A 57,671-nucleotide genomic window follows, 5' to 3' on the forward strand; every position below is an offset into this window, starting at 1 on the left:
CGATCCAACCGAACACCTCACCGAACACGACGTTGATCCAGGAGTAGGCGGAGCCGGCAAACGGCATGGCCGCCGCCATTTCCGCGTAGGCAAAGGCGACCAGGCCGGCCACGATCGCCGCCAGCAAACACGACAGTGCCACCGCCGGGCCGGCGTGGTTGGCTGCCACCACCCCCGGAAGGGTGAAGATGGTCGTGGACACGATCGTGCCGACGCCGAGCGCCAGGAAATCCTTGACGGTCAGCACTCGCGGCAGGTGGGCATCCTTGTCCTCATAGACGCTGGGGCTCTCTTTTAGGGTCATGCGTTGGAATAGCTGTCGCAACAAAACGGGGTCCTCCAGAAGTTAAAATTAGGATTCATTAGGAAACGTTGTGAAAAATCACACTCATAACAGTTTTCCATTAAGCCGGCCACTTGTCAACCTCATTGTTCAGCGCACGCAAACGGCCGTCCCCACCTGGCGTGACCCCAGGCGAACACGACCGTTTCGCATGCTTATTCAGCTGGCTCTAAGGCGGCCTTGGCAGGCGCCACCTTGTCCTTGCCGTTGGCGCGTGCCACCGCCGCCTTAATGTCGACCGGTTGACCCTTCTTCATGGCGTCGTGATACTCCGCCGTGGCGGTGAACAGCAGGTCTGACGCAGAGTTCACGGCGGTTTCAACAGAGTCCTGAATGACCCCGATGATGAAGCCGATGCCGACCACCTGCATCGCGATGTCGTTCGAGATCCCAAACAGGCTGGCCGCCATCGGGATGATCAAAAGCGACCCCCCGGCGATTCCCGAGGCACCGGTGGCCGCCAAGGCGGTCAACACGCAGAGGATCAGCGCCAGGGGAAACGAGACCTGAATGCCCAGCGTGGCACACGCGGCCAGGGTCATGACGGACACCGTGATCGCCGCGCCGCCTGAGTTGGCCGAGCCCCCCAGCGGGATCGACACGGAATAGGACTCCTCATTCAGGCCCAAGTCGGCGCTGGCCTTGAGGTTGATCGGGATGTTGACGGCTGAGCTGCGGGTGAAGAAGGCGGGAATGCCCGACACCTTCAGCGTCCAAAACGTCAGCGGGTACGGGTTTTGGCGCGTCATGGCCCACACCATTGCCGGGTACACGACCAGGTAGACGAACGCCATCGTGCCCACCAGCACCAACACCAGCTGGCCGTACTTCGCCACGCCCGCAAACCCGGTTTCGCTGATGGTGGTATAGATCAACCCAGTGATCCCGAACGGGGCGAACTCGATAATGAGCTGCGCCACACTGGTCACCGCGTGGGAAACTTCATTCACCACCTGCCGTGTTTGGGCGGAGGCGAGCCGCAGGGCAAAGCCGATCATCAGCGCCCAGAACAGAATGGACAGGTAATTGGCGTCCACGATCGCGGCCAGCGGGTTGCCCACCGCGTTGGTCAGCAGATCCGAGATCACTTTGGCTAAGCTCTGTGGGGCGCCACCGGCCACCTTCGCGGCCTGTGGCAGCACCAGGTGCACCGGAAACAGCCAAGACGCCCCGACCGCGGCAAAGGCGGACAGCAACGTGGCCGCCAGGTACATCACGACCACCGAGCCGAAGTGGTTCTGGCTCCCCGATTTGTACGCGGACACCGCCGCCATGATCAGGAAGAACACCATCACTGGTGCGATCCCCTTCAGCGCCCCCACGAACAGCTGGCCGAGCAAGCCGATTCCCGTCCAGGTGGGCACGAGGACCCCCAACAGTGACCCGATGACTAAACCGATCAGAATTCGCACGATCAATGACACACGCCGATACTTCGCAAACATTGCGCCGCCTCCTCCAGATAAGATGATGGGACTTATCGTACACGAATCGGAGACACTTGTCTACCGTTTAGCGTCAAAAATTTTTTCTTTTGGCGACAGCTGTTTCTCAATAGCAAACAAAAAACGAGCCGGTTCGCTCGTTTTAGCGGTCTGTTAGTTGGTTTTGGCGGCGCGCACCGCGGCTTTAATGGCAACCGGGTGCCCCACGCGGCGCAAGTCATGATACTCTGCGGCGGCCGTAAACAGCAGGTCCGAGGCCGAGTTGACCGCGGTTTCGACGGAGTCCTGCACCACCCCGATGATGAAGCCGATGCCGACCACCTGCATCGCGATATCGTTGGAAATACCGAACAGGCTGGCCGCCATCGGAATGATCAACAGCGCCCCCCCGGCGATCCCCGAGACACCGGTCGAGGCCAGCGCGCTCAGGAAGCAGAGCAACAGCGCCAGCAGGAAGGAGACGTGAATGCCCAGCGTGTTGCAGGCGGCCAGCGTCATGATCGAAATCGTGATGGCCGCGCCCCCTGAGTTGGCCGAACCGCCTAAGGGGATCGACACCGCGTAGGATTTTTCGTTCAGCCCCAGTGCTTCACACGCGGCCAGGTTGATCGGAATGTTCACGGCGCCGCTGCGGGTGAAAAAGGCTGGAATGCCGGACACCTTCAGCGTCCACAGCGTCAGTGGGAACGGATTCTGATGCGTCATCGCCCAGACCATCGCCGGGTACACCACGAGGTAGACGAACACCATCGTGCCCACCAGCAAGCCGACCAGCTGACCGTAGCGCGCAATGCCGCCGAAGCCGGTTTCGCTGACGGTGGTGAACAACAAGCCAACGATTCCCAGTGGCGCGAACTCAATAATCAGCTGCGCCACGCCTTGAATCGCATCGGTGATATCGCTCAGCGTCTGCCGGGTGGCCGGTTGGGCGGCGCGCAACCCCAGCCCGATCAACAGCGCCCAGAACAGGATGGCGAGGTAGTTGCCGTCGATCACCGCTTGGACCGGATTGGCCACCGCGTTGATCAGTAAGTCGTGCACCACGGTCCCGAGGTCCTTGGGCGCGCTGGCCGCGGTTTGAACGGTTTTAGGGAACACGAGGCGCACCCGCATCAGGAAGCTGGCCACCACTGCGGTCACCGCCGACAGCAGTGTCGCGCCGAGGTACAGCACGATCACGGCGCCAAAGTGCGTCTCCGCGACGGCCTCGTACTTGGAGATGGCGGTCATGATCAAAAAGAAGACCAACAGCGGCGCAATACCCTTCAGTGCGCCGATGAAAAGGTCCCCGAACAACCCGAGCCAACTCCACCCTGGCACCAGGACGCCCAGCAGGGTGCCAATCAGTAATCCGACGATAATGCGCGCGATCAAGCTGGTGTTTCGGTAACGTGCAAACATGGTCAACGCCTCCTCATTTTCTGAAACCATTTCGCTATTGGCTTATCGTAGCGAAAAACCCCGGGCTTGGCTACCTTTTTTCACGCTTTCTCAGATTATTATTCGGCTTATCCCGTCGAAAGCCATCCAAGGCTAGTAAATCTTCGAAATTCAAACCCTTTCTCGCCGAAGCTTAATCTGATCGTCCGTCATCTCACCCAAACCAAAAAAGGCCGCGGCAGGTGTCGCGGCCTCTGAGGCGATCCGGTGTCAGTCAAACACCATCTGATTATGGTACAGTTCCGCATAAAAACCATCCGCGGCCAACAGCGCCGCGTGCGTGCCCTGCTCGATGATCTGTCCATCCTTGAGCACGACGATCTTGTCGGCGTTCAGGATAGTTTTGAGCCGGTGGGCAATGACGAAGCTGGTGCGGCCCATGATGACGTTGTCCATCGCGGCCTGGATCTTGGCCTCGGTGACGGTGTCCACGTTGCTGGTCGCCTCATCGAGGATCAGCAGCCGCGGGTCGGTCAGGATCGTGCGGGCGATCGACATCAGCTGCTTTTGCCCCGCAGAAAAAACGCTTTGCTCATCGGTCACGCGCGTGTCGTAGCCCGCCGGCAGGGCCTGGATAAAGTCGTGGATGTTCGCCTGCTTGGCGGCCGCCACCACGCGGGTCATGTCCGCGTCAGGCGCACCGAAGCGAATGTTGTCGGCGATGGTGCCGGAGAACAGTTGCGGCTCCTGCAGCACGATCCCCACCGTTTCGCGGAGGCTGGTCAGCGTGAACTGGCGAATGTCGGTGCCATCGAAGGTGATGGCACCGGAGTCGACGTCATAGAAGCGGTTGAGCAGGTTCATCACCGTGGTTTTGCCGCTTCCGGTCGGGCCGACCAGCGCGACCATCTCGCCCTTGGCCACCTCGATCGTGACGCCGTGTAGAATTTCCTTGCCCGGTAGGTACGAGAAGCGCACGTTATCGATCTTCACATCGCGGTCGATGCCCGTCAGCACCTGACCGTCCGGCACGGCCACCTCGTCGGGTTGGTTACGCACTTCATCCACGCGCCGCGCACCGGTGATGGCCAGCTGGATCATCCCGTAAAGGCTGGTCAGCGTGGTCAGCGGCTGGTAGTACTGGCCGGCGTAGTTGACGAACACCACCACCAGCGCCAGCGCCGCGCCAACTTTCATCTGGCCGTTGAGCGCGAGCCATGAGCCAAAGAAGATGACGATGGCAGTATTCAACAGCGACATCCCCGCCATCAGCGGCATCAACACCCCGGACCAGATCTGGCCGGTCATTGCGGAGTGGCGCACCTTGTCGTTGTAAGGCCGAAAACCGGCGCGCGAGTCCGCCTGCAGGCCGTTGGTGATGATCACCTTCTGGCCGGTCACCTGCTCGTTGATGTAGCCGTTCAGGGCCCCGATGTCGGTTTGCTGCTGGTTGACGGCCTTGCCCGCCTTGCGCATGACGAATGCGGCCACGCCCAGAGCCAGCGGGGTCGTTGCGATCGTGACCCAGGCCATCTGCGCGTTTTGGTTGAACATCATCAACAGGATCCCGACCAGCTGGGCGATCGCCAAAAAGATGTCGATCAGTGCTTGATTGAGCGCGTTGAAGATGTTGTCGAGGTCGCTGGTGTAGCGCGCCAACACATCGCCATCGGTGTGTTGGTCAAAGTACTGCACCTTCATCCGCTGCATCTTGCGAAACAGGCCGATGCGCATCGTGCCGGTCGAGTACGCGGTGATGCGCGCCAGGATCCAGCTGGCGACGAACAGCGTGCTGGCGTCCCCGCAGTACAGCAGAATGTAGGTGATCAGCGTCTGGTGAAAGGCCGTCAGGCTCGCCTGCGCGCGGGTGGCAGGGTTGCCCCACACCTGCAGGTAGTCGGTCAGCTCAGTGATGGCGCGGCCCAGGTAGGTCGGCGCGACCACGATGCACCAGGTGCTGATGCCGATCAGGATCGCGGTGGCCAAAAAGCCTTTCCAGTAGCGGTGCAGGTAGTGGTAGTAGTACTTGCCGGCATTTTTCAGATCCGTCATCGGGCCTGCCCCCCTTCCTTGGCTTTCTGCGTGGCGTAAATTTCCTGGTACACCTGATTCGTTGCGGCCAGCTCGCGGTGGGTGCCGTGGCCGACCACGCGGCCGCCGTCCAGCACCAGGATCTGGTCGGCGCGAATGATCGAGGCGATCTTCTCGGCGATCACCACCGTGGTGGTTTGCGTCAGCTCACGGTCCAGCGCCTCCTGCACCAGCTTTTCCGAGCGCGCGTCCAAGGCGCTGGTCGCATCATCCAGGATCAGGATCTCCGGGTTGGCGATGACGCCGCGCGTGATGGCGAGGCGCTGCTTTTGACCGCCGGAAAAGTTGGCCGAGCGCTCCTCCACCGGGGCATCGTAGGCCTCGGGCAGGCGGTCGATAAACTCGGCGGCCTGCGCGATTTCCGCGGCCCGGGCCATCACGGCTGGGGTGGCGCCGGGCTGCACCTGCTGCAGGTTGCTGGCGATGGTGCCAGAGAACAACGTGGCGCGTTGCAGCACGTAGGCCACCGCGTTGCGCAGCGTCGCCTCTGGCAGGTCGCGCACATCCACGCCGCCGACCAAAACGCGGCCGGCATCGGGGTCATACAGCCGCGCGATCAGCTGGGCCAGGGTCGTTTTGCCACTGCCGGTCGCCCCGACGATCCCGATCATCTGACCGGCCTTGGCGGTGAAGGACACATCGTGCAGCGTCTCGGTCGCATCACCGGGGTAAGTGAAGGACACATGGTCGAAGGTGATGTCCCCCGCCACGTGCGTCGGTCCCGCGGCTGCGAAGGTCATGCTCGGCTGGTGGTCCAGCACCTGGTGCAGCCGGCCCATCGAGATGAAGGCGCGCGAAGCGAAGGTCATCATGAAGGCCCCGTTGATGACCGCAAATAGGATCTGGGTCAAGTAGCTGGTGAAGCTGGAGATGGCCGCCAAGTAAGTCGGATGCACCGTCACGTTTTGGCCGACCAAGTAGACGCTCGCGGCCACGGCGATGTTGGCCGACAGGAAGAAGATCGGCATCAACACCGCGAACAGCTCGCCGATCTTGGTCGTCACATCACGCAGGCGGTCGGAGGTCTTGGCAAACGTGGCGATCTGGCTTTGTTCCTGCACGAAGGACTTGACCACGCGAATTCCCATCAGGTTCTCGCGGGCCAGTGTGTTGACGTCCTCAATGTCCTGTTGCGTCTGGGCAAAGTACTTGCTCATCAGCTTGAACGTGACCACCGCGGTGCCGACGATGACGATCATCATCAAAGCGATCACCCACCACTGCATCGGCATCGTGACCAGCGCCAGGGCCAGCGCCCCGGCAAACACCAGCGGAATGCGCGTCACCTGCTGGAACGTCGCCATCACCACCTGCTGGATCTGGTTGACGTCGTTGGTCATCCGCACCACCAAGTTAGACGCCGAGAATTCCTCGACGTCCGCATACGCAAAGCGCTGCACATGGTCGTACAGATCGGCGCGCAGGTCCGTTGCCACATTCAGCGCAAGCCGCGCTGAAAACACCGTGTTCACGATCCCCGCAGCGATGCCCAAAAAGGCCAGCCCGATCAGGCCCACCCCGTAGTGGAACACGATCTGCTTATCCTGTGTCATGATGGCTTCCATGATGGTCTGCAGCATCCGCGGCTGCCACAGGGTCGCAAAGACCTGCAGCACCACGGCGAGCGTCGCGAAAATGGCATCCAGCTTATAGCGGCGAATGTATGGAATCAGTACCCTCATCGTTTCCTCCCTAAAATCTTGTCGTTCTTCCAGATTACGCGAATTGCTTATATTTCGCAAGGGGCCGCCGTCTGAACCGTGACGGCTTACTTCTATAAATAGCCCCGGCACTTGACGAAAAGTGGCCACTTCCCGTACGCTAATCAGGACACCCTCGGTTTAATTCAGAAAGAAGGCTATTATGGAATATCTCAAACTGATCGGGATCCTCATCATCGTGATCGGCTTTGCCCTGAAGTGGGACACCACCGCCGTCGTGGTGATCGCCGCGGTGGCGACTGCGCTGTGTTCCGGCATGAGCATCCCCGAGCTTCTGACTACGCTTGGTCAGAGCTTCGTCACCAACCGCCCGGTTTCGCTGTTTTTCCTGACGTTACCGATGATCGGGCTGGTGGAAAGCCACGGGCTCAAGGAGGTCGCCGTCAACGCGATCCAAAAGCTCAAGAAGCTGACCCCCAGTCGCATCCTCAACTTGTACCTCGGGATTCGCGAACTCGGCGGGATCTTTGGTATCTCACTGTCCGGTCAGGTGCAGTTCGTGCGCCCGCTGATCACCCCGATGGTGACCGCCGCCGCCGAAGCCAAGCGCGCGCTGAGCCCCAAGGACATTGACCTGATCAAGGGGCGGGCCGCTGCCGTGGACAACTTCGGGAACTTTTTCGCCCAAAACCTGTTCGTGGCCTCCGGTGGCGTCCTGCTGATCGCGCAGACCATGGACCAGCTCAAACACCCGGTCACCCCCACTGAAGTCGTCCTGAACTCGATCCCCGTCGCCGTTGTGACGCTGGTGATCGTGGTCGTCTACAACAGCTGGTTTGACCGCCGCTTCAACGCCAAGGAGGACCGCGCATGATCGACACCTTACTGCTCGCGCTGTACGCGCTGATCGGCGCTGTCATGGCGATCGCCGGGATCGAATCCCTGCGCGACCGCACCAACCCTGCCCGCTTCGGCACCGGCCTGTTCTGGCTATTTTTGGCCGTCATCTTCGCCTTTGGCACCCTGATCCCTTACGCTGTCGTCGGGGGCATGATCGTCTTGATCGGTGTGCTGGCCCTGTTCAAACAGATCCGCCTCGGCACCCTGCCACTGGTGGACCCGAAGCGCGCCCTGGCCGGCGCCCAGCGTCTCGGCGGCTGGGTCTTCGCGCCCAGCGTGGTGCTGGCCGCCGTTTCCATCGCGATCGCACAGTTCACCAGCCTCGGCGGCCAGGTCGGCATCGGCATCGGTGCCCTTGTGTCGCTTTTGATGGCCATCGCGCTGACGAAGGCACCGGTGAAGCTCGTTTACACCGACACCCAGCGCATGGTCCGCTCGGTTGGCGCGGCAGGGATCCTGCCACAGTTGCTCGCCACGCTTGGCGCCGTCTTCACCGCGGCTGGTGTGGGTGAGCTGACCGCCAAGGTGATCGCCGGCGTCTTCCCGGCCGGGAGCCACCTCGGCGGCGTCATCCTCTACTGCGTGGCGATGGCCCTGTTCACCGCCATTATGGGGAATGCCTTTGCCGCGTTCGCCGTTATCACCGCCGCGGTCGGCATCCCGTTCGTCGTCGCGCAAGGCGGCAACCCCGCCATCGTCGCCGCGATCGGCATGACCGCCGGTTACTGCGGCACGCTGTTGACCCCGATGGCCGCGAACTTCAATACTCTGCCAGTCGCTTTGCTGGAAATGGATGACCCGATGGGCGTCATCAAGCAGCAGGCCCCGATCGCCGGGCTGATGCTTTTGGTGCAGATCGCGCTGATGTACTTCCTCGCATTTTAGTCAAAAAAGGAGCGTTCTAAATATGAAAATTCTCGTCACCGGGTTCGATCCCTTCGGCTCAGACAAGATCAACCCCGCCATCGAATCCGTCCGGCGCCTGCCGGACACCATCGCTGGTGCCACCATCATCAAGTTAGAGATCCCGACCAAGTTCGATGTCTCCGCCGCGGTAGTCAAGGAAGCCATCACCAACGAACAGCCGGATTACGTGCTAAACGTCGGCCAGGCGGGCGGCCGCTTCGGCCTGACCCCGGAGCGTGTCGCCATCAATTTTGACGACGGGCGCATCCCGGACAACGCCGGCTTCCAGCCGCTGAACCGCACCATTCACGAAGACGGCGAAACGGCCTATTTCACTCAGCTGCCGGTCAAGGCCATGACCCGTGCCATTCGTGCCATCGGCCTGCCCGCGGCCGTGTCCACCACGGCCGGCACCTATGTCTGCAACCACATCATGTACCAGGTCCAGTACCTGCGCGACAAGCAGTTCCCCGGCATCAAGGCCGGCTTCATTCACATTCCGTTCCTGCCGGAGCAAGTGACCGAACGGCCAAACACGCCGGCCTTGTCCCTCGATGACGCGGTGCGCGGCCTGACTGCCGCCATTGAAGCCATCGTGGCACAGGACGGCAAAGGCGACATTGAAACCATCGAAGGCACCATCGCCTAACGGTCCACCCAAAAGGCGGCCGCTCACGCGCATCGAATTGCGATGCGTGTGAGCGGCCGCCTTTGTTTGGGCCAAGGGTTAACCTAAGTTCGTCTTACCGCCGCGTCCAGTGCGCGATCGTGCCATTCGCCTGCGCGATCAGCACCTCATCGGTCATGCCGAGGAACAACCCGTGCTCCACGACGCCGACCGTGCTGTCCAGGTAGCTGGCCAGCCCCTGCGGGATCGGTAGCGGGGACACGGCCAGATCGATGATCAGGTTGCCGTAATGCGTCACGTAGCGCGTGCCGTCTTCTCTCAGCCGAAATTCCGGCTGCAGGCCGGCCGCCGCAAACTTGCGGAAGTTCTGCGCCGCGCTGACCGGTAGCACCTCAACAGGTAGCGGAAAATCGCCGAGGCGGTCAACGACCTTACTTTCGTCCACGATCCACACGTTGTGGTGAGCGTTGATCGCCACGTTTTTCTCCAGCGTCAGCGCCCCGCCGCCGCCCTTGATGCCATCCAGCTGGTGGTCGACGCGGTCCGCGCCGTCCACGCACAGATCCACATGGTCCACCTCAGCCAATTCGCTGACCGTGAACCCATTGGCTTCCAGCTGCTGCTTGCTGCGGTTCGAGGTGGTCACGATCGCCGTCAGGTTTAGCGCTTCCTCGCGGTTGCGCGCCCCCAGTGCATCAATGAAAAAAGCCACAGTCGAGCCGGTGCCCACGCCGAGCACTGTGTTCGGCTGCACCATTGCGGCGGCTTGGGTCGCCGCTTGTTGTTTCAGTTCATCTTGTGTCGTCATGGTGTCCTCCGTTTCTATACGTTGACTGTACCGGCCGCTGAGAGCGGTGTCAAGCGCTCGGCGCGCCAGACTGACGCCTAACGTTCCAGCACATCGGCCACGGTCGAGGCCTCGGGGTGCGCCAGCAGCATCGCCCGGCGTGTGAGTTTTTCGATGATATAGATCGCCGGCGCCTGACTCGTCAGGTTCGACCCCTCCATGTCCTGCGGCGTCACGTAATAAGGCAAATTGACCGTCGACAGGCGCGCAATGGTGGAATTGCTCGAGTTCGTGATGGAAATGACGGGCACATGATGGCGCAAAAGCTCGTTGGTGTAGCCGATCACCACCCGGTTCTCCCCCGACACCGAGCACACCACGAAAGCCATGTTGCGGTACACGGCCTCCGGGTAGTCGAGCAAGGGGCGATTCAGTGGGTCGGACACGGCCAGCGACATGTTCACCGAGTTCGAGTAGGTGATGGCCCCGAACTCCGCCACGATCCGACTCGTGCCACAGCCCAGCCAAAACACCTGCGCATGCCCCTTCAACAGCGCTGCGGCGCGGTCGAGCTCGCTTTGATACTTCGCGTCATCCGTCGCGTTGATGGAGCGCACGATTTCCCCCGCGTCAATGTCGCGCGGTAGCTGGTTGGGCGTGTGCTGACTCTCCGCGTAGATCTGCAACTTGGTTTTGAACTCCGCCCACCCACTGCACCCGAACTTCTGGCAAAAGCGCTGAATGCTGGCCGTGCTGCAGTACGTCGCCTCGGCCAGGTCGCGAATACGCATGAAGACCACCGTGTCCATGTGCTGCACGATCTCGCGGTAAATGGTCATCTCAGTTTCCGTCAGCTCCGGCGTTTGCTTCGAAAAAAGCATGGTTATCCCCTCCAAAGGATTCAATATCCCTTTCATTGTACCCGAAACGATATCACATTTCACGTTTATGTAACAGGCTGTGACAGCTCCAATGAACTCGTCCCCAATGGTCCATACCCACTGCGCACAAACGCCGGTGCAGACCCATGCAGGCGGACAGTCCCCGCACCAATCACACAAAATTGGTCCGCTTGTTCCTCGTGAAACAAGCGTGAGCAGGGCGCCGATTAGGTGATCGCACGACGCTGGCCAGATACTTATCCCATGTTTGCACAACCGATTGCGACGCCTGGCGCACGCGCCAAGCAATCACGTCTATGCTGCGGCGCTTACTTCTTTCCGCCCTTCGTCGCGCGCTGCGCTGAAACCAAAAAGGCGGCTCCCGCTAAGGGAACCGCCGAGCGCAAGCTTAGGCGTTTTGAGCCGCAGCTTCTGCGTCTTTCTTGTTTTGAACCACCGTTGCCATGACAACGAATGGTGCGTAGATGACAACCGAGAGCAGCAGGTTGACCGCTGCGATCACACCACCCTGCCAGCTGGCCGTGGAGATGATCCCCCCGATGATCGGTGGCGTTACCCAAGGCGCCATGACGGTACATGCCGGCATGAAGCCACTCGCCGTTGCGAAGTACGCGATGGTGATGGAGACCATTGGCACCAGCACGTATGGGATCAACAGGATCGGGTTCAAGACGATTGGCAGGCCAAAGGTCAATGGCTCGTTGATGTTGAACAGCCCTGGGGCAAAGGACAAACCGGCAATGGACGTGTAGGCTTTGTTCTTGCGGGCAAACAGGAAGATGGCGATGATCAAACCGATGGTCAGGCCGGTCCCACCTTGGTTGACGAAGGAATCAAACAGCGGCTTGTTGACGATGTAAGGAATCTTTTCGCCTGCCTTCAGCGCAGCGGCGTTGGCCGCGATCGCTGGGGCGTTGATGGTCTGCATGAATGGGTCGATCATGTTAGCCCCGTGCAGCCCGAAGAACCACAGGAATGGGGTGATGAACGCCAGCAGCAGCGCAGTTGGGTAGGTGTTGGCCATGCCCATGAATGGCTGTTGAACGGCGGCGTAGAAGCTCGTCACAAGGTTTTCAACGTGCGCGGCCTGGAAGAAGGTCGTGATCAACCCGAGAACGGACATCGTGATCATGCTTGGTAGCAGGGCGGCAAAGGAAGTCGCAACTGCAGGTGGGACACTGTCGGGCATCTTGATGACCAACTTGGGGTTGGAATAGAGACGCCGGAACATTTCGGTTGAAATAATGGCAACTAACAAAGCAATGAACAGACCTGAGCTATCCATGCCGGCGGCCCCGCCGACAACGAAAAAGGAACCCAGGCTGGTGACACCAGCAGCCGCAGCGCTTGTCCCGTAAGACTTCGCCAGGTTGTAGGCCACCATGAAGGCAATCAGGACACCCAGAACCGCGAACGTCCCATTCCAGAGGTTGCCCCCAAAGGTCGTCCAGATAAAGGCCCCACCCTTGATCTTCTCACTGAAGATCTTGTTCATGAGATCTTGGTAACCTGGAATTGGCAGGTTGTTGATCAACGTGGCAAACGCCCCGAGAATCATCAATGGCATCGTTGCCGCGAACGCGTCACGAATCGCGACCAGGTGCCGCTGGTTACCGATCTTAGCAGCGATCGGTAAGAAGTGCTTTTCCATGAATGCAATAAACCCTTGCATTAACTCTTCCCCCTATTTTGCGCCCCGACGCAAGCGGCTTCGGAAGCGCTTATGCTTTAATGATTCCGCTTACAGGAATAGTTATAACATCAGCCCAAAATTAAAAACATGATACTTGTGACAATTCCCTGTTACATGGGTACTAATCTGATAGATACGTACGCATCATGACAACCCGACCAAAAAACGGGGATCGTCAAAGGCCACACAGCCCTTTGACGATCCCCGCCGATTACCGCTCACCCGAGCAGCAGCATCACCCCGTTATATGCGTTGATCACGATCACCGTGAGTAGCATCAACTGAAACACCAGCGTCACCTTTTCACCCGACAGGAGATGGGAAAGGAGCGACCCAACGTAACCGCCGATAATAGCCGCGGGAATGATAAACCACAGCCTGCTCAGGTCGATTCCGATTAAGTCCCCACCCAAGACCAGGCTCGCCAGCTTAGATAACTGGGAAAAGAAAATCGTGCAAATCGAGTACACCGTGGCGTCCTTGATGGGCATCCCAAACATCAGCATCAACAGCGAGACATTGATGGGGCCGCCACCGATGCCGAGAAAACTCGCGAAAAAGCCCAGCAACAGGCCGCACAACAAGAAGTACCCGGCGTGGCGCAAACCCCAGCTCGACCACTGCAGCCGCGTGTAAGCTAAAGCAAAAATCAACGTCAGAATGGTGACCGCGATCTGAACCGCCAAAGCCGTGTGGTCAGAGGTCGCGGCCAGTAAGGCGGTCAGCGCCTCCTTCCCACCGTAGCCGCCCAGTAACGCCCCGAGGGCGATCACCGCCACCTTGCGAAAATTGAGCGCCACCCCGTGTTGCACCTGCTTGATCGTCGACACCAAAGACATCGTGAACACCGCCACCGCCGAGTAAAACGAAATGGCCGCCACGGTATCCACGCCGATCGCGTCAAACACGGGTTTAATGAGGACACCGCCGCCCATACCCGACACGGCACCCAATGAGTTGGCCACGACAATCACCGCAAAATACAGAATTCCAATCAGCACATTATTCCTCTTTTCTATCAAAAAAGCCTCGTCAGCAAATCCGCTCACGAGGCTGCCTTCAATTGAATTAAATGCTAGTCAAGCACCTTAGAGACCTGATAATCGTTGGCGTCCAGCAGCTCAACCGCCGCGTCATAGGCCAACGCTTTGCGCTTCATCACGATGGCTGCCGCCACGTTCTGGTGCGCGGCGGCCAGTAGTGCCGTAGCCGTCGGTTCATCCAACGCCAGAACTTGCATCAAAATACCCGTGGCCCGGTGAACGAGCTTCTCATTGGTTGGCTGAACGTTGATCATCAGATTCTCATAGACGTAGCCCATGCGCACCATTACCCCGGTTGAAATGGTGTTTAGGACCATTTTTTCCGCGGTCCCGGCCTTCATCCGTGTCGAGCCGGTAATGGATTCCGGCCCGACCACTGGGGCAATCGCGATCTGCGCAATGGCGGACATCTGGTTGCCTTCAGTGCACGTGACGGATACCGTCAGTGCCCCGATCTGATTCGCGTACTCAAGCCCACCGATCGCGTACGGCGTTCGGCCGCTTGCCGCGATAGCAATCACGGTATCGTTCGGTGTCAGGACCACACGGGTCAAGTCGGCAATCGCCAAGTCCTTGGAATCCTCAGCGCCTTCAACGGCCTCGTACATCGCCTTTTGACCGCCAGCGAGTAGCCCAAACGCACGCTTTGGGGAAACGCTGTACGTTGGGGTCAACTCGATAGCATCAAGCGCACCTAGGCGTCCAGACGTCCCGGCGCCCATGTAGATGATCCGGCCGCCATCCTTGAACCGGCCCGTGATGGCTTCGATGGCTTGACCGATTGCTTCCGTCTGCGTCGCCACAGCGGCCGCCACCTTGGCGTCCTCTGCATTGATCAATTGTGCGATGCCCACACCGTCTAACTCATCGATATGCATCGTATTCTGATTTCTTGATTCTGTCGTTAACTGAGTCACAACGGTCTCCTACTTTCTACCCTTTTCTACGCCTTTAACTTCGACGTGAGTTTATTCGATTCGACGATCAGATTCTGCAACTTTGGCATCTTGGCCTTCATCGTCCCGGAAAACAGGATATCTGCGACCAGCATGGAGTGCACGCGCGAGGACAAAGCGGCAAGACGGACCAGGTGCTCTGTATGGGGGATGTACAAGGCGACGTCCGTCACCCGCGCCAGCGGGGAATCCGGATCACTCAACACACTGATGACCGGTGTGTGCCGTTTTCGAGCGGCCTCCGCACCGACGATCACTTCTTTGGTTAAGCCCGAGTACGAGAAGCAGACAATTACGTCTTTGGGCGTGCTTTGCATCGAGAACTCTAGGTTCATGTGCGTATCCGTCTCGTAAAAGGTAGTCTTACCGTATCGGTTAAGCCGGTGGTACAAGTCGTACGCAACCAGGCCAGACGTCCCGACCCCGAGCAGGTAAACGCGTTGCGCGTTGGCCAACAGCTGACAGGCCTCATCAATGGCCTGAATACTTAAGGTTTCGCGAATGCCTTGCGTGGACTCGCGATATAACTGAATGACCTTATCTTCGAGCGTCTCCGCCGTATCGTCCGGGCCGATGACCAAGTCAACGGCGTGGGAGTTGTATTCCACCTGCTGCGCGAGGTACACCCGCATTTCTTCCATGCCGCTATACCCTAGCACCCGGGCAAAACGCACGATGGTGGCGGCGCTTGCCCCGACCTGCTGCTCCAGGTCATGGGTGGACAGTTCAATGAACTGCTTAGGGTCTTTAAGCATGGCGTCCGCAATTTTCTTTTGGCCCTTACTTAACGCTTGGTATTGTTGATTGATCCGATCGAATAGAATAATAATCACCTAATTCATAAATGTTGTAATCGATGCATCACTCTCGTTAGGCACCATTTGAGCGGTTATCTTGACACCAGATTGAATCAGTTCGTTGATATCGTCAACATCTTTTTGATCCAGGTACACCGAATTCTTGATCGGCTTCGCATCACCATGAGGCGCAATGTTCCCAACGTTAAAGGCCTTAAGCCCAATTCCGCCGTCGATCAACGCCTTCATATCCGCAATGTTTTTGGTGATCAAGAAAGCGTGGTCGCCCTCATACTTCCCATTCGAAATGTTCGTGATCGCGCGGTTGATCCCGAGGATCGAGAGCTTCACGCCCACTGGCTTGGCCAGCTTGAGCGCGCCGATCTGAAGTTCATCGTGGACCGCCTCATCATTGGCCACAATAATCCGATCCGCCCCGACCATCCGGGTCCACACGGTCGCAACTTGACCGTGGATCAATCGCTCATCTACACGTGCGCTTACTACTGTCATGCAATCACCTCATTAATTCCTAGCTACTTTTCTACTGTCATCAAAATCCGTGCCTTGTACCGCGTGTCATTCTTCAGCGCGGCCGTAATTGTTGCCGTCCCCGCTGCCTTAAATTCAAGCTTACCATCCTTAACCGCCACGACACTCTCATCGGAGCTCTTCCAGGTCACTGCACTTGCATCCTGAGCTGGCTTGATCGAAACATTAGGGGTAACAGAGGTGCCAACCTTATGCTTTGCAGCAGTAGTGATTTCGAAGTGGTTAATTGGCGTCTTCTCGATCAGCTTAAAGTTGCTGATCTCGATCTTGCCACCATCCTGCTTTTCACTTCCTGCGAAATTCATCACCATGTTGAGATAGTGAATGTTTTCTGCCGTGTGAATCGCATATGTGTAGTGGTGTTTCTTAGTATCCTGACGAAGAATATCTGTGACATTTGCGTAATTGCTCATATCCACTTTCTTGTCAGCATCAGATGGGAACAGGTCAAACGTAAACGGCGCTGTGTTGTCAGAGTTAGTCTGGTTGTCAAATGAAAGTTCATAGTCAGCGTTTGGCTTAACCGGAATGTTGTTAATGATCGCATGGCCGGTTTCGTCTACGGTCCCGTTATCCTGAACGCCTACGTTCTGACCCTTCGCTTGAACCAGCACGCTACCATTGGACTGCGCTTCGACAGGAAGTCCACTCAGAATGTTCGCGTCAGAGAGAACTGCCTTTGCAACGCCGGCCTTTTTGCCGAAGATTTGCCATTCCTTGATGGAGTAGCCATAGAGCTTCAGTGCATCAGTCTGATCAAGCCCATTAAGTTGCAGGCGAACGTAGGTCACGTCATCCCGATTGATGTTGACTGTATCACCCGTCTGATTTGCAGCAACCGTATCATAAGTGTTGCCGTCCTTTGAGACTTGAACGTCATAACTGGTTGCTTTGTTTGCACCCCAGATCAGCTTCATGTTTGTCAGATCGTATGGTTGATCCAACCGCATGGTAAGAGCTTCCTTCGTATCTGGCTTTGCATTGATCGCGGATTCCCAATCGGTGTCCACGCTGCCATCAACTGCCATTGCAGGCTGCATCACTTGTTGGTTGGCTTTCTCGTAAGACGAGGTCGCGGTGACATCCTGACCTAATGCAACGTTATTCGTCACGCCGGTCGGCTTCTTATCCAGCAGTTGAAGCGAGGAGTACATCATGTAGTGATCAGACAAGTCGCTATTCACAACTTCGGTCTTCTTCACCTTCATGTTCTTAGTCACGATAATGTTGTCGACGGTACAAACCTTCATCCCAGGATCTACTAACCGGAACGTGTTGTAGAACGCATCCTGACCATTAATAACTTGGTAATTGTTCTTAAACATCGCGAATTCATAAACGTTACTATCCGCGTTAAAGTCACCCAGTATTACCTTATAAGGAGTTTTGTCTGCGTTGATCCGTTCCATGATTTGGAACAGTTGACGCTTGCGCAGCTTAGTCGACTCAAAGCTTAAGTGTGTGTTGTAAATCGCAACGCGCTTATTGCCAACCTTCACAACGTTACGTTCCAAGGTCTTTGTCGCAAAGACACCTGAACTATCGATTGGCACGGCACTACCTTGCTCAAATGGGCGATTAGAGATCGTCCCAATCCCGAATTCACCGTTAGCAAAGTCGCGGCCCCGTGAAAATTCGTGGTAAGGATAATCCTTCCCCTTAAAGATGGACATCATGTCAAAGTCGTTACGATCGTTGTTAACGTCAACCTCTTGCATCCCAACAACATCGATGTTGTACTTCTTAAATTGCGCCGCCATCTTGGCACCATTTGGGTTGTCCTTACTATCAATGTTATACGTTGCAATGTTGATTGTATCATCGCTAGTCTTTTTTGCCGTGCTCGTTTGTGAGCTTGGCGTATCCAGACCTTTACCCATGAAGACGAGGACGAAGAAGCCCACGACCACACCAGCAATAATCTTAATTGCTTTTTTCAAAATACTTCCTCCACTTTCAAAGGTTCCCTATCCTTTAAATCAGGCCACCAAACCAAGCAAGGATCGGTTGAAGGTTACCCAAGAACATCCCAAGTGCAATCAGCACAAAAATCAACTTGGTCGAGTTCATCTTCTTCTTGCCTAACAGCCAGTAGGAGAAAAGAACGATCACAAGTGGTAACAGCGCTGGCAGAATCGTATTCAGCTGATCCTGCACGTTGAGTGTTACCTTCCCCATCTTGTACTTGAGGTCTAACGTGAATGCGACAACCGAAGGAATCAATGCACCGACCACTGTCAGCCCTAAGATCGAAGCTGCATTGGTCAAGGACTTCATCTGCCCAGCAAAATCGGTTGCCAAGCGGGTCCCCTGTTCATAACCAATGTTTGTGAACCAGTAACGCACCCACAGAAGCAGCAAGCCACCAATAATTGGCAAAAGCAATCCAATTGGCGAACCTGAGAGCGCCATGTATGAGGAAATCGAGAAGACGATCGTCCGGTAAATCGCCAAGAAAATGGTGTCCCCGACTCCAGCGAACGGTCCCATTAGCCCGGTCTTCAGACCAACGATGGCATTTTCATCCTGCATCCCAGTCTTCTCTTCGATCCCGATATCCGCCCCAATGATCAGGTGAGACATCGGCTGACTCGTGTTGAAATAGCCCAGGTGCGTCCGCAGTGCTTTCTTCATGTCCTCGGAGCCATTCTTGTACAGCTTCTTCAGAACAGGCATCATGACCCAAGAGTAGCCCAGCCCCTGCATTCGTTCGTAGTTCCAGCCCCATTGAAGGCCGAAGATGTTGCGCAGGTATACCTTGTTAATATCTTTTTTATCCAGCTTAGTCATCGATTTCCACCTCGTCATCATCGTCTTGATCAGAAGTATCAGTCGTCGTGCCAGCCGCTGCCGGTGCCGCTGCCTGCTTCGTGCCAAACATCATGTAGATGCCGGCCATCGCAAGCCCGATCAGCGCAACCCCAAGAATGGAGAAGGTCTTGCTGAAGTACGCCATGAAGACAAACCCGACAATAAAGAACGGCCAGTAGTTCTTGAGCGGCAGATACCGCATCAAGATGGCGATCCCCATCGCTGGCAGGATCATCCCGGCCGTCTTGAGGCCAAGCATGAACCACTGCGGGATGAAGCTGTTGATCGCATTGACCACGGACTGACCAAAGACCAGTCCGACTACCACTGGAATGACACGCGACAGGATCCACGGAATCGTGCCCCACACGTTCTGGCGTTCAACCCCGTTGGCATCACCTTGCTCGGCAAAGCGATCAGCGCGGTGCTGGAAGAACGTGTTCGTCATTCGGGCCAAAATATCCAGCTGGGTGAGCAGCAGGCCAATCGGCACGGCCAACCCGATCCCGTATTCAGCGCCCTTACCGGCAATGATGGCATAAGCCGTCCCCATGATGGAGCCGGTCAAAAAGTCTGGCACGGTGGCGCCACCATAAGTCGCAACCCCTAACGTCATCAATTGCAATGTTGCGCCAACGATAAGTCCGGTCTTAAGGTCACCCATAATCAAGCCGGTGATTGCGCCACCAAACAATGGTGAATAAGGTCCGATTTGAATTGAAATCTGGTCTAGCACCGCAATGGAAACATAAATGCTAAGTACAACAATAATTAAAACTGAGACCATGTTTACATCCTCCTTGAACAATTTGAAGTACAAGGCAAGTGTAGGCGGAAGCGTTTTACTATGCAATGATTTTTCCTTTTAAAAAACAAATAACTTAATTAAGGAAATTACGTTTCCTTCTTTTGAAATGGCCATTTATCAGTTCCAACGCGTTAATGACAGAGTCACAACCCTAACATATGCTTAACTACATGCACATTTCGAGTTTGATACCGCCCCAACATATCTTTTCACTCACGTGTCTTGCCGTCCGTGTCTTGACCAAATAGGAACTACTGGGCGTCTCGATATGAAACGGTAATTCCTTAACAAATGTAACATGTTACATATTTAGAAATTTCATTTCTTATGGTTCTAACTATTTTTAGCGACAGCGCTTTATAAAGACAGACTCTTCAGATCAACCCTGACACCACGTAATCTAACCCCAGTAACTGTGCATATGCTAAAAAATCCCTTGACACCTCAATTTCTCATGGTAAACTCATTATCAACAAACCAAAATGCAACGAGAAAGACCAGTAGTCGTCCCAACGTTTTCAGCGAGCTTCGGTAGGTGTGAGGAAGCAGGCGTGGCGCGATGAATATCCCTTTCGAGCAGGGCACCGAATTAAGTAACGTGCCATGGGGACACCCATTATCGTGTACGCGTATCGCCTGCGGGCCGTACGTATTGAGGCCGGCGCGGTGACGCGCTGGCGATGACAAGGTGGTAACGTGCACAGGCACCCTTGGATCCAGATGGATCTAAGGGTGTTTTTTGTTGCAAATAAAGGAGATGGTGACCAAATGGAAAGTGACATTGCCCCGATTATGAACCGCCACTCAACGCCAATTTTCTGGAGGAAACCTAATGGACAAACTTGTTGATAAAAAACTGAGCACCAAAGATTACGTCGTGGTTGCATCGATGCTGTTCGGCCTGTTCTTCGGGGCCGGTAACCTGATTTTCCCGTTGCACCTCGGCCAGCTGGCCGGAGGCAACTGGGTGCCAGCGGCCTTGGGCTTTCTGGTGACCGCGGTCGTCTTGCCCCTGTTGTCCGTGCTGGCCGTGTCGGCGATGCACGCGGAAGGGGTTTATGACATCGGCCGACCGCTGGGCAAATGGTTCGCAGTCCTGTTTATGGTCCTGATCCACTTGACCATCGGCCCGCTGTTCGGGACGCCGCGGACGGCCACGGTCTCCTTCACTACCGGGATCGCCCCGATGTTGCCGCAAAACTTGCAGACGGTCGGCCTGCTGATCTTCTCTGCTTTGTTCTTCGGCGCCGCATTCCTGCTGTCTTACAAGGAACAAAATATCGCCAGCGCCGTTGGTAAGGCACTGAATCCCCTGTTCTTGGTGCTGCTGTTCTTCGTCTTCTTCTTTGGATTCACCCATTCGATGGGCGCCGCCGGCAGTCAGGCCGCAACGACGGGCTACCACACGGTTGGGGCCGGCTTCTTCAACGGTTTTCTGCAGGGGTATAACACGATGGATGCCTTGGCCGGGCTGGCCTTTGGGGTCACGGTCGTCACAGCGGTGCGGGGGCTGGGCCTGCACCGGCAAAGCGCCGTTTCCGCCGTCACAGCCAAGGCCGGTGTACTGGCGACCAGCATGATCGGGTTGGTTTACCTGTTCTTGATCGTGTTGGGCGCCAAGTCGCTGGCGAACTTTAAGGTTTCCGCAGAAGGCGGCACCGCGTTCAACCAGATCGTGACCTACTACTTCGGCACCGCAGGCCACGCACTGCTGGCCACGCTGTTGACCGTCACCTGCCTGACGACCGCCGTGGGGTTGGTTGCCGCGTTTGCTCAGGATTTTCATAAGCACTTCCCGATGCTGAGCTATGTCCAGTGGCTGGTGCTGATGAGCTTCGCCAGCTTCTTGACCGCCAACTTTGGCCTGGCAACCATCATTGCCTGGTCCACGCCGATGCTGATGTTCCTCTACCCGTTCGCGATGGTGCTGATCCTGCTGTCCGTCACCGGGAACCTGTTCCATCACGATCCGGTTGTTTACGGCTTCGTTGTCGGCTTCACCACACTGCCTGCTTTGTTCGACATGGTGGCCTCCTTCCCGGCCGTGGTGAGTCAAAGTGGCTTTGGGCTGGCGCTGACCCACTTCCGTGACGCCTACTTGCCGTTTGCCAGCCTCGGCATGGGCTGGGTCGTGCCCGCCGTGGTCGGCCTGGCGTTGGGCCTGGGCGTCCACGTCTACCGGCAACGGGCCGCAAGTAGCGCCGTTGAATCGAACTAACTGTTGAAAGGCTGGGACAAAATGCGATTTTAGCCCAGTGTATAAGCAAGCAGCCCCGCAAAACCTGCACTTAGGTTTTGTGGGGCTGCTTGCTTATACGGCCTGCTCTTCGTTGGAACGCAGTGAGTTACGCGCAGACATACGTTAGGACGCCTTGCTGCGGCGTTCGGCATAGCCGGACGAAAGCAAGGGCGGCGCATTTTGGGTCGTTCTATTCTGAAATAGTCGTAATTCATTCTTGGGCCGTTAATGACGTCCCAGCCTCATTTTCGTGCGAGGCGCATTAGTTGTCTTTCCCGCCTCAGACGCTTATGGTGAAGACAACGCTAGTGGAGGTGACGCCATGTCTCAACTGATTGCAACTGATGTGTTCTATGACGAGCCGCACGGTTTGGCGGTTGACCTGTACCAACCCAACGAACCGGCCAAGGGCGGCGTGATCCTGATCCACGGGGGTGGCTGGTTCCAAGGGGACAAGCGCAAGGACGCGGACTGGGCCGAGCGGCTCGCAGCCGCGGGCTTCTTTGTGTTGGCGCCTAACTATCGCTTGGCCAAAACCGCCCCCTACCCGGCCCCGCTGGATGATATGGCAACCCTTTTGACCTGGTGCCGTGCGCATGATCTGCCGTTTCCCAGCGCGCACCTCGCTGCGGTGGGCGCTAGCGCCGGCGGTAACATGGCCGTTGAGCTCGGTATTCGCTATGGGCTGCCCGTGGTGTCGCTATCCGGCATCCTCGACATCGCGCCGTGGCTTGAGGCGCACCCCGACGTCGTACTGGTGCCGCGCGATCCCGAAGGCAGCGCGCACCGGGCCAGCGCCACCCTCAACCAGGCGGGTACGGACCCCGGGTTTTATAAGTGGTTCATCACCAACTACCTGCCAGACCCAACACTGTACGCCTCGGCCACCCCGGCGCCACGCGTCAACGCCACCACCGGCCCGATGTTTCTGGCCAACTCGCTGGCCGAATTCGTGCCGATGAGTGGCGTCTTGCAAATGGCCACGGCGCTCACCGCGGCCAGCGTGCCGTTCACCCTCCAAGCCATGCCAGGTAGCGCGCACGGCAAGGGCTACCTTGACGCGGTGTTTGCCGACACGGTGCAGTTTTTGACCGAAACCATCTGATGAACGCAACCATGCCAAGATTAATGAACGGCTCAAGATTGATCACACCGATCCCAGCATAGTACGACGCAAGACGCAACGCCCTTGCCATATAAGACGGTCCCCATATCAAACCTAAGTACGGGTTTGTCATGGGGACCGTCTTATACGCTGGGCGCAAGCGCGTTTTGCCTCAGCCGCTTCACATTAATTGAACTGATAGACGTGCTGCAGCGCCTGGTACACGCCCACTGAGGTGGCGCGGCCAACGCGGCCCGGCAAGTTGACACCCCAGCCGACCACGCCATGGCGCAGTTGCGTGTGCAACTCGGGGGCCGTGGCCTGCATGTAGTGCCACAGCGCCTGTTTTTGCGCCAAGGCAGCCGGGGTCTTGGCCCGCAATAGCAGGATCGAGGAGATGCCGGTGATGATGCTCAGGTAGCTGCGCATGTAACGCGCCAACGCCGGGTCGGTGAAGTCGGTTTGCTGATAAAAATCGATCATCGCCCGGTTGACGCGCAGCTGCTGATCGATGCGGCCGATCAGCACGTCCTCGTTGACCGACTGATCCGCACGGCCGATGTAGTAATGGTAGAGGTCCAAGTCGAGGTAACGCATCCGCTTGACGTGCGGCAGCGGGTAAAAAACGTACAGGTTGTCTTCGTAGAAGGTGTGGGCGGGCAGCCGCAGGTGCGCGGCCTTGAGCATCGCGGTGCGGTAGATGACCGCGTGCATCAAGAAGTATTTCCCCGCCGGCAGGTGCACGCTGGTCCAGGTGAAGGCGCGATCCGTGGGCAGCAGGTGGCGAAACTGCATGGTTTTCTTGTGCGTCGCATTGACCTTGTCGTAGATGAAATTGCAGATCAGCATGTCCAGCCCCGCGGTGTACGCCGAGTCAGTCAGCTTGGCCATCAGGGCGTGCAGCGCATCCGGTGCCAGCCAGTCATCCGAATCCACGACCTTGAAAAACCGGCCGGTGGCGGCGGCCAACCCGGCGTTGATCGCCTGACCATGGCCGCCGTTGACCTGGTGCACGGCCTGCACTTGGTCCGGATAGGCTGCGGCGTACTGGTCCGCGATCGCGCCGGTCCCATCGCTTGAGCCGTCGTCCACGATGACGACTTCAACCGCAGGACCGCTCACCAGCAGGGCATCGATGCACCGGTTCATATACGCCGCAGAGTTGTAACACGGCACGCACACACTCAGAAGTTTCACGTTTTTGCTCACTTTCTTACTGCCACAACTTGTCTAGGGGTTCTTCTAATAATATTAGAACTTTTGAATATAAACAAGCGATTAACGTGTAAAATGACTCGTAAAGACCGCAAAGGAGTCCCCCATGACATACGACTACTTAATCGTCGGCGCTGGCCTGTACGGCGCGACCTTCGCCCAGCAGGCCGCGGCCGCGGGCAAAACCGCGCTGGTGATCGACCGGCGCGCCCACATCGCGGGCAATGCCTACACCGAAGCGGTGGCAGGCATTGCCGTGCACCGTTACGGCGCACACATTTTTCACACCGATGACGACGCCGTCTGGCAGTACGTCAATCGCTTCGCGCGCTTCAACCGCTTCACCAACGCGCCGCTGGCCAATTTTCACGGCCAGCTCTTCCACCTGCCCTTCAACATGAACACCTTTCACGCGCTGTGGGGCGTGACGACGCCGGCAGCCGCGCAGGCTAAGATCGACGCTCAGCGCCAGACGATGGCTGGCCGTACACCGACGAATTTGGAGGAGCAGGCCATTGCACTGGTCGGCACCGACCTCTACCGGACACTGGTCAAGGAGTACTCCGAGAAGCAGTGGGGCCGCGACTGCCGCGCTCTGCCGGCCTTCATCATCCGCCGCCTGCCGCTGCGGATGACCTACGACAACAACTACTTCAATGACCGTCACCAGGGCATCCCCGAAGCCGGCTACACGGCGCTGGTGGCCGCGATGCTGGCCGATGCGCGCATCACGGTGAAGCTGAACTGTGACTTCCTCGCCGATCGTGCCGCACTGACCGCGCTGGCCAAGCAGGTGATCTACACCGGCCCGATCGACGCGTTTTTTGACTACCAGCTCGGCGCCCTTGAATACCGCGCGCTGCGTTTCGAAACCACGGTGGTCGACGCCCCCAACGTTCAGGGTAACGCAGTCATCAACTACACTAGCCACGAGGTCCCCTACACCCGGGTCATCGAGCACAAGCATTTCACCGGGGTGATCACGCCGCAAAGCGTTCTCACGCGCGAGTATCCCGAAGCGTGGACGCGCGGCAAGGAACCCTTCTACCCCGTCAACGATGCCGCCAACACGGCGCGCCTGGCCCAGTACCAAGCCCTAGCGCTTGCGCTGCCCCACGTGCACTTCGGCGGGCGGCTGGGCACGTACCGCTACTACAACATGGACCAGGTCATCCGCACCGCGCTGGACGACTGGGCGGCCCAAGTCTAAACCAAACGGGCAGTTTTATTCCCACAGCTTAACACGCCTCCTCGCAAACCCGAATGCGGGTTCGTGGGGAGGCGTGTTGTGCGTGGCCTCGCGATCAGCCATTCTCTTGTTGAAACGCGCTGAGCGCCGCATTAGTGGCCGTCAGCGCCGCGGTGGCCTGCTGCCACACCGGCAACAGACGCCGATAAGTCGCGCTGGCGGCCGGCTGGGGCACATACACGCGGCCGGTCGTTGGGGCCGGTGGCGGGGTCACACCGAGGGTTTGCCAACCGAGCTTGGCGGCGCCCCACGCCGTGCTGGTGCGCCCACCCGGGATCGTCACCGGCTGCCCCAGCGCATCCGCCAGCACCTGACACCACAGCGGACTGTTGGCAAAGCCGCCATCCGCTAAGACGCGTTGGGCCGGCCCGGCTAGCGCGGTGACTTGCTGGCTCACGCCCACCAGTGCAAAAACGACCCCTTCCAGCGCCGCACGGATCATGGCGGCGCGGTCGTGTTGTGGCGTCAGCCCGATGAAGCTGCCACGCGCTGCGCCTGACCACAGCGGGGCCCGCTCCCCATTCAGGTACGGCAAAAACAGCAGGCCGCGCGCCCCCGCCGGCACGCCGGCCGCCAGTGCGGTGAGTTGGTCGTAACTGGCTTCGGGCATCAGCGTCTGCTGGACCCAGCGCAAGACATTGCCGCCATTATTGATCGGGCCCCCCGTCACCCAGAGCCCAGGGGCCAAGTTGTAGGTAAATAGCGCCCCGGCCGGGTCAGCGGTCGGGCGCGTGGTGGTTTGCCGCACCGCCCCGGAGGTGCCGATGGTCACCACCAAGTCCCCCGGCTCGGCGCCAACGCCAACATTGCTGAGCAGGCCATCCGAGGCGCCCACGATCAGCGGCACCGATGCGGCGACCCCCAAGGCCGCCGCGCCTTGGAACGTCAAGGCAAGCGTGGTGGTAGGCGCCACCAAACGCGGCAACTGCGCCGCGGTGACCCCCGCCAGGCGCAGGGCCTGGGGATCCCAGCGCCGCTGATGCCGGTCAAACAGCCCGGTGGCGTTGGCCAGCGCCTCATCTACCACCAACTGGCCGGTCAAGCGGGCCATGAGATACGCCTTGATGCCCACCACTTTGGCGGCGCGCGCCATCAGTGCCGGTTGCGCCTGCTGCAAGTGCATCAGCTTCGCCAGTGGCGTCATCGCCTGAAGCGGGACTCCCAGGCGTTCAAACAGCGTCGCCCGCGCTGGGTGCGCCTGCAAAGCCGCCGCCGCCGCTTGCGCGCGGTTGTCGGCCCAGGTGAGCACGTGGGTCAGCGGTTGACCGCTTGCGTCAAGAAGCAACAGACTGTGCATGGCGGCCGAAAAACTCAGCCCCGCCACAGCGTTCGGTGGCAGGCTGGCCACCACTGCCCGCACTCCAGCGCCCACCGCCGCTTCCAGGCGCGCCGGGTCCTGTTCGGCCATCCCCGGGGCGGTTTGAATCAGCGGATAGGCCTCGTTGGCGCTGGCGACCAGGCGGCCGACCGCGTCAAAGGCGGCCACCTTGGTGCTTGTTGTCCCGATGTCCACGCCGATCATGTATTGTGTCACGCGCTCGCCCTCCGTTGGTCGTTCTGCGTTTTAGTATCACGCAGCCATCCCGTGCACGCAACCCCTTAAAACTTGCCAAGTGGCGCATTCCCCGCTACGCTTAGCAGTATCTCAAGAACTGGAGGAATCACGATGACCGTTGATCTGAACTGGGCCGAACTCGGCTTCGACTACATGAACCTGCCGTATCGCTACGAAAGCCACTGGCAAAACGGGGCCTGGGACGCGGGCCAACTGGTGAGCGGCAACACTATCACCATCAGTGTCGCCAGCCCCGCCTTGCACTACGGGCAGCAAGCGTTCGAGGGCCTCAAGGCGTACCGCACCAAGAGCGGCGCGATCCAGCTCTTTCGCCCGGATCAAAACGCGAAGCGGCTGGCCAACTCAGCTGCGCGCCTGCTGATGCCGGCCGTGCCGGAAGATCAGTTCATCGCGGCGGTGCAGCAGGTCGTCCGCGCCAACCAGGATTACGTGCCCCCGTACGGCACCGGGGCGACGCTGTACCTGCGCCCCCTGCTGATCGGCATCGGCGACAACATTGGTGTTGCCCCCGCCAAGGAATACCTGTTCACCATTTTTGCCATGCCCGTGGGCGCCTACTTCAAGGGCGGCATGGTGCCGACGCGCTTCGTGGTGGCCGACCACTTCGACCGCGCCGCGCACTTCGGCACCGGCCAAAGCAAGGTCGGTGGCAACTACGCGGCCAGCCTGCAGGCCGGGCAGCAGGCCCACGCGCAGGGCTACGGGGATGCGATCTACCTCGATCCGCTGGAACACCGCTACATCGAAGAGGTCGGCTCCGCAAACTTTTTTGCGATCACCCAGGATCAGAAGCGCTTCGTGACACCGAGCTCGCCGTCGATTTTGCCCAGCATCACCAAGTATTCCCTGCTTCAGCTGGCGCACGACCGACTCGGTTTGGCAGCGCAGGAGACGCGCGTACCGATCGATGCGCTGAGCGACTTCAGTGAGGCCGGCGCGTGTGGCACGGCCGCGGTCATCACCCCGATTGCCAGCATCACCAACGGCACGCACACCCACACCTTCAACCACGGCGCAACCGGCCCCATCACAACACAGCTGTACGCCGAGCTGACCGGGATCCAATTCGGTGACCGCCCGGCCCCAGCCGGCTGGCTCGTACCCGTTGATTAGGATAGCTGCCACCGCAATAATGGATAGATTAAGATAGCCTGGAAGCGATTGTACGGCATCGGCATCTGTGCAATAATTCACTTGTACGCATCGTGCGCAAAGATTTCTGGCAAAGGGGAGCAACTCATGAAACATTACATTGGCATTGCAGGCACCAACTCGCGTCACTCCACGAATCGTCAGCTGTTGCAGTACATCCGGCAACACTTCGAAGACCTCGCCACCGTTGAGCTGGTCGAACTCGACGACCTGCCGCTGTTTTACAAAACCACTGACCGCAGTGTGCCAGCGGAGGCCACCGCGCTGGCGGCCAAGATCGAGGCCGCGGATGGCGTGATCATCGCCACCCCGGAATACGACCACGCCACGCCTGCCGTGCTGAGCTCCGCGTTGGCCTGGCTGTCCTATCATATCCACCCATTTGCGGGTAAACCGGTGCTGATCACCGGCGCCTCTTACGGCGCGCTCGGCACCTCGCGGGCGCAGGCCCAGCTGCGCCAGATCCTGGAATCCCCGGAGCTTGACGCGCGCATCATGCCAAGCGCCGAGTTCATGGTCGGCCACTCCCTGCAAGCGTTCGATGAACAGGGGAACCTGGAAGACTCGACGCTCACCAAGCAGCTAGACGGCCTGATGCGCGACTTTGGCATCTTCGTTGACCTGAACGCACAACTGACGAATTCACTTGCGGCGGCCAAGCCGGAATGGCACGAAACCGCAGAGACGGAGGCATAACATGAAATTAGTCGCAATCGCCGGCTCCATTGCCGATGAATCATACAACCGCAAGCTGGTCACCTACATTGCCAGCCACTTTGCCCAACTGGCCGACATCGAGATCCTGAGCATCAATGATGTGCCGATGTTCAGCCAAGACGACGACCAAACGGACAGCGCCCCGATCCAGTACCTGACGCACAAGATCGAGGCCGCAGACGGCGTCATCCTCGCCACCCCGGAGCACAACCACACGCTGGCGCCGGTGCTCAAAAACGTGATCGAGTGGCTGTCCTTTAACGTGCACCCGTTCACCAACAAGCCCGTTTTGATCGTCGGAGCGTCCTACTACACCCAGGGCTCCTCGCGCGCCCAGCTCGCCTTACGCCAGGTGCTGGAAGCGCCGGGGGTCGGCGCGTTGGTGATGCCTAGCGATGAATTCCTGCTCGCCGATGTCCGCACCGCCTTTGACGACCACGGGAACCTCAAGGACGAACGCACCGTCAAGTTCCTTGGCAGCGTGATGGCCAAGTTCGTCAAGTGGGTCACCGTGCTCGCCTCGATGCAGGAGAAAACGCACACCGAACCGTGGCGGCAGGAAGACCTGAATGCGGGCAACCCCACCGACACCACCGTCAAGGATGTGGCGATGGGCGCCGATGACTGGGTGGAGCAAGCTGCCGAGAAAACCAGCGCCGCCAGCGGCCATGATTACGTCAAGCTGGACCGCGGCCTGCTCACTGTTGATCAGCTGAACTGGTTCTTGAACACCTTCCCGATGGAGGCCACGTTCATGGATGACAACAACCAGTTCATCTACTACAACCACTTCCTCGACCACGATGACATGCTCGCGCCGCGCTATCCAAAAAACGTCGGCAACCCGGCCGCCAACTGCCACCCTGAACGCGCCCGCGACCACGTCAAGCAGGTCATTTGGATGCTGCGCAGTGGCCAAACCGACCGCTTCTCAATGCCTGTGCCGGGCAACAAGGTCAACGCCAAGTGGATCATGCACTATTACCAGGCCATGCACGACGCCGATGGCAACTACCGCGGCGTGAACGAATGGGTACTGGACACCTGGCCGATCGTGGCCGACTACCTCAAGCGCACTGGTCAAACACTGGTGGCTACGCCAGATGCGAAGGCCGACGCCACCACTGGCGCGTCCGATGCTGGCGCCGCGCCGGCCCCGCTGACTGCGCCAACCACGCCAGCAACCCCGGATGCGACCACCGGTGCCTCCGAAGCTAAGGCCGCCACGCCGCTCGTCCCACCGGTCGCGCCTGCTGCGCCGGCCGCCCCGGACGCAAGCACTGGCGCGTCCGAACACTAAGATGAACCGTGAAGCCCGCCCCGGCGGGCTTTTGTGTTGCGACGGTTTGACACCGCCCACGTCCCCGTGCTAAAACAGGGGCATTAACGCCAAGGAAGGTTCTCATGTTCACACTCACCGAAGAAGTCGTCCGGGCCGCGTTGGCCCACCAGATCAGCCGCACTCAGCACGACCTCAACGCCTTAACGCTGGCGCTAAGCCGGACCGGCGACAGCGCCTTGCTCCAGCTCAAGGGCACGCTGCTCAAAACCTACGTCAGCCAGATCACCGGCCGCCCCACCCACGTCACCCTGCCGGATTACCGCCAGCCCGACGCCACGGTGACCATCGCGCTCGACCCCGCGCTGTCCGTCATGGCCAACGCGGAGGTCTACTTCCGCCGCTACCGCAAAGCCAAGCGCGGCCAGGCCACCGTGCAGGCGCGCCAAGCCAGCGCCGCGGCCAAGCTACGCCAATTGCAAGCCCAGCTGGCGCAGTTGGCCACGGCCGATCCCGCGCAGGTACAGGCGCTGGGTGCGCAGTTGCGCCAAAGCGGCGCGCTCAAGACGCAGATCCTGCACTCAAGCAAGCCGGAACCGCCGGCGCACCCGCGCCGCTTTTACACCACTGACCACCAGCTGGTCGAGGTGGGGAAAAACGCGCGCCAAAACGATACCCTGACGCTGACCGCCCCCAAGGCGGACACCTGGATGCACGTCAGCGAGATGCCGGGCTCGCATGTGGTCCTGCATGCCGCCGCCCCCAGCCCCCAGGCGCTACGGGAAGCCGCTAGCCTGGCCGCCTACTTCAGCAAGGGCCGCGGTGACCGCCCCGTTGCCGTGGACGTGCTGAAGGTCAGCCAGCTACAAAAGCCGCGCGGGGCCAAGCCCGGCCTCGTCACCTTCAGCGGCAAGGCGCGCAGCCTGACCGTGACCCCAGACGCCGCCTTGGTGCAACGGCTGGCCGCACCGGGGGAAGTCGCCGATCTTCAGTTCTAGCGGCGCACCAAAAAACCTGACCGCGGTTGCGGTCAGGTTTTTTGGTGCGCTAGGTGTGTTTTAAAATATCTGCGTAACACGTATTTCAATACTTGTTGGTTCGCAAACGTAATCTTTTTAGCGAATGTCTGAGTTGTTCATAATCGGAGGACGGAGGTTCAGCCAGTGACACTGGAAGCGGAGGCGGACGGCGAGCCAGCGTGAAATTGCTGTTAGCTGGCGATCTTTGCCGGCTTACAGCAAGGGCGGGTCTGGAAACCGCACTTTGGCTCCAGAGAGCCCCACGCGTTCCGCCGCCACCCGCCGGAGCTGGAAGTGTCGCTGGCTGGACCGGAGTCCGGCATTTAAAGCAAACGGCTAGTCGATCAGTCCCTGGTCCTTCAAGAACCGCCGCGCAACCGTTGCCGCCTTCTCGTGCTTCACGGTGACGGCGTAGTTGAGCGCCTGCATCTGCGCCGTGGTCACCTTGCCAGCCAGCCGGTTCAGCGCCTGAACGACCTTGGGGTGCGCCTTGGCAAACGTCGTGCTCATCAGCGGTGCCCCTTGGTACGGCGGGAAGAACGCCTGGTCGTCCTCAAGCACCACTAAGTCGTATTCCTTGATCTGCGGGTCGGTGGTGTAGCCATCGGTCACATCCACATGCTTGTCCGCCAGCGCCTCATAGCGCAGCGCCGGCTCCATCGTGCGCACCTTGCTGAACTGTAGCCCGTACGCCTGCTGCAAGCCGGGCCAGCCGTCCGCCTGCTGGTAAAAATCAGGATCGTATGCCGCCTGAAACTGCGGCACGCGTTGCAGGTCGCCGATCGTTTGGAGCTGGTACCGCTCGGCATCGGCGCGCCGAACCGTCATCATATAGCCGTTCTGGTACGCCATCGGTGGCAGGTACGTCAGCTGAAACTGCCGGGCCAGCAGCTGCTTGGCCTGCTGGTAGGCCTTTGCCGGCTGGTGCGGCACCGCCTGATCGGTTTTGACCAGCGACTGCAGCACCGTTCCTGTGAACTCGGGGTAGATGTCGATTTTGCCGCTGGTCAGGCCCTTGAACAGGAAGGCCGTCCCGCCAAAATTCGGCTTGACCGCCACGTGAACGCTTGGGTCCGCCGCCTGGATCAGGTCCTTGTACATATGGATCAGGACTTCAGGCTCCCCGCCCATTTTGCCGGCGATCGTGATGGTCTCCCGGTTGGCGTTCCGCCAGGTGGTGACGCCCAACGCGGTGCCACTGATCACCAGCAGCGCGACTGTGCCTCCGGCGAGCCACCGCCAGCTCCCGCGCGCCAAGAGCTTGATCATCGCGCTGGCGATCAGCGCAAGCGCGGCGGCCAGCCCGGCGCCGATGATCAGGGCCGCGTTATTGTTGGTCTGAATGCCGAGCAGAATATAGGTCCCCAGCCCTCCACCACCGATCAAAGCGGCCAGCGTGGCGGTGCCGATCACCATCACCGCAGCTAGGCGCAAACCGGTCAGGATCATCGGCATCGCCAGGGGCAGCTGCACCCGAAACAGCTTGAACCGCCGCGACACGCCAAACGCATCGGCGGCTTCGATCAACCGCGGGTCGATATTGGTCAGCCCCGCGTAGGTGTTGGAAAACACCGGCATGATGGCATACAGCACCAGCGCGATCAGGGCCGGTACCGTACCGATCCCGACCAGCGGGATCAGCAGGCCGAGGATGGCAAGGCTTGGAATAGTCTGGATCACACTCGCCACCTGCAGCACCGCTTCACCGGCCCGCCGGTGGTCGATCAACACCACTGCCAGCGGGATCGCGATAACCATCGTGATCAGCGTCGCCAACAGCGACAGCGCAAGGTGCTGCCCCAGTGCGCGCCAGATCTCCGCGCCGTTTTCCTGCCAATAAGTCAAAATGGCTTGGCTCATGCGCGCACCTCCTTTGTGCTGGCGAGGTAGGCAATCAAATCGGCTGGCTCAAGCACCGTCGGCCCCACCTGCACCGCCTGCGTGGGCGTCTGCCGCAGCACCTGTGCCCACGCCTGAAGGGTCGCAGTGGGCGCGAGCGCCTGCTCACCGGTCCCGGGATGGCCGAAGCCCGCCGCGATCACCTGGCGCAAATACTGCTGCGCATCGCGTGCGCCAGCGAAGAATTGGGCAACAAAGTCATTGGCCGGCGCGCCGAGCAGCTCGGCCGGGGTGCCGACCTGCTGCAGCTGGCCCGCGTGCATCACCGCCAGCCGGTCCGCCAGCGCCAATGCCTCGTCCATGTCGTGGGTGACAAAGACGATCGTTGTCTTCAACGCAGCGTGCAACTGGCGCACCAGTGCCTGCAGTTGCGTGCGTGACAGCGGGTCAAGCGCGGAGAACGGCTCGTCCATCAGAATGATATCGGGTTTGGCAGCCAGCGCGCGAATGATGCCAACACGCTGCGCCTCCCCGCCTGATAGCTCGCTGGGCTTGCGCGTCAAAAACCGCTCAGGCGAAAGCCCCACCTGCGTCAAAAGCTCTGTCACCCGTGCAGTTTGGGCGGCCTGCGACCACCCCAGCGTGGCCAGCGGCACCGCCACGTTTTGCGCGACGGTCATGTTCGGAAACAATGCGCCACCCTGCAGCACGTAGCCGATGCGCCGGCGCAGCGCCCGGACATCCGTCACCGCCGCCACGTCCGAATCGTCGATCAGGATCTGGCCGCTGGTCGGTGTGTTCAAGCGGTTGATCATCTTGAGCAGTGTGGTCTTGCCGCTGCCGCTCGGGCCGACCAGCACGAACAGCTCGTGACTGGCGATCGTCAGGCTGACCGCATCCAGCGCGCGCTGGTCGCCATACGCCTTGGTCACCTGTTTGAATGTGAGCATCGCACTTCCCCCTTGGCGCCCGCAAGCGCAGTTGTGTGTTTCATTATACGCGTTGCCCGCGTGAACGGTACCGTGGTTTGGCTTTGAGTCACATTTAGGGGCCAAACGGGTCATCTTCACCGTACCATGCTGACCCCAGCGCGCGCAAAAAACCATCCACCACCGCGATTCACGAAAAAACCGACCGAATGTTGACACCGTGTCACCCTTGTGCGATACTGGCCCAGTCGGTGACACGGTGTCACCAAGGAAGGAGCCATCCTATGGTCCACGCAACGTTCACCCGTCTGCCCGCCGCCAAACAGGCCCGGGTGCAGGCGGCCTTGCTGGCAGAGTTCAGCCATCACCCACTTCAAACCGCGCAGGTCGCCCGCATCGTTGATCAAGCGGGCATCGCGCGTGGCGCGTTTTATAAGTACTTCGATGACCTGACGGACGCCTACCAGTTCGTTTTTCAGGCGGCGCTCACCACCATTCACCAGGGGCTGCCTGCGCAGCCCAGCGCGACCAACACCGCCGCCTTTGTCGCGTCGATTCAGGCCTTCGTGGCCCAAACCGATGCCACCGGCTACCGAGCGCTGATCACGATGCACTACCGCTACAACGAAGGCTTTCTGGGGGCCACCCCCAGCGCGCTGGGCACCGGCCCGGACGCGGCCACACGCTGGGCGGTGACCACGCTGTACCACCAGACCGTGCGTGACATCCTGCTGGACCCCAGCACCGCGACCGCCCGCCTGGCGCAACTGCAAGCCGTTTTGACCAAAGGAGTCTAGTATGTTTCTAGCACTGAAAGAAATCAAAAAAGAAAAACTCCGCTCGGGGCTCATCGTCGCGATGATCGTCCTGATCGGCTACCTGATCTTCATCCTCACGAGCCTGGCCCTTGGCTTGGCGCGCCAAAACACCGACGCCATCAATTCGTGGGGGATTACCCGCATCACCCTGAACGACAACGCTAATGTCGACATGCGCCAGTCCTTTTTGACCAAGGCGCAGGTCGGCACGCTGACCGCAAAAGACGCGCTGATCGGCGAAACCGCCACAGTGGTCAAATCCGCTAAGCACAAGCAGGTGTCCGCCGTATTCATGGGGCTGCGCCAGCAGGACTTCATCGCCCGAAAGCTGGGTCTTGAAAGCGGCCGGCGCGTGGCGGGTAAGCGCGAGCTGGTCGCCGACACCGCCTTGAAGCTGGCTGGCTACAAGCTCGGCAGCAAGGTCACGCTCAATGACCACACCTTCACCATCGTCGGCTTTACCAATAACGCCAAGATCAATGTCGCCCCGATCGTCTACGGCGAGCTGAGTACCTGGCAGACGCTGCGCGGCATCGACTTCGGTCCCATCGCCAGTGCTGTGGTGTCTAAGCCTGGGAGCACTCGCAAGGCCACCGCGGGGACCAAGACCTACGCCAAGCAGACGCTGATCGACAAGCTGCCCGGCTACACCGCGCAGACCACGACCTTTGTCATGATGATCGCCTTTTTGATGGTGATCTCCCTGATCATCATCGCCGTCTTCTTGTACATCCTGACGATGCAAAAACTGCCCAACTACGCCGTGCTGCGCGTGCAAGGCATCCCCAGCCGCGTGCTAGTCGAAGCCACCGTCGCGCAGTCCGTACTGCTGGTGCTGAGCGGTTTAGTCGGCGCCACCGCGCTGACGGCACTGACCGCCGTGATGATCCCCGCCAGCGTCCCGATGGCCTTTGACGTGCCGCTCTTGGCCGCGGTCGGCCTCGGCCTGCTGGTCATGGCGCTGATCGGCGGACTGATCCCGATCCGCTCGGTGCTCAAAGTCGACCCGGTGTCCGTGATTGGAGGTTAACCCATGAGTTCATTCGCTGTGCAACATGTCAATCAAGTCTTCGGCACCGGCACCGCCCGCGTTCAGGTGCTGCACGATGTCAATTTCGAGGCCGAGCCCGGCACCCTGAGCCTGATCATGGGCCCGTCTGGTTCGGGCAAAAGCACCTTCCTGACGATCGCCGGGGGCCTCTTGACCCCCACCAGCGGCACCGTGACCGTCAACGGCGTTCGCTACACCGACCGCGCCAAAAAGGCGAAGGACGCCTTGCGCCTGAGCGAGATCGGGTTTATCCTGCAGGCCTACCACCTGCTGCCGTACCTGACCGTGGCCGACCAGTTCAAGCTGGTCGACAAGGTCAAGCCCAAGGGCAACCTGACCCCGGCCGCCTTGCAAAATGTGCTGGCGACGCTGGGCATTCAGGATCTGCTACACAAGTACCCGGCCGAACTGTCCGGTGGTCAGCAGCAGCGTGTGGCCATCGCCCGCGCCTTGTACCCCGACCCCGCCATCATCCTCGCCGACGAACCGACCGCCGCGCTGGACGGTAGCCGGGTCAAAGTCGTTGGTGCCTTGCTGCGCGACCTGGCGATTCGGCACCACAAGGCCGTCGTCGTGGTGACCCACGACAGCCGCCTCGTGGACTCAGCCGATGTGTTGTACCAGATGCAGGATGGGGTGCTGACCAAGCAGAATTAATCCCCCACTATCGTAACTAAAACGCGCGTCAATCGGCCTTTGATCGCCCGATGACGCGCGTTTTATTGTTATATTTGGGCTTCTGTCACCATATCGCCTCATACCACGCCCGCAGAACTGAGCCGCAGTTCGCATCTTTGTCACTGGTGGCAAACTTCCGGTCGCAACGCCCCGCCACTTATGCTATGATTGCGCTTAATTAATCTGAAAGGACTGAGGAAGGTATGGTATTCCCTAACTTATTGGTCATCCCTGTTAAGGAGGCTGCGCGCGCCTAGCGCACCAGATTCCTTAACGCGTTTGCGAAAGGAATAAAACATTGAATCCAAATGAAATTGTGACTGCGATGGGGCTGCCGGCAAGCGACCCCATTCAACTGATCCAAACCACGTACCATGTCCAGATAACCCAAGCGCTCGGCGTCAAACCCGGCATGCGCGTGCTGGAAGTCGGGTGTGGCCAAGGCGACATGACGGCGGCACTGGCCGCGGCCGTGGGCCCGACTGGCCACGTCACCGCCTACGACATCGCGGCGCCGGATTACGGCGCACCGCTCACCATCGGCCAGGCGCAGGCCAACCTCGCCGCCGGCCCGCTTGGTGCCCGCATCGACGTGCACCTACAAAGCGATGTCTTGCAGGCCAACTTTGCCCCGGCGCAGTTCGACCTGCTCGTCATCACTCACGCGGCCTGGTACTTCCCGTCCGCCGCAGCGTTCTCGCAGCTGCTGCTGGCGCTGGCCCCGGCGGTTCAGCGCATCGGCATCGCGGAGTGGTCGCTGGCCCTGCGCGACCCACAGCAAAACGGCCACCTACTGGCAGTTTTGATTCAAGCGGCGTACGCGGCCAAGCGGCCCGACCGCGCGGAAAACATTCGTACCCTGATCACACCTGCGCAACTCACCGCCACCCTTGTGGCCAATGGCTGGGCCTGCACCACCACGACCCACCCAACTGGCGCCATGCAGGACGGCGAATGGGAAATCGCACTCACCCGTCACGACTACGGCCCGATGATCGAGGCCGACGCGACGCTCACACCAACTGAGCGCGCGTACCTGACGGCGCTGTTGGCCACGCTTGACACGCAAGTCGACCACACACAGGCGCTGGACGCCTTCATCCTGACCGCCGTGCGCGACTGATCGATCGCCACCGCATTAACTGACCCCTGCCCTGCATTTGGCATTTTGCCTTTGCAGGGCTTTTTGATGCGATGACAGCAAAACCGCGCAACCCAAGTGTCAGGTTGCGCGGTTTCAGGTCACGCGTCAGGCACCACCCAGTGTTGCAATTCGTCTGCGTGCTGCACGCGCTTATAGGCCTCAACGACCAGCATCGGTAGCAGGCTGGCCCCGAGGACAATGCCCCACTGCCCCGCCGTCAAGCAGACGAGGCCTAGGGCGTGACTCAACACGGGGAGACTGCCAATGCCGACCAGCGCGACCAGGATCGCGCCAACGCTGAGGGTCAGCGGCCAATTGCAACGGAAGGTAGCCCAGCTCATGCGGCGCCGCGACTTGATCGGGAACAGGTCTAACACCGAGCCCATCGCCAGGACAAAGAACAGCATCGTCATACCCAGCACCGGCCCGCCACCCAACTGGAAGCGGCCCAAGGCGTAAACGCCGAGGATCAGGATCACATAGGTGGCCGTACGTACCGCCACCCGCTTGCCGAGCCCCGCCTGCCAGATGCTGGTGTGGCGGTCGATCGGTGCCATTTTCATCACGCCGGGTTCCGCCAGTTCGCGGCTGATGAAGAATCCTGGGATCCCGTCTGCCAACACATTGACGATCAGCATTTGCTCGGCGCTCAAGACGCCGCCCCAGCCCATCAGCACCGCAGCGATCATTGTAAAGATCTGGGCGAAGTTGACGGACACCAGGAACTCCACCGCCTTGGTGATGTTTTGGTACACCGTGCGGCCTTGGCGCACCGCCCGCACGATCGTGGCGAAGTTGTCATCGGTCAGGACAATGTCGGATGCGTTCTTGGCCACATCTGTCCCGGTGATGCCCATGGCGATGCCGACATCGGCCTGACGCAAAGCGGGGGCATCATTGACCCCGTCTCCCGTCATCGCCACCACTTCCCCTTGCGCCTGCCAGCACTTCACGATCCGCAGCTTATCTGCGGGAGTGGTGCGGGCAAACACGCGGATCTGGCCGATCTGATCCGTCAGCTCAGCATCCGTCATGGCCGCCAGCTGATCGCCGGTGATGGCGCGTTCGCCAGGGTGCAAGATGCCGATCTGGGTCGCAATGGCGCTGGCTGTCTGCAAGTGATCGCCGGTGATCATCACCGTGCGGATCCCGGCCTGCTGCGCAGTGCGAATCGCTTGGGGCACCGCTTCGCGCGGCGGGTCCATGATGCCGATCAGCCCCACCAACGTGAGCTGGTCCAGCTGGTTCATCCAATCCGCACCCGGCGCCTGGTCCAACCACTTGACCCCGGCCGCCAAAATCCGTAACCCCTGAGCCGCCATTTCGTCGTGTCGCCGCTGGCTTTCCGCGCGTTCACCGGCAAAATCGAGCCGGTCATACGCCCCCTTCACCACCACTAACCACCGGCCGTCATGCTGATGCAAGGTCGCCATGCGCTTCTTGGTCGAATCAAAGGGGTCTTCCGCTAACTGCGGATATTCGGCCTGCACGCGAGGCAGGTCCAGCGTCTTGGCCGCGAACCGGTACACGGCCACCCCGGTGGGGCTGCCCAGGATCGCGCCGTTCGCCCCTGTTGTGACGCCGGTCGCCAACCCCCATAAGGCGAGGTGGTCCGATGCGGGTGCCGCGCTGGTGCGCAGATCCAGTATCGGCCCTTGACCCGGCCACAAGTGCGTGGCGGTCATCTGGTTTTGCGTCAGCGTGCCGGTCTTATCGGAGGCAATCACGGTCACGTTCCCGATGGTTTCCACCGCTGTCATCCGCCGAACGATGGCATTTTGCTTAGCCATCTTCTGGACCCCGGCGGTCATGCTCAGCGTCACGATGACCGGCAGCGATTCTGGCACGGCGGCGATCGCCAGGCCCACTCCCAGCATCAGGCTCTCCGGCACCGACTCCTGATACAGGAGCACGGCGATCATGATCGTCACAAGCCCGCCGATGACGGCAACGGCGGACAGCCGCCTGCCGAGGTGGTCCAGCCGCTCGGCCAGCGGCGTCTTCACGGCCTGGGTGGTGTTCAGCATCGAGGCGATCTGGCCGATCTCAGTCTGCATCCCCGTCCCCACCACAAGTGCCGTGGCGGTAGCAGTCAAAATGGCGGTGCCGGAGTAAAGGGCCGGGTCCGCACGATTTTTTTCAACTGGTTCACTTTCGCCGGTCAGCATCGCCTCCTCAACCGTTAACGCGGTCGCCTGAACGATCCGGGCATCGGCTGGAATAGTGTCACCAGCCTTCAGCTGAAGCAGATCCCCTGGGACGAGTTCGCTTGATGGTAAGCTCAGACGCTCGCCATCGCGAACCACAATGGAGGTCTGCTCGTTCATCGCCTTCAGGCTGGCGAGGGCCTTTTCCGCCCGGCCTTCTTGATAGAGGCTAAGCCCCACATTCAAGCAGACGATGCCGCCGATCACGATCGGCTTCACCCACCCGCTGTCAGCGGTCAGTGCCAGATACACGGACAGCGCCACCGCAAACAACAGGATCAGCGAGGTGACATCACTGAGATGCTGCACCGTCCGGTGAATGAGGCTCTGCCGCGGCGCCTCGACCAGGCGGTTCTCCCCAAAGTGCGCGCGGTTGCGGCCCACCTGACCGGCTTGCAGGCCCTCGGTCGGGCTACTGTCAAAATGCGTTGCAATGGCTTGTGGCTCGGCTTCAAACCAGGTCTCGTTCACACGTGTCATATGCTTCCCCCTCAGTCTTTGGCAGCGACGTTCCTACCTACAATTATAATTTGCATAAGTTGATTATATGAACCAACATTTTTTTTGAATGTGTCGGGGCACGCGATCACGGGAGATGGCGCGACAGCCGCAAATACCAGTTGGACGTCCACATTTCAATTCGTTTGACCCACATGCGCTGAAGTTGGCTCGTTCGGGAGATCGTTCCAAACGCACGCGCCTCGCCGGGCTCATGCCCCTGAATCGCGCGTCACGAGCACACTGGCATCGATCAATCGTTCAGTCAGACGAATCGCGTCATCCACCGTGATGTCTTGGCGGTGAGACCAGTCCACCAACAGCTGCGTCAACCCAGCCGCAACGAAGCCATTGACGTAGTACGAATGGTTCATATCTGTCAGCTTAAGCGTGGCGATACACTCACGGGCGCTTTCAGTCAGAATATTGGTCAACCCATTAGCCAATAATGGGTTGAATATCGCTTGGTTACGCGAATAAAACGCAAAAAACAATGCCACTAAGGAATGAATGGTCAGGACTCTGGTGGCCAGTGCCGCGCGGTACTCGTCAAACACTTGTTGAATGCGGCGCTGAATGACTTCCTCCCGGGTGGCAAATAACGCATAAAACGTCTGTCGTGACACCCTGGCCGTATCAGTCAGCCTCCGGACGGTGATTTCAGAATAGGGCACCGTTTGTAGCAACGTGAACATCGCATCGACCAGCATGGCTTGAGACTTCAACGCAGTTGGATTGCTTCCAGTATACAAAGTTTGACACTTCCTTCCATTTGTTCGACTTGCCGCCATAACATTGACACCTGTCAGACTCCCCCTTATGATACAGCCTTGAACCGCATTTTAAAAAGGAGTGATTGAATATGACCCTTACCTTGCAACTCATTAGCGGAATTTGTTGGTCGCTTGTGTATGTCGAACTCATTCGTGGTGGCTTCCGCGACAAAACCTATGGCATGCCGCTGTTTGCCATCGCGCTCAATTTTTGCTGGGAATTCCTATACACCGGGGACGGATTCCTGACCGCGCCAGCTGATCCTCAGACCTGGGTCAACCTGGTCTGGACGCTCCTCGATTCAGTGATCCTCGTGACGTTCTTCAAATACGGTCGGCGTGAACTGCCCGCCATTTTGCAGCGTCACCACGTGTGGGTGATGCTGGTCGCGCTCATCACGAGTGCAGGCTTTCAGTTCGGCTTCTATCTGGAGTTTGGCGCACACTGGGGCGGCATCTATTCGGCATTCACTCAAAACGCGATCATGTCCATTCTGTTTGTAGTCATGGTCATCACCCGCAATAGCACCCGCGGCCTCAGCAAACTGGTGCTTTATGCGAAATGGCTTGGCACCCTTGCGCCCACCATTTTGGGCGGTCTCATTGAGCAGGTTGATGTGTTCGTCCTGATCGCAGGCGGCATTAGTTTTGCCTTCGATCTTTTGCTCATCGCAACGTTCGACCGCTTCCCCAGCCGCGATGCGACGACACGCTAATCAACGCATCCAATCGATCAGCACGAGGCTGAGCCAAAATGCGGCTTTAGCCCAGAGTATAAGCAGGCAGCCCCGCAAAACCCGAACTTAGGTTTTGTAGGGCTGCCTGCTTATACGGCCAGGGCGTCGCATTTTGGTCGTACTATTCTGGAATAGTCGTGATTCATTCTTGGGCCGTTAATTATGTCTCAGCCTCGTGCTGATTTGGCTTGGCTGGCTTGCTTAGACGTTGTGGTCATGAGTCGCCAGATGTGACCACTCACTTGAATCGTTTGGCAATCTCAGCCAATTGACTGAGGCTGGCCGCTAATTCCTCCCGTGCAGGGGCCCGATGGTTGATCAAAATAAAGTCAAGATCGCTCATCGCCATATTGACGAGCAAAAACCCGGTAAAGCTCGTTGGCGAAACGCCGAGCACCTGGTGATAGACTGCCGCAAATAGCTGCCGACACTGTGCGTCCAGTCCCTGCGCGCCGAGCGAAATCGTCCTAAGCCGCTGAATCGTTTCGGCCTGCCCACTTAGCTCATCAATTAAGGCGGACGAAAACAATTGATAACGGTCGCCTGCATCCGCGCCACGCTGGATGCCTTCCTGAATCGCTTTGCGCAACAAGTCAACCTCCTGCGTGATCACCTGCTCCGCTAACGCATAGAGACTGTCGTAGTGGGCGTAGAAGGTCGTTCGATCAACTCGACTGAGGCGGGCCAGCTCGGCAACGCTTAGTCGTTCAAAGCCCTGTTCGGTCAAGGCCGCAAGAAACGCGCGCTGAATATCAGCTTCCGTGCGCTGAAATCGGTAATCCGTCATCTTTGATGCCCCTTTGCTTTTGATTTTATTCTACATATTGTGGGGTAAAGCAACAACTGATGCATTATTTTCGTTCTGTCTTCTGGCGCGCCCTGATATGCTTTAACCGTAAACAAATTTCGCGCTAAACACTGAGAGGAGAATGGTTATGACTGAACTTAAAATCGAAATTACGATCGATGGGACCCCTGTGACCCAAGACGAACTAGCAAAGGTCCAAGAATGGCGGATCAAGCACGTACTGCAAGAGATGAAATCACTTGGCGCGGCGATCTCGCCCAGCGCCATCGAGATCAACCTGTTACCTTACCAAGACGCCAAGCAGTTACTCCTGGACACCAAGGCCAAGTATGCGGACCTTGAGACCATGAAGGCGTTGTACAAAGAACCCCTCGCGGCCTCCGACAAGTTCTGGAAAGCCGTTGCCGCCGAATCTAACGGCAATCAAAACCTTCAAGCGGGACAGGTGTTTATGCACGTTGAAGGCGTCTCGATGCCGCAGCTGCAAGCCGTCATGGGCGGTGAGCTGGGCAGCGATTTTGCCGCCATCATCAACCCTGAGCACTTCTACTCGGTGGGGAACACCATCACCGGCCAGCACATTATTGAGACCTTCGGCTGCTTCGGTGAGCCAACCGAAATGACCCTTTATCCGGAAACCGGCGACTTCAAGCCGCTTACGCCCGACCCGACCTACCCGATCCAGATGAACGGCTGGGTCGCGCTCGCAAGCGATGATGACAAGCTCGGGTATGGTTGGCGTGCGTACCACCAGATCCGCCCAACCGCCACCGGGTTTGATGCGATCTTAGCGGCATACCTGCCAAGTGCCACGCCGCAAGAGATCATTAACGGCCACAAGTGGCACTTAGCCGTTGAGTTCTCCGAGATGCTCAAGTTTGCCGTCGCGCATGCTAAAGAATAGAAAATGGAGGGATAAGCATGAAATTTCTAAGACGTCGCTGGTACGACATCGGCCTGGTCGCGGGCTTGATCACTGCACTCGTCCTGATTTTCATCTGGTCAGACATCTCGGTGATCCAACGCCTTTTGCTGATGAACTTCATCGCCATGACGGTTCATGAGTTTGAAGAGTTTGGGTTCCCAGGGGGGATGCCGATCCTGCTGAATCAAGTCAAGGCCAAAAGCGAGACCCCTGATCGCTACCCAATGAACCAAAACGGGGTGATGGTGGGAAACCTGATCACCGTTTACGGGTTCTACCTTCTATCCGCATTCTTCCCGGATCAGATCTGGTTCGGGCTGGCTGGGGTGCTGATCGGCTTTCTGCAAACGCCAGTCCACGTCGGCGTTGCGGTAATGCTGCGCAACATCTATGCGCCGGGGAACCTGGCCGTCTTCTTGGGCCATACTCCGGTCGGGTGCTATTTCATCTACTACGGCTTACAGCACCACTTGATCAGCGGCATGGACTGGCTATTTGCCGCGCTACTGGCAATTTTCAATGCCACGGTGATCGTCGCCTTGCTTGGCTACAAAGTGCTGGCTGACAAGCATTCTCCTTATCCGTTCGCCGACGAAGAGATGCACCGACCTTGGATGTTGAAACAGATCGCTCGAATGAAATCGTCAGGCACAGGTTTCTGACCCACATCCCAATCAACTACCCAGTCACCGAATATGGGCTTGTCCTCAGCAACATCGAGGCTAACACAAAACCGGTCACGGCGCATGAAGTGCGCATGACCGGTTTTGTGTTAGCCCTGTGTCAATTCATCGATCATTGCTGCGAACTTCTTCTTGATCGGTGGCAGCGGAATCATGTTGCGAAGCTCTTTGAGCGGCTTCCCCTTCATCATCCCAACGGACGGCCGATCGACCAGATCGCCGAGATGCTTGCGGGCGATTTCGCGTCCTTCTTCGGTATCGAGTACTTCTGCAAAGGTACTATCTTCTGTAAATTTAGCCATTATGATCGTCCTTTCTATCTTCGTCTTAAAGTGCGCCTGCCGCCGCCTTGACCAGCCCAAGGAATTCACTGGCCAGATGGATCTTGTGTCCATCCACCAATTCCTGCGGGGTGCCTTGCGGGAAGAACACGGTCAGCAGCATATCTAACCCACCATCCACTTCACGAATGAAATGGCCGGCCAGCGTGTGCATGTCGGTGCCGTCCCCCAACTGGGAGTAGCCGATGGTGAATGGCATGTAGTCCGCATCGATTTTGATCGGTAACTTGGTTTCTGGTGCAAACACGATCTGCATCAGGTTCGGTCCGCCGAACATCCCCATTCCCTCAAAACCGGTCGGGACGTCGTTGGCCATGACGTGCCCGTAATGCTCTGGGTTGGCCGCCAGCGAAGAGCTATCGCCAGCCATGGCGGCCATCAGCCCTTCGCCGAGGTCATCCATCGTCACGCCTTTCACATGCATTGTGGTGATACACGGCATAGTCGGGGCATTGGAGTCATAATTCGCCACGATGTCCTTCCACATCCGATCGGTGCGGGCGATTTCATCCTGATACAGGTCGAGGAGCTTATCCGTTCCCAGCCGCATCCGAGTCTCTAGCGACACGCGCGCGGCGTCTTTTTTGCTCATAAAATCAACATCTAGGTAGGACACGGGTTGTCCATCGTCCAGCACGTCCACGCCAAGGTGAATCATTTCATGAAGCACGTGCTTGTTGCGCTCAAACTCAAACGCCTCAATCATACTTTGGGAATACTTGTTCCCATCGATTTCAAAACTGACTTCATAATTCATTCAATCAGACCTCCATCGGGTTAGCTTGAGTAACTTCCATAACATAAGCATATCAGCCTCTGGTGCCGGGAGATAGCCGCCGATCTGAGGCAATTTTAGCCAAAATGTCTCACATTCACACCGCATAGTGCTACCATTTAATTGAGATGAGGTGAGTTCATGAACAAACGCGAACGCGCAAACGATCAAGTCAAACTGAAACTGGAAAACGCGTTATTTGAGCTACTCGCAAAGGAGCGCTTCTCCAACATTACCGTGACCGCGTTGATCACAACGGCCGGCGTGGCGCGAGCATCGTACTACCGCAACTTCGATAGCAAAGAAGCCATCATCGAGTCGTACATGGCCCGCCAACGCCAGGTCGTGGCCAAGGCAATTGCCTTTTCGCAAACAGCGCGCGACTTGTTCATCACCGATAAGTTGACCATCAGCTTGACCCATTATCGCCAGCAGCAGGCACGGCTCCTGTTGCTTTACGACCAAGGGCTCGGGACGGCGTTCTTGGAGGAGATGAACCGCTTTGCCGAAGCAATGCTGGGGTATATGCCCCGCCACTCGATCACGCGCTATCAGATCTACTTCTTGGCCGGGGCCATGTTCAATATGACCCTCCAGTGGCTACGCGAAGGTGCGCGCGACGAGCCTGCCGCTTTAGCCCACGAGTTTACCCGCCTGCTCCAAAACAGCATGGCCACCCTTATCTCCCCCACCGCTGAGGCAGAAATCGGCGCAGCAAAAAAAGCCGATCCGCGCAATGACACAAATACCACTCATGCCACTCGTGTGACGCTTGAGATCCCCACCGAACAACCCAGACATACGCTACTACGCGAAGGGAACGGTCAGCTACACCGATGCGACCGGGCACCAGTCAACCAGCCATGGCGACATGATCTATGAATATGCCTACCTTGGCAAGCCAGATTCCGAAGCACACATCTAGCCGCAAGAAAATCAATCACAACAATAATCGCCGTGTAGAGACCCCTGCCTCTGCACGGCGATTTGCATTAGGCATTCGGCTGTGGCGAAACGCCGTGCAAAATCGCGGCCACCACCTGCTGGGTCACCGATTCAACATCGAGCGGTGTCTCCGCCATCAGGAGGTTAGGCAAAACGTAGCCGAGCATAATTCCCGTTACGCAGCGGATGATCCGCATCGGCGGCCAAGGCAACAGCTCACCACGCGACTGATAGGACGCAAACAGTTTATCGACCCGCCCATCAAACACTGAACGTAATCGAACCGTTAAGCGTTGTAAGAGGGTTGGATCCTTGCTGATCTCTTGAAGTAAAATCCTCAGCGCAGCCCGGTTATGCATCGCATAGGACAATCGATCTGCCACGGCGTAGCTGAGTAGATCAGCAAGCGACGTTTCTGGTCGCGCTGCTAAGTCGCCGATAAATTGCTCTGCGACTTCCGGAATGATTTCATTTTCAAGTGGTGCCAGCAGCGTCTCGAGAATCACGCGCTTGGTCTTGAAGCGTTTGTACACGGTGCCTTCTGCCACCCCGGCCATCTCGGCAATTTCCTTGGTCGAGGTGTTTTCATACCCTTTTTTGGCAAACAGGACCAGGCTTGCCCTCAGGACCGCACGCTGACGATTAGACAACGAGGTATGTTCATAGTAACGACTTAGTATCCCATTTTCTTCGTACTGCTTCATCGATGCCCTCCTATTTCATGCACGCGTGCTGCCAGCCCGCGATGTCTTTGGCGATGAACGGGCCAGTGGCTGAGCGCCCATAAACAGCCTCAAAGACCGCCTGCTTTTGCGCGTAGTCCTGCGCCATCATGCGCTTGGCGTTCGCCGCGATCGTAGCGTTCGCCACCGGTTGAACCGTGGGCAGGATGTGCATCTGGAAGCGGACGCGATTGAAGTCGGCACTGATCGGCTGTGCCGTGGACTGCATCGTGACAAAGCAGGAAACGATCGGCACCCCAAACCGCGCCGCGTAATAATAAGCCCCGCGCATCGGCGGCCGTGGGCGCGTGTAGTTGAACCACATTTCAGCTTCGGGGTAAATGAGAATGAACCGCCCCGCTGCCAGCGACTGTTGCAACAATGTTGGAAAGGCACGCCCCATATAATGCGCCGAAGTGCTGACCGGGATGGTGTCCGCGTAGTTCATCAGGTAGCCCAAGAAGCCGCCCATTTGCAAATTCGTCAGCTGGCTGACGATCATCAGTCGGTGCGGCGTCACGGCCTTGCGCACGATCATGTTCTCCACCGGCGAAAAGTGATTGCTCGTTACGATGGCGCCACCGGTGATCCCCGTCAGATTCTCCCGGCCGATCACGTCAACCTGCGCCGTTTCCAGCCGAGTCACCGCACCCATCGCAAGCCGCGCAATTGCGGTGTTAACCTTGAACGCAAGCCCTGACCGGCGCCGCAGATAATCGGTCGTGAGGCGCTCCTGCACCGCCAGATCCAGCTGGGGGTCGTTGGTTTCGACCTTTGCGTGCCAATCACCGGCTTGCGCTGCCCGGGCAATGTTAGCGACCACTGCGGTTCGATCCCCGCGCATGAGCCGCTCCGCGATCACAGGCGCACCGTCCCGGTGTCAGCTTGAACGGCAGCGAACGTGACCGCGGCGGTTTCGGTCGTCTGTTGCGCCTTGGCCACCAGCTTTTGCATCCGGTCTTGATCATGTGCCGCCCCAGCAGGGCCGAACGCCTGCTGCATGGCGGCCAGCCGCTCGCGCACGGCGGTGGTTTGCGCATACCGCCAGAAGTGTTCCCCATAATCCACGGTTTGGTAGTGCCAGGGCTTATTGAACAGGTTGTAATGAATCAGCTTCGGGGCCGGTTCCCCTGGGGCCTGGACATTCCACTGACTGGCAAGCAGAACCAGCTGATCATGTGCTATGGCGTTGATGTAATCCTGATCCGGGGCAATGCTGGCAAAATGGTACTGGTTCAGAAGCGTCAGGAAGTGGGCCGAGAAGTGCTGCGCACGCATCGCCTTGAGATTCATCACCAGCACACCAGAATTGACGTATTGTTCAGCCGGTACACCCACCACGCGTTCGGCATAAGCGGCGGTGATCGGGTCACCCGCAATGAAGGGATCCGGTGCCGCTGCGACTAGGGCATGACGCACATCGGTGGCAAAAAGCGTTGCAACATCTGCTTCACAGATCACATCGGCATCCAGATACAGCGCCTTGTCAAGCTCGGGGAACATGTCCGCAATGAACAGCCGATAGTAAATCGTCAGCGTGAAATAGTCTGCACGAAGCGTATTGCCATGGTCGTTGACCTGAGCGCGCAGTTTGTCGGCCATGGACACAAAGTCAATGGCAACATTGGACGTTGTCAGATCCGCTAACGACTGGACTGAGTCATCAGCCAGTCCCTGGTTCAGGATCGTGAGGTGATAGGTCTTGGCTGGATCAGCGTTGGTGATCAGCGACTGAATTGCGGCACAAAGCGGCGCGACATATTTTTCGTCGACTGCAAAGAAAATCGGAATCATGCGAAGTCTTATCCTTTCAGTTGATCTGCGAGTTGGCGGTAGTCCAGCAGCAGATCATCGTATTCATGAAGGTGTAGCTGTGCGTGGACCTGGTCAACCTGCCAAGGCTTGACCGTGAGGGTGTGGATCCAAGGCCACAACCGAAAGCTGGTGGTGAAATGCTGAAACACCGTGTTCCGGTGCACTCGCCGCTGGTCATTGTAGCGCCTGGCCGCAATACGCTTGTGCTGCGCGAGTTTATTCAGCGCCGATTGATCTGGCATGAACAGCTGCTGGGTTTGACAAAGGGCGCGCGCTTTTTGAAGCAGCCCAGTTTGGCGGCATTCCGCTAAGTTCATCAGTAAAACACCGGAGTTGATATAGTCGGCCATACGCCACTGATTGTGAAAGAACCAGCGGCCGTAATAATCGAGCACCCCGACCAGCTCCGTGTTTGTCAAGTCCTGATAGTAAAACGCGCTGGGGTCGCGCCGGCAGATCACATCCGTGTCGAGGTACAGTAAGCGATCGGGCAAGCCCGCGACTTGATCCGCATAAAGGCGCAACATACAGTACGGCGTGGAAACCGTCTCCAGATTGGCCGTTGGCGGGGTGGCCACAACCATCGTGGTAATATCATGCCGTGTCACCGTGGCGGCCGGTTGCTTCGCCTGAACCAAACCGGTAAGCAACCGTGTCACCCGTTCCGGCAACGGCTGATAGACTTTGGTGGCACTCGCAAGCGTCGCGGTCAAAATGTGGATATGGAGCGGCTCCTGGACATGCTTGAGCAAAGAAAGCGTCGCGATCAGCAAGCCATCCGCCATATTTGCGTCACCGCAGAATAATAGATTCATTGTGCCTTCTCCCTTCGCCGGTACTGGATCGGTTCCACCGTGTTTGCCTGAGCCCGCCAGCACATCGTCGCATGGACCTGTTGCGCCAACTGTTGGCGCTGCACTTGACGCGACCAACTCGGATCAGGCCAAAAAGGACCATCGAGGTACGCGGTGATGCGCGGACGGCCCCAAAAGCCAGGCTGATACGTGTTCGTCTGCACGAACACCGGTGCTTTTGCTGCAACGGGGTAATGAAATGCGCCTGTCACGAACGGCCGAATTTGAGTGGCAAATGGCCATACATGCGCTTCTGGATAGAGGGTCACGATTGCACCGTCAGCGATCGCTTGCGCCACCGTCTGCCCAAACGCGTGCAACCCCCGCGGATGACTGGGTAAAATCAGCCCGCCGCCGCGTGGAATGAGCCTGCCCAACACCGGAACAGCCAAATTCGCGGCTGCGGCGACAACGTAAACCGGCCGACTTTGCCCCAAAACAAAGGGCATGAACGCATCACCGACTGGTTGCGTATGATTCACGAAAAGAAAGCAGCCGCCGGTGCACTGCCGCAACTTTTCCGCTCCAATGAAGTGATACTGACGCCAGGGTTGAATCACCAGTTGACCGAACCACCGCGCCCCGGCCGCAATAAGTCGCCGAGAGCGGTCCGATGACTGACCCGTGATCGATGCCATGCGATCAGCGCTACCTTGCGCGGGTTTCAAGGTCACCATCTCGTCATCAAAGCTCGTGAAATAGCGAATCTTGGTCATGTGAGTCACTCCGTTTCATAAGTGAGTGCGCAATCACTTTGGGTAAGAAAGAAAACCGCCAAGGCTGACGCTAGTGGCGGTCTCCGTCTTAATTGTTGAATTTCCAAAACACTTCTGTTGGCCATCCTAATACGGTTGGTAATAAATGACAACGACACAATCGTCAAAAGTGTTGGTTATCGAAATTCTCGCGAGTTCGTCCGCTAGCCGTAAAAGCCTGTAATCAAACGTCTTGTCAACATACGCTTCAGGGAAAAAACGCCGCATCACGCAAATGCAGGGCCAGTTTACCGCAACTGGCCCTGCATTTGCGTGCTTCTTATCCACTCTGACTAGCTCAGTAGTTGCTGTAAGTCGGCCACGCCCGTAATCACCCGGTCCGCCCCCTGCTGATCCAGCATGTAGCCCGTCGGCTTCACCGCCCACGTTTCGATCCCAGCCCCGGTGGCCGCCGCGATCCCGGTTGGGCTGTCCTCGATGGCCACACAGCTGGCGGCCGGCAACTGAAGGCGGTCTAGCGCGGTCAGGTAGATCATGGGATCCGGTTTATTCCGCGTGATGTCCTCGCCGCTGATGACTTCATTGAACAAGTCGGTAACGTCCGCTGACTTGAGGAACATTTCCAAGTAGGGCATCGGACCGGCAGACGCCAGCGCCACCCGGTAGTGGTGCGCCTGCAACCACACCAAGGTCTCGCGGACACCGGGCTTCAGAATGGCTTTGAAATCGATCGGCTGAGAAAAGATTTTGGTCATGTACGCTTTTTTCTGCGCCGCGCGTTCCTCAGGATCGTCAAATAGCAACGCCCAGCCAGCGTCCTCCGGCAACCCAGCCGTTTCGGCAAGGGTGAAGTGCTGCGGCGTGGCATCGGTTTCGGCGAACGTCTCCTGCTTGACCCGAAAATACCAGCTTTCACTGTCGATCAGCACGCCGTCCATGTCAAAAATCACTGCCTGTTTTGTCACGTTTTTTCCTCCTCGTCTCATACCTGCATCGCGTGGATTAATGCATCAAATCACATGCAGACACGCCGTTCTGACTATTCAAGCCAAGACGGCATCATCTAACTATTCTAACGCAACTCATCGCTTCTGCCAAAAAGCGCTTTACTTCCCATTTTACAGCTAACAACACCGCGACCTTTCAAGCGTGTCGCTTGTCACGTCCCCAAGTCTCACTGAATGTGACACAGAACACAAAAAAGTCGGCCACATGTTGCACCACTTTATGGTTTGGCTTAATCTGTAGTAAGTGATCACTCACCAAAACAAAAGAGTGAGCCCCGTGAGGAGGAAACACGATGGCAGAAGCCCTAATCGTCTACGCAAGTTTAACCGGCAATAATGAAACCATTGCCACCTATGTTGAAGAACGGCTCAAGGCCGCTGGAATAGATGTCACGAGCCAAGAGATGTCCCAAGCGGTCGCCGACGACCTGCAAGACGTTGACCTCTGCGTGGTCGCCTCATACACCTATTCCGGCGTCACAGACGGCGAGCTTCCCGATGAAGCCCTCGACTTTTACGAGGACTTGCAGACCCTTGACCTCAGCGATCAGGTCTTTGGGGTCTGTGGTAGCGGGGATACGACCTACGCACAATTCGCCACCGCAGTAGATATGTTCGAGCAGGTCTTCAAGGCCACCGGTGCCACGCAAGGGAGCCCGAGTGTCAAGATTGATTTGGCGCCAACCGCAGACGATTTTGCCCAGTTAGACCAATTCACTGACAAGTTAGTTGAAGCCGTCAACGCGTGAGGGATTAATATGACTGATCAATTATTCGGCGGGATCGACGTCGGGTCAACCACCGTCAAGCTCGTGGTCATGGATGCCGACCACCAGACGAAATTCGCCCGGTATGAACGGCATTACTCAGATGTCAAAACCGCCAGCAAGAAAATTATCCAAGAAGCGATCGATGAGCTAGGGCCACTGACCCACCTTTCATGTACCATCACCGGCTCCGGCGGGATGGGTCTCGCCACCATGCTCGACCTCGCTTTCATCCAGGAGGTGATCGCCTGCACGAAAACCGTGGAGACGCTCATTCCGGAAACCGATGTCGCCATTGAACTCGGCGGTGAGGATGCGAAGATCACCTTCTTCGGCGCCAGCTTGGAGCAGCGCATGAACGGCTCCTGCGCCGGGGGGACCGGGGCGTTCATCGACCAAATGGCCACGCTGCTCAAAACAGACGCCGATGGCCTCAACGAGCTGGCCAAGGATGCCCAAACCATCCACCCCATCGCCAATCGCTGCGGGGTATTCGCCAAAACAGACGTGCAGCCGCTGATCAACGATGGGGTGGCCAAGGCGGACATCGCCGCCTCTATTTTTCAGGCTGTCGTCAACCAAACCATCTCCGGTCTGGCCGCCGGTCACAAGATTCGTGGCCACGTGGCCTTTCTCGGTGGCCCACTTTACTTCATGGACCAGCTGCGGGCACGGTTTATTCAGACGCTTCAGCTCACCCCTGACGAAGTAATTTTCCCAGCCGACCCGCAGCTCTTCGTGGCCAAAGGGGCGGCGATTTATGCCGCCGACAAGCCACAGACGACCCTGGTCGGCCTGTTGGATCGCCTGACGCACGGTGACGACTCCGCGATGAAACCGGCCCACTCGCTGACGCCGCTATTTGAAGACGACAACGAGCTCCAAGAGTTCCGCAAGCGGCACGCCCAAGCCCAAGTCGAGACCCGCGACCTCGCCAGCTACCAAGGGGTGGCCTTCTTAGGTATCGATGCCGGCTCCACGACCACTAAGGTCGCCTTGATGAGCGACGACAAGAAGTTGCTGTACACCTATTACGACAGCAATGATGGCGACCCGCTCGAAAAAACCAAGCAGATCATGCGCGACCTATACGCCAAGCTGCCGGATGGCATCGTCATCGGGAAGGCCGCCGTCACGGGCTATGGCGAGCATCTGATCAAAAATGCGCTGATGGTCGACGTCGGCGAAGTGGAAACCGTGGCGCACTACCAAGCCGCGGCGTACTTTCAGCCCGATGTGGACTTCATCCTTGACATCGGCGGCCAGGACATGAAGGCCATGACCATCAAGAATCAGGCCCTGTCTACCATCAAACTCAACGAAGCCTGTTCCAGTGGGTGTGGCTCTTTTCTTGAGACGTTTGCGACCAGCCTGAACTACGACATCCGTGACTTTGCTCAGGCCGCCTTGTTGGCGCAGCATCCCTCCGACCTCGGCTCGCGGTGCACGGTGTTCATGAACTCCAAGGTCAAGCAGGTGCAAAAAGAAGGCGCCACGATCGGCGACATCGCCGCCGGGCTGTCCGTGTCCATCATCAAAAACGCGCTGTTCAAGGTCATCAAGATGCACAAGGCCGAAGACATGGGTACCCACATCGTCTGCCAAGGCGGGACCTTCTACAACGAAGCCGTGCTGCGCGCCTTTGAACAAATCGCCGGCGTCAACGTCATTCGGCCCAACATTGCCGGCCTGATGGGCGCTTACGGGGCCGCTTTGATTGCCCAAAGCAACTACACCGCAGGCGATCAAACCACCATGCTGCACCCGGACCAGATGGACGACTTGAGCTTTACCAAAGAGTACATGCACTGCGGCGGCTGTGAAAACAACTGTGCCCTGACCATCACCGTCTTCAACGATGGACGCCGCTTCGTCACCGGCAACCGGTGCGAAAAAGGCGAGGCCCGCGGGCTCAAGATGCGCCAGCCTAAGGAAAACGGCAAGATCAACCTGGTGCAAGAGAAGTACAAGCGATTGTTCTCCTATCGGCCAATGCGCAAGAAACTAGCCACGCGCGGCACCGTGGGGCTTCCGCGGGTGCTGAACATGTACGAGAATTACCCGTTGTGGCAAACGTTTTTCACCGCCCTCAAGATCCGCGCCGAGCTTTCGCCGAAGGGCACCGCGGCACAGTACGAAAAAGGGATGGAAACCATTCCTTCCGACACTGTCTGCTACCCAGCCAAACAGGTGCACGGGCACATTCAGGCCCTCATCGAAAAAGGCTACGCGCACATTTTCTACCCCGCGGTGGTTTACGAAGTCAACGAAAACAAAGGCGCTGACAACCACTTCAACTGCCCGATCGTTCAGAGCTACCCGGCGGTGATCCGTAATAACGTTGATGAAATCACCAACGGTCAAGTCGACTTCATCGATCCATACCTCAACCTGGCCGACCATGCCGGCACCGCGGCCAACCTGTATACCGCCTTCAAGGACTGGGGCATCACCAAGTCAGAAATCGAAGCTGCCCTTGACGCCGGCTACAAGGAGCTGGCGCACTTCCACCAGCAGATTCAAAACCGCGGAGAAGACACGCTGAAGATGCTGATGCACACCGGTGAACACGGGATCGTCTTGGCCGGCCGCCCGTACCATCTGGATCCTGAAGTCAACCACGGCATCGCCCAACTGATGACGGCAGAGGGCTTCCACGTCCTGACCGAGGACTCGATCGCGCACTTGGGCGATGTTGACGGGCTGCGGGTCGTCAACCAGTGGGTCTACCATTCCCGGCTGTACGCCGCAGCCAAAATCGCCGCCAAAACACCGCAGCTGGAGTTCGTGCAGCTCAACTCATTCGGCTGCGGGCTCGATGCGATCGACACCGACCAAGTCGAGGAGATCATGAGCCAGTACAATCGCCTTTACACGAGCCTGAAGATCGACGAAGGTACCAACATGGGAGCCATTCGTATTCGGCTCCGCAGTCTCAAGGCAGCGGTGCGCGAACGCGAAGGCCGCAATGTGCTGCCGCTTAAGCTTCACGAAGATGTTGCGCCAGTTGATTTTACCCAAGAAATGAAGCAAAACGGTTATACGCTCCTGCTGCCGATGATGTCCCCCATTCATCAGCACGGGCTCGTGGATGTTGCGCTACAGGCCTCTGGCTACAACGTGGTCAACCTGCCCATGGAAGACCATCAGGCGATCGATGTCGGTCAGCGGTTCGTCAACAACGATGCCTGCTATCCGGCCATCATCTCCATCGGTCAGATGCTTGAAGCGCTGCAATCCGGCCAGTATGACCTCAATAAGACCGCGGTGATGATGACGCAAACCGGTGGGGGCTGCCGCGCCACGAACTACATCCCGCTGATTCGCAAGGCGCTGCAAGACGCCGGCTTCGAGAACATTCCGGTGGTGTCCCTGTCCCTAGGGAACCAAGGGGTGGAAGAGACGCCAGGCTTCAAGTTCACCCTGCCCCTGCTGCGGCGGGTCGCCATCGCCTTTCTTTACGGCGACCTGTTCGAACGGGTCGTCTATCATACTCGGCCCTATGAAGTCGAGAAAGGCAGCGTTGATCGGCTCCACGAGCAGTGGCTTGCGGTCGTTCGCCCATCGATCGAAAAAGGCAGCTTCCGCGCCTTCAAGAAGAACGTCGAGCAGATCGTGTCAGATTTTGACACCATTCCGCTGCGCCACGTGGTGAAACCCAAGGTCGGGGTGGTCGGCGAGATCTTGGTCAAGTACTCCCCCATCGCGAACAATGACATCGTCCGCCTGCTGGAGCGCGAAGGTGCAGAAGCGGTCGTGCCAGACATTGTGGGCTTCATGAACTACTCTCTGTACAACCAAATCTACAAGTACGAGTACCTAGGCAGTAAGGTCTCGGCCAAGTGGTTCGGTGAGTTTGCCCTGCAGGTTATCCGCTGGTGCGAGCTGCCGATGCAAAAGGCCCTGACTCGCTCCAAGCGCTTCGACGGCATTGCGGCCATCGATGAGGTGGCCAAGGGCGCAGCCAAGATCCTGTCCTTGGGCAACCAAACCGGTGAAGGCTGGTTCCTGACCGGTGAAATGGTTGAGTTGCTGAAGTCCGGCGTGCCGAATATTATCTGCATGCAACCCTTCGGCTGCCTGCCGAACCACATTGTCGGCAAAGGAATGGTCAAGGCGCTGCGGCGCCAGTTCCCTGGTGCCAACATCGCGCCGATCGACTACGATCCCGGCACCAGCGTGGTCAACCAGCTGAACCGAATTCGGCTCATGCTGGCCACCGCCAACAAGCACTTGGCCGAAGACCAGCCCGCCGTGGCGGCAACCAATGGGTGACGCGATGAGCGAGTTTACCGACCGGGCCTTGACGTGCCTGGAGCAGGTCATTGACCCCGAACTGGGCGTTGACCTTGTGAACCTAGGGCTGATCTATGACTTGGCGCTCAGCGATAGCGGCATCTGCACGGTCACCATGACGCTGACCACCATGGGCTGCCCGCTGACAGGCTATCTCAACGAAGCGATCGATACCGCGCTCAGCCGGCTCCCCGAGGTGCGCACGGTCAACATCGAACTCGTGTGGACGCCAAAGTGGACCACCGAGCGCATGTCGCGCGGGGCAAAGCTGATGCTGGGGCTGCACTGAGCCACCAACAAGCCGATCACGCCTGCACCGAACGTCCAGCGGTTAATGGTCAACAAAGATTCGCCAAACAGTCCACTGACTTGATTTGTCGGTGGATTTTTTGGCGGTGCTTTGGTGGCGTTGTGGGTCCTTGACTGCGGCAATCGCTGGCAAAAAAAGTGCCGACCAACTATCCATCGCTGGCCGACACTTTTGATGCGCACACTTGACTCACTTTCGCTTCGGAACGAAGTGCTGGATGAACTGGAAGCGTTCCGCATTAGAGAGTTCGTAAAAATAGGCGAACACCGCGAAGCAAACCGCCCCAACCAGGTTAACGAATAAGTCTTTCATCGTATCATGCAACCCAATATCAAGATAACCATTGATCGACTTGGTCGCGGTTTGTCCATCACGGGCTTGATAACTAATCACCGTCCGATCGATCTCAGGCAGTTGCACCCTTGAATCATCCGCACTAAGCGCAACGCTGTTGATGGTATGGACGATGCGATCCTTCTGCATATCGAGCCCCAGCACATTGTCCGCCGTGTACTCCCCGAATTCCCATAACACCCCGATGGTCATTGAGAAACTGAACGTCAAAATCGCAATAAAGACCGGCGATAGGCGAACGCGCTTGGCGTTGTGATTCAGCAGTTCAACAAGTGACAGGCCCACCCCCGCCGCAAGAAAGCCATTCAGTGTGTGTAATGCGGTGTCCCACAGCGGAAACGTGTTGTAAAAATTGCGCATTTCGCCCAGGTTCATCGCACTGAAGATAAAGCAGATGATGAACCCTTCGAAAAGATTGGGGATCT

The 57,671-nt window shown here is 58.3% G+C and carries 52 protein-coding genes (2 of these 52 cut by a window edge); 21 read left to right on the plus strand and 31 right to left on the minus strand.

Features of this window, described 5'->3' with window-relative positions; all coding sequences use genetic code 11:
- From EKM88_RS05865 to EKM88_RS05885, 5 genes are all read right to left on the minus strand, one after another.
- A protein-coding gene (locus EKM88_RS05865) for an APC family permease (RefSeq protein WP_404819961.1) crosses the window boundary here: on the minus strand, positions 1 to 304 show its 5' portion. The gene continues 1,112 nt to the left of window position 1, outside the view; the window shows 304 of its 1,416 coding nt (coding positions 1-304); it begins with the start codon at positions 302 to 304; the stop codon falls past the left edge of the window.
- A 194-nt stretch (positions 305 to 498) separates the two neighbouring features.
- On the minus strand, positions 499 to 1,788 hold the full coding sequence (gene sstT, locus EKM88_RS05870) for a serine/threonine transporter SstT (RefSeq protein ID WP_125704138.1): 1,290 nt from the start codon (positions 1,786 to 1,788) through the stop codon (positions 499 to 501).
- Positions 1,789 to 1,941: 153 nt separating this feature from the next.
- Positions 1,942 to 3,189, minus strand: a complete 1,248-nt coding sequence (gene sstT, locus EKM88_RS05875) for a serine/threonine transporter SstT (RefSeq protein ID WP_125704139.1) — start codon at positions 3,187 to 3,189, stop codon at positions 1,942 to 1,944.
- Positions 3,190 to 3,438: 249 nt separating this feature from the next.
- On the minus strand, positions 3,439 to 5,220 hold the full coding sequence (locus EKM88_RS05880; RefSeq protein ID WP_125704141.1) for an ABC transporter ATP-binding protein: 1,782 nt from the start codon (positions 5,218 to 5,220) through the stop codon (positions 3,439 to 3,441).
- On the minus strand, positions 5,217 to 6,941 hold the full coding sequence (locus EKM88_RS05885; protein ID WP_125704143.1) for an ABC transporter ATP-binding protein: 1,725 nt from the start codon (positions 6,939 to 6,941) through the stop codon (positions 5,217 to 5,219). The genes EKM88_RS05880 and EKM88_RS05885 overlap by 4 nt, the downstream gene beginning before the upstream one ends.
- A 181-nt stretch (positions 6,942 to 7,122) precedes the next feature.
- Between EKM88_RS05885 and EKM88_RS05890 the strand changes: the two genes are divergently transcribed.
- From EKM88_RS05890 to pcp, 3 genes are read left to right on the plus strand one after another with little or no spacing between them, the layout of a single operon-like run.
- Positions 7,123 to 7,794: a 5-oxoproline transporter, DUF969 family subunit gene (locus EKM88_RS05890; RefSeq protein ID WP_125704145.1), complete on the plus strand. Its 672-nt coding sequence runs from the start codon at positions 7,123 to 7,125 to the stop codon at positions 7,792 to 7,794.
- Positions 7,791 to 8,705, plus strand: coding sequence for a DUF979 domain-containing protein (locus tag EKM88_RS05895; protein ID WP_125704147.1), 915 nt, complete (start codon positions 7,791 to 7,793; stop codon positions 8,703 to 8,705). Before EKM88_RS05890 ends, EKM88_RS05895 begins: the two co-directional genes overlap by 4 nt.
- Positions 8,706 to 8,727: 22 nt before the next feature.
- Positions 8,728 to 9,375, plus strand: a complete 648-nt coding sequence (gene pcp / locus EKM88_RS05900; RefSeq protein ID WP_125704149.1) for a pyroglutamyl-peptidase I — start codon at positions 8,728 to 8,730, stop codon at positions 9,373 to 9,375.
- A 94-nt stretch (positions 9,376 to 9,469) separates the two neighbouring features.
- Here the strand turns inward: pcp and rpiA are convergent, their stop codons facing one another.
- From rpiA to EKM88_RS05950, 10 genes are all read right to left on the minus strand, one after another.
- Entirely contained in the window at positions 9,470 to 10,162 is a 693-nt protein-coding gene (gene rpiA / locus EKM88_RS05905; RefSeq protein ID WP_125704151.1) for a ribose-5-phosphate isomerase RpiA, read from the minus strand.
- A 77-nt stretch (positions 10,163 to 10,239) separates the two neighbouring features.
- Positions 10,240 to 11,022, minus strand: coding sequence for a MurR/RpiR family transcriptional regulator (locus tag EKM88_RS05910; protein WP_164512018.1), 783 nt, complete (start codon positions 11,020 to 11,022; stop codon positions 10,240 to 10,242).
- A 409-nt stretch (positions 11,023 to 11,431) separates the two neighbouring features.
- Positions 11,432 to 12,715, minus strand: coding sequence for a PTS sugar transporter subunit IIC (locus tag EKM88_RS05915; protein ID WP_125704155.1), 1,284 nt, complete (start codon positions 12,713 to 12,715; stop codon positions 11,432 to 11,434).
- Between the two features lie 239 nt (positions 12,716 to 12,954).
- Positions 12,955 to 13,734 (minus strand): sulfite exporter TauE/SafE family protein, encoded by a 780-nt coding sequence (locus EKM88_RS05920; RefSeq protein ID WP_125704258.1) that lies wholly within the window; start codon positions 13,732 to 13,734, stop codon positions 12,955 to 12,957.
- A gap of 77 nt (positions 13,735 to 13,811) precedes the next feature.
- Complete coding sequence (gene murQ, locus EKM88_RS05925) at positions 13,812 to 14,696, minus strand: N-acetylmuramic acid 6-phosphate etherase (RefSeq protein ID WP_225418443.1); 885 nt, start codon at positions 14,694 to 14,696, stop codon at positions 13,812 to 13,814.
- A 26-nt stretch (positions 14,697 to 14,722) separates the two neighbouring features.
- On the minus strand, positions 14,723 to 15,568 hold the full coding sequence (locus EKM88_RS05930) for a MurR/RpiR family transcriptional regulator (RefSeq protein WP_125704161.1): 846 nt from the start codon (positions 15,566 to 15,568) through the stop codon (positions 14,723 to 14,725).
- Complete coding sequence (locus EKM88_RS05935) at positions 15,569 to 16,045, minus strand: PTS system mannose/fructose/N-acetylgalactosamine-transporter subunit IIB (RefSeq protein ID WP_125704163.1); 477 nt, start codon at positions 16,043 to 16,045, stop codon at positions 15,569 to 15,571.
- 23 nt (positions 16,046 to 16,068) lie between these two features.
- Positions 16,069 to 18,024 carry an endonuclease/exonuclease/phosphatase family protein gene (locus EKM88_RS05940; RefSeq protein ID WP_125704165.1) on the minus strand — a complete coding sequence of 652 codons (1,956 nt, stop codon included), beginning with the start codon at positions 18,022 to 18,024 and terminating at the stop codon, positions 16,069 to 16,071.
- A 34-nt stretch (positions 18,025 to 18,058) separates the two neighbouring features.
- Positions 18,059 to 18,874, minus strand: a complete 816-nt coding sequence (locus tag EKM88_RS05945; RefSeq protein WP_125704167.1) for a PTS system mannose/fructose/sorbose family transporter subunit IID — start codon at positions 18,872 to 18,874, stop codon at positions 18,059 to 18,061.
- Entirely contained in the window at positions 18,867 to 19,682 is an 816-nt protein-coding gene (locus EKM88_RS05950; RefSeq protein WP_125704169.1) for a PTS mannose/fructose/sorbose/N-acetylgalactosamine transporter subunit IIC, read from the minus strand. Before EKM88_RS05950 ends, EKM88_RS05945 begins: the two co-directional genes overlap by 8 nt.
- A gap of 853 nt (positions 19,683 to 20,535) precedes the next feature.
- Here EKM88_RS05950 and brnQ point away from each other — a divergent pair.
- Positions 20,536 to 21,921, plus strand: coding sequence for a branched-chain amino acid transport system II carrier protein (gene brnQ / locus EKM88_RS05955; protein WP_125704171.1), 1,386 nt, complete (start codon positions 20,536 to 20,538; stop codon positions 21,919 to 21,921).
- Positions 21,922 to 22,264: 343 nt separating this feature from the next.
- A complete protein-coding gene (locus EKM88_RS05960; protein WP_125704173.1) occupies positions 22,265 to 23,047 on the plus strand; it encodes an alpha/beta hydrolase in 783 nt (260 codons plus the stop codon).
- 186 nt (positions 23,048 to 23,233) lie between these two features.
- Here the strand turns inward: EKM88_RS05960 and EKM88_RS05965 are convergent, their stop codons facing one another.
- Positions 23,234 to 24,244, minus strand: coding sequence for a glycosyltransferase family 2 protein (locus EKM88_RS05965; protein WP_125704175.1), 1,011 nt, complete (start codon positions 24,242 to 24,244; stop codon positions 23,234 to 23,236).
- A 124-nt stretch (positions 24,245 to 24,368) separates the two neighbouring features.
- Between EKM88_RS05965 and glf the strand changes: the two genes are divergently transcribed.
- Positions 24,369 to 25,472 (plus strand): UDP-galactopyranose mutase, encoded by a 1,104-nt coding sequence (gene glf, locus EKM88_RS05970; RefSeq protein ID WP_125704177.1) that lies wholly within the window; start codon positions 24,369 to 24,371, stop codon positions 25,470 to 25,472.
- A gap of 94 nt (positions 25,473 to 25,566) precedes the next feature.
- Here glf and EKM88_RS05975 read toward each other — a convergent pair whose 3' ends face one another.
- Positions 25,567 to 27,045 (minus strand): gluconokinase, encoded by a 1,479-nt coding sequence (locus tag EKM88_RS05975; RefSeq protein ID WP_225418444.1) that lies wholly within the window; start codon positions 27,043 to 27,045, stop codon positions 25,567 to 25,569.
- Positions 27,046 to 27,177: 132 nt separating this feature from the next.
- Here EKM88_RS05975 and EKM88_RS05980 point away from each other — a divergent pair, with 132 nt between their 5' ends.
- From EKM88_RS05980 to EKM88_RS05995, 4 genes are all read left to right on the plus strand, one after another.
- On the plus strand, positions 27,178 to 28,200 hold the full coding sequence (locus tag EKM88_RS05980) for a branched-chain amino acid aminotransferase (RefSeq protein ID WP_125704179.1): 1,023 nt from the start codon (positions 27,178 to 27,180) through the stop codon (positions 28,198 to 28,200).
- Between the two features lie 126 nt (positions 28,201 to 28,326).
- Positions 28,327 to 28,935, plus strand: coding sequence for an NADPH-dependent FMN reductase (locus EKM88_RS05985; RefSeq protein ID WP_125704181.1), 609 nt, complete (start codon positions 28,327 to 28,329; stop codon positions 28,933 to 28,935).
- Position 28,936: 1 nt separating this feature from the next.
- Entirely contained in the window at positions 28,937 to 30,256 is a 1,320-nt protein-coding gene (locus tag EKM88_RS05990) for an NAD(P)H-dependent oxidoreductase (RefSeq protein WP_125704183.1), read from the plus strand.
- Between the two features lie 104 nt (positions 30,257 to 30,360).
- Positions 30,361 to 31,233 (plus strand): NFACT RNA binding domain-containing protein, encoded by an 873-nt coding sequence (locus EKM88_RS05995; RefSeq protein ID WP_125704185.1) that lies wholly within the window; start codon positions 30,361 to 30,363, stop codon positions 31,231 to 31,233.
- A 357-nt stretch (positions 31,234 to 31,590) separates the two neighbouring features.
- Here the strand turns inward: EKM88_RS05995 and EKM88_RS06000 are convergent, their stop codons facing one another.
- Positions 31,591 to 33,114: an ABC transporter permease/substrate-binding protein gene (locus EKM88_RS06000; RefSeq protein ID WP_125704187.1), complete on the minus strand. Its 1,524-nt coding sequence runs from the start codon at positions 33,112 to 33,114 to the stop codon at positions 31,591 to 31,593.
- Positions 33,111 to 34,043 (minus strand): ABC transporter ATP-binding protein, encoded by a 933-nt coding sequence (locus EKM88_RS06005; RefSeq protein ID WP_125704188.1) that lies wholly within the window; start codon positions 34,041 to 34,043, stop codon positions 33,111 to 33,113. The genes EKM88_RS06000 and EKM88_RS06005 overlap by 4 nt, the downstream gene beginning before the upstream one ends.
- A 263-nt stretch (positions 34,044 to 34,306) precedes the next feature.
- On the opposite strand from EKM88_RS06005, the gene EKM88_RS06010 reads away from it, so the two are divergent.
- The 4 genes from EKM88_RS06010 to EKM88_RS06025 all read left to right on the plus strand — a co-directional run bounded on the left by EKM88_RS06010 (position 34,307) and on the right by EKM88_RS06025 (position 37,692).
- Complete coding sequence (locus tag EKM88_RS06010) at positions 34,307 to 34,819, plus strand: TetR/AcrR family transcriptional regulator (RefSeq protein WP_125704190.1); 513 nt, start codon at positions 34,307 to 34,309, stop codon at positions 34,817 to 34,819.
- Between the two features lies 1 nt (position 34,820).
- Positions 34,821 to 35,870, plus strand: a complete 1,050-nt coding sequence (locus EKM88_RS06015; protein ID WP_125704192.1) for an FtsX-like permease family protein — start codon at positions 34,821 to 34,823, stop codon at positions 35,868 to 35,870.
- A 3-nt stretch (positions 35,871 to 35,873) separates the two neighbouring features.
- Positions 35,874 to 36,548, plus strand: coding sequence for an ABC transporter ATP-binding protein (locus EKM88_RS06020; protein ID WP_125704195.1), 675 nt, complete (start codon positions 35,874 to 35,876; stop codon positions 36,546 to 36,548).
- A 319-nt stretch (positions 36,549 to 36,867) separates the two neighbouring features.
- Entirely contained in the window at positions 36,868 to 37,692 is an 825-nt protein-coding gene (locus EKM88_RS06025) for a methyltransferase domain-containing protein (RefSeq protein ID WP_125704197.1), read from the plus strand.
- 119 nt (positions 37,693 to 37,811) lie between these two features.
- Here the strand turns inward: EKM88_RS06025 and EKM88_RS06030 are convergent, their stop codons facing one another.
- The gene (locus EKM88_RS06030) at positions 37,812 to 40,400 is read right to left on the minus strand and encodes a cation-translocating P-type ATPase (RefSeq protein WP_125704199.1); all 2,589 of its coding nucleotides are present in this window, start codon (positions 40,398 to 40,400) and stop codon (positions 37,812 to 37,814) included.
- Positions 40,401 to 40,630: 230 nt separating this feature from the next.
- The gene (locus EKM88_RS06035) at positions 40,631 to 41,209 is read right to left on the minus strand and encodes a TetR/AcrR family transcriptional regulator (RefSeq protein ID WP_125704201.1); all 579 of its coding nucleotides are present in this window, start codon (positions 41,207 to 41,209) and stop codon (positions 40,631 to 40,633) included.
- A gap of 71 nt (positions 41,210 to 41,280) precedes the next feature.
- On the opposite strand from EKM88_RS06035, the gene EKM88_RS06040 reads away from it, so the two are divergent.
- Entirely contained in the window at positions 41,281 to 41,907 is a 627-nt protein-coding gene (locus tag EKM88_RS06040; protein WP_125704203.1) for a transmembrane-type terpene cyclase, read from the plus strand.
- 259 nt (positions 41,908 to 42,166) lie between these two features.
- Here the strand turns inward: EKM88_RS06040 and EKM88_RS06045 are convergent, their stop codons facing one another.
- Entirely contained in the window at positions 42,167 to 42,715 is a 549-nt protein-coding gene (locus EKM88_RS06045) for a TetR/AcrR family transcriptional regulator (protein WP_125704205.1), read from the minus strand.
- 148 nt (positions 42,716 to 42,863) lie between these two features.
- Here EKM88_RS06045 and EKM88_RS06050 point away from each other — a divergent pair, with 148 nt between their 5' ends.
- Together EKM88_RS06050 and EKM88_RS06055 are read left to right on the plus strand one after the other, a co-directional pair.
- Positions 42,864 to 43,640, plus strand: coding sequence for a hypothetical protein (locus EKM88_RS06050; RefSeq protein ID WP_125704207.1), 777 nt, complete (start codon positions 42,864 to 42,866; stop codon positions 43,638 to 43,640).
- 17 nt (positions 43,641 to 43,657) lie between these two features.
- Positions 43,658 to 44,323: an HXXEE domain-containing protein gene (locus tag EKM88_RS06055; RefSeq protein WP_125704209.1), complete on the plus strand. Its 666-nt coding sequence runs from the start codon at positions 43,658 to 43,660 to the stop codon at positions 44,321 to 44,323.
- Positions 44,324 to 44,433: 110 nt separating this feature from the next.
- Here the strand turns inward: EKM88_RS06055 and EKM88_RS06060 are convergent, their stop codons facing one another.
- Together EKM88_RS06060 and EKM88_RS06065 are read right to left on the minus strand one after the other, a co-directional pair.
- The gene (locus tag EKM88_RS06060) at positions 44,434 to 44,646 is read right to left on the minus strand and encodes a hypothetical protein (RefSeq protein WP_125704211.1); all 213 of its coding nucleotides are present in this window, start codon (positions 44,644 to 44,646) and stop codon (positions 44,434 to 44,436) included.
- Positions 44,647 to 44,671: 25 nt separating this feature from the next.
- Positions 44,672 to 45,442, minus strand: coding sequence for a hypothetical protein (locus EKM88_RS06065; protein WP_125704213.1), 771 nt, complete (start codon positions 45,440 to 45,442; stop codon positions 44,672 to 44,674).
- Positions 45,443 to 45,601: 159 nt separating this feature from the next.
- Here EKM88_RS06065 and EKM88_RS06070 point away from each other — a divergent pair, with 159 nt between their 5' ends.
- The gene (locus EKM88_RS06070; protein WP_125704215.1) at positions 45,602 to 46,342 is read left to right on the plus strand and encodes a TetR/AcrR family transcriptional regulator; all 741 of its coding nucleotides are present in this window, start codon (positions 45,602 to 45,604) and stop codon (positions 46,340 to 46,342) included.
- A 110-nt stretch (positions 46,343 to 46,452) separates the two neighbouring features.
- Here EKM88_RS06070 and EKM88_RS06075 read toward each other — a convergent pair whose 3' ends face one another.
- From EKM88_RS06075 to EKM88_RS06100, 6 genes are all read right to left on the minus strand, one after another.
- Entirely contained in the window at positions 46,453 to 47,109 is a 657-nt protein-coding gene (locus EKM88_RS06075; RefSeq protein WP_125704217.1) for a TetR/AcrR family transcriptional regulator, read from the minus strand.
- Positions 47,110 to 47,119: 10 nt separating this feature from the next.
- On the minus strand, positions 47,120 to 47,971 hold the full coding sequence (locus tag EKM88_RS06080; protein ID WP_125704219.1) for a lysophospholipid acyltransferase family protein: 852 nt from the start codon (positions 47,969 to 47,971) through the stop codon (positions 47,120 to 47,122).
- Between the two features lie 14 nt (positions 47,972 to 47,985).
- Positions 47,986 to 48,921, minus strand: coding sequence for a glycosyltransferase family 8 protein (locus EKM88_RS06085; protein WP_125704221.1), 936 nt, complete (start codon positions 48,919 to 48,921; stop codon positions 47,986 to 47,988).
- Positions 48,922 to 48,929: 8 nt separating this feature from the next.
- Positions 48,930 to 49,757: a glycosyltransferase gene (locus tag EKM88_RS06090; protein ID WP_125704223.1), complete on the minus strand. Its 828-nt coding sequence runs from the start codon at positions 49,755 to 49,757 to the stop codon at positions 48,930 to 48,932.
- Positions 49,754 to 50,512 (minus strand): 1-acyl-sn-glycerol-3-phosphate acyltransferase, encoded by a 759-nt coding sequence (locus EKM88_RS06095; protein WP_125704225.1) that lies wholly within the window; start codon positions 50,510 to 50,512, stop codon positions 49,754 to 49,756. The genes EKM88_RS06090 and EKM88_RS06095 overlap by 4 nt, the downstream gene beginning before the upstream one ends.
- 332 nt (positions 50,513 to 50,844) lie before the next feature.
- Positions 50,845 to 51,477 carry an HAD family hydrolase gene (locus tag EKM88_RS06100; RefSeq protein ID WP_164512020.1) on the minus strand — a complete coding sequence of 211 codons (633 nt, stop codon included), beginning with the start codon at positions 51,475 to 51,477 and terminating at the stop codon, positions 50,845 to 50,847.
- 335 nt (positions 51,478 to 51,812) lie between these two features.
- Here EKM88_RS06100 and EKM88_RS06105 point away from each other — a divergent pair, with 335 nt between their 5' ends.
- Genes EKM88_RS06105 through EKM88_RS06115 form a run of 3 tightly spaced genes read left to right on the plus strand, consistent with a single transcriptional unit; the run spans position 51,813 to position 56,871 of the window.
- Positions 51,813 to 52,268 carry a flavodoxin gene (locus EKM88_RS06105; RefSeq protein WP_125704229.1) on the plus strand — a complete coding sequence of 152 codons (456 nt, stop codon included), beginning with the start codon at positions 51,813 to 51,815 and terminating at the stop codon, positions 52,266 to 52,268.
- Between the two features lie 9 nt (positions 52,269 to 52,277).
- Complete coding sequence (locus EKM88_RS06110) at positions 52,278 to 56,561, plus strand: 2-hydroxyacyl-CoA dehydratase (RefSeq protein ID WP_125704231.1); 4,284 nt, start codon at positions 52,278 to 52,280, stop codon at positions 56,559 to 56,561.
- Positions 56,554 to 56,871: a metal-sulfur cluster assembly factor gene (locus tag EKM88_RS06115; RefSeq protein WP_225418445.1), complete on the plus strand. Its 318-nt coding sequence runs from the start codon at positions 56,554 to 56,556 to the stop codon at positions 56,869 to 56,871. The genes EKM88_RS06110 and EKM88_RS06115 overlap by 8 nt, the downstream gene beginning before the upstream one ends.
- Positions 56,872 to 57,081: 210 nt before the next feature.
- Here the strand turns inward: EKM88_RS06115 and EKM88_RS06120 are convergent, their stop codons facing one another.
- Positions 57,082 to 57,671, minus strand: partial view of a hypothetical protein gene (locus EKM88_RS06120; protein ID WP_225418446.1) — the 3' portion only. It continues 208 nt past the right edge of the window; the window shows 590 of its 798 coding nt (coding positions 209-798); the start codon falls outside the window, past its right edge; the stop codon is at positions 57,082 to 57,084.

This window comes from Lacticaseibacillus daqingensis (assembly GCF_003946115.1).
GTDB lineage: Bacteria > Bacillota > Bacilli > Lactobacillales > Lactobacillaceae > Lacticaseibacillus > Lacticaseibacillus daqingensis.

Excerpts from the sequence above, each read along its gene's own strand:
- sstT (WP_125704138.1), bottom strand. The coding sequence starts at position 1,788 with ATGTTTGCGAAGTATCGGCGTGTGTCATTGATCGTGCGAATTCTGATC.
- sstT (WP_125704139.1), bottom strand. The coding sequence starts at position 3,189 with ATGTTTGCACGTTACCGAAACACCAGCTTGATCGCGCGCATTATCGTC.
- EKM88_RS05880 (WP_125704141.1), bottom strand. The coding sequence starts at position 5,220 with ATGACGGATCTGAAAAATGCCGGCAAGTACTACTACCACTACCTGCAC.
- EKM88_RS05885 (WP_125704143.1), bottom strand. The coding sequence starts at position 6,941 with ATGAGGGTACTGATTCCATACATTCGCCGCTATAAGCTGGATGCCATT.
- EKM88_RS05890 (WP_125704145.1), top strand. The coding sequence starts at position 7,123 with ATGGAATATCTCAAACTGATCGGGATCCTCATCATCGTGATCGGCTTT.
- EKM88_RS05895 (WP_125704147.1), top strand. The coding sequence starts at position 7,791 with ATGATCGACACCTTACTGCTCGCGCTGTACGCGCTGATCGGCGCTGTC.
- pcp (WP_125704149.1), top strand. The coding sequence starts at position 8,728 with ATGAAAATTCTCGTCACCGGGTTCGATCCCTTCGGCTCAGACAAGATC.
- rpiA (WP_125704151.1), bottom strand. The coding sequence starts at position 10,162 with ATGACGACACAAGATGAACTGAAACAACAAGCGGCGACCCAAGCCGCC.
- EKM88_RS05910 (WP_164512018.1), bottom strand. The coding sequence starts at position 11,022 with ATGCTTTTTTCGAAGCAAACGCCGGAGCTGACGGAAACTGAGATGACC.
- EKM88_RS05915 (WP_125704155.1), bottom strand. The coding sequence starts at position 12,715 with ATGCAAGGGTTTATTGCATTCATGGAAAAGCACTTCTTACCGATCGCT.
- EKM88_RS05935 (WP_125704163.1), bottom strand. The coding sequence starts at position 16,045 with ATGACAGTAGTAAGCGCACGTGTAGATGAGCGATTGATCCACGGTCAA.
- EKM88_RS05945 (WP_125704167.1), bottom strand. The coding sequence starts at position 18,874 with ATGACTAAGCTGGATAAAAAAGATATTAACAAGGTATACCTGCGCAAC.
- EKM88_RS05950 (WP_125704169.1), bottom strand. The coding sequence starts at position 19,682 with ATGGTCTCAGTTTTAATTATTGTTGTACTTAGCATTTATGTTTCCATT.
- brnQ (WP_125704171.1), top strand. The coding sequence starts at position 20,536 with ATGGACAAACTTGTTGATAAAAAACTGAGCACCAAAGATTACGTCGTG.
- EKM88_RS05960 (WP_125704173.1), top strand. The coding sequence starts at position 22,265 with ATGTCTCAACTGATTGCAACTGATGTGTTCTATGACGAGCCGCACGGT.
- glf (WP_125704177.1), top strand. The coding sequence starts at position 24,369 with ATGACATACGACTACTTAATCGTCGGCGCTGGCCTGTACGGCGCGACC.
- EKM88_RS05980 (WP_125704179.1), top strand. The coding sequence starts at position 27,178 with ATGACCGTTGATCTGAACTGGGCCGAACTCGGCTTCGACTACATGAAC.
- EKM88_RS05985 (WP_125704181.1), top strand. The coding sequence starts at position 28,327 with ATGAAACATTACATTGGCATTGCAGGCACCAACTCGCGTCACTCCACG.
- EKM88_RS05990 (WP_125704183.1), top strand. The coding sequence starts at position 28,937 with ATGAAATTAGTCGCAATCGCCGGCTCCATTGCCGATGAATCATACAAC.
- EKM88_RS05995 (WP_125704185.1), top strand. The coding sequence starts at position 30,361 with ATGTTCACACTCACCGAAGAAGTCGTCCGGGCCGCGTTGGCCCACCAG.
- EKM88_RS06000 (WP_125704187.1), bottom strand. The coding sequence starts at position 33,114 with ATGAGCCAAGCCATTTTGACTTATTGGCAGGAAAACGGCGCGGAGATC.
- EKM88_RS06005 (WP_125704188.1), bottom strand. The coding sequence starts at position 34,043 with ATGCTCACATTCAAACAGGTGACCAAGGCGTATGGCGACCAGCGCGCG.
- EKM88_RS06010 (WP_125704190.1), top strand. The coding sequence starts at position 34,307 with ATGGTCCACGCAACGTTCACCCGTCTGCCCGCCGCCAAACAGGCCCGG.
- EKM88_RS06015 (WP_125704192.1), top strand. The coding sequence starts at position 34,821 with ATGTTTCTAGCACTGAAAGAAATCAAAAAAGAAAAACTCCGCTCGGGG.
- EKM88_RS06020 (WP_125704195.1), top strand. The coding sequence starts at position 35,874 with ATGAGTTCATTCGCTGTGCAACATGTCAATCAAGTCTTCGGCACCGGC.
- EKM88_RS06030 (WP_125704199.1), bottom strand. The coding sequence starts at position 40,400 with ATGACACGTGTGAACGAGACCTGGTTTGAAGCCGAGCCACAAGCCATT.
- EKM88_RS06035 (WP_125704201.1), bottom strand. The coding sequence starts at position 41,209 with ATGGCGGCAAGTCGAACAAATGGAAGGAAGTGTCAAACTTTGTATACT.
- EKM88_RS06040 (WP_125704203.1), top strand. The coding sequence starts at position 41,281 with ATGACCCTTACCTTGCAACTCATTAGCGGAATTTGTTGGTCGCTTGTG.
- EKM88_RS06045 (WP_125704205.1), bottom strand. The coding sequence starts at position 42,715 with ATGACGGATTACCGATTTCAGCGCACGGAAGCTGATATTCAGCGCGCG.
- EKM88_RS06050 (WP_125704207.1), top strand. The coding sequence starts at position 42,864 with ATGACTGAACTTAAAATCGAAATTACGATCGATGGGACCCCTGTGACC.
- EKM88_RS06055 (WP_125704209.1), top strand. The coding sequence starts at position 43,658 with ATGAAATTTCTAAGACGTCGCTGGTACGACATCGGCCTGGTCGCGGGC.
- EKM88_RS06060 (WP_125704211.1), bottom strand. The coding sequence starts at position 44,646 with ATGGCTAAATTTACAGAAGATAGTACCTTTGCAGAAGTACTCGATACC.
- EKM88_RS06065 (WP_125704213.1), bottom strand. The coding sequence starts at position 45,442 with ATGAATTATGAAGTCAGTTTTGAAATCGATGGGAACAAGTATTCCCAA.
- EKM88_RS06070 (WP_125704215.1), top strand. The coding sequence starts at position 45,602 with ATGAACAAACGCGAACGCGCAAACGATCAAGTCAAACTGAAACTGGAA.
- EKM88_RS06075 (WP_125704217.1), bottom strand. The coding sequence starts at position 47,109 with ATGAAGCAGTACGAAGAAAATGGGATACTAAGTCGTTACTATGAACAT.
- EKM88_RS06080 (WP_125704219.1), bottom strand. The coding sequence starts at position 47,971 with ATGCGCGGGGATCGAACCGCAGTGGTCGCTAACATTGCCCGGGCAGCG.
- EKM88_RS06085 (WP_125704221.1), bottom strand. The coding sequence starts at position 48,921 with ATGATTCCGATTTTCTTTGCAGTCGACGAAAAATATGTCGCGCCGCTT.
- EKM88_RS06090 (WP_125704223.1), bottom strand. The coding sequence starts at position 49,757 with ATGAATCTATTATTCTGCGGTGACGCAAATATGGCGGATGGCTTGCTG.
- EKM88_RS06095 (WP_125704225.1), bottom strand. The coding sequence starts at position 50,512 with ATGACCAAGATTCGCTATTTCACGAGCTTTGATGACGAGATGGTGACC.
- EKM88_RS06105 (WP_125704229.1), top strand. The coding sequence starts at position 51,813 with ATGGCAGAAGCCCTAATCGTCTACGCAAGTTTAACCGGCAATAATGAA.
- EKM88_RS06110 (WP_125704231.1), top strand. The coding sequence starts at position 52,278 with ATGACTGATCAATTATTCGGCGGGATCGACGTCGGGTCAACCACCGTC.
- EKM88_RS06115 (WP_225418445.1), top strand. The coding sequence starts at position 56,554 with ATGGGTGACGCGATGAGCGAGTTTACCGACCGGGCCTTGACGTGCCTG.